Below are 55,964 nucleotides of genomic sequence, written 5' to 3' on the forward strand. Positions count from 1 at the left end.
CTTCGCCTGAAGAAATCTTTTCGCTCATGTAAAGGTGCAGCACTGTACCACCTGTGTATTTACATTGCAGTTTATCTTGCAGGTTGAGGGCTTCGAACGGATCTTCGGTATAGCCCACTGGAATCTGCGTGGAGTTGGTGTAGTAGATGTTCTCCCCGCACCCAGCCTGAATAATGGCCTCACCATAGGTTTTGCGATCCTCCTTGGCGAAACGGTAGGTCGTGCCCTCGGCAGGCGTTGCTTCCAGATTGTAAAGATGCCCCGTTTCTTCCTGAAACTTCTTCAGTTCTACTCGCATGACATCGAGAATATCCAAGCATATCTTCGCACCGCGCTCGTCGGTAATGTCATAGGCATCGCTGGTGAAGTTGCGCACCATCTCGTTCATCCCGTTCACACCAATCGTGCTGAAATGGTTGCGCAAATGTGGCAAATAACGGCGTGTATAGGGAAATAAGCCGCGATCATACATTTCTTGAATGAACACGCGCTTTTTCTCCAACGTAGATTTTGCGAGCGTCATCAGGCGCTTGGTTTCGGCAATCAACCCAGGCAGATCGCCTTTGAAGCGATAGCCAAGACGCGCCATGTTGAGCGTGACGACGCCAATAGAACCGGTCATTTCAGCCGATCCGAACAATCCGTTACCGCGCTTCATCAGCTCACGCAGATCGAGCTGCAAACGACAGCACATGCTGCGCACCGCGTGGGGAGCATAGGCATCGGGGTTTGGCACCCTTTCGCCTTCTGCATTCAGCATATACTGGCTGCCAATGAAGTTTTGGAAATAGGAACTGCCGATTTTCGCGGTGTTCTCGAACAATGCTTTGGCAACGGGGCTATCCCAGTTAAAATCCTCCATCACATTAACAGTTGGGATAGGGAATGTGAAGGGCTGACCCTGCGAATCACCCTCGGTCATCACCTCGTAATAGGCGATGGCGATTTGTTCCATCTCTGGCTGGAAGTGCTTGTAGGTCATATCCTCAAGATTGGTGACGCCGCGTTTTGCCGCTTCTGCTATGATTTCCGGATCATCAATATCGCGGAACAGGTGAATGTAGTTCGCCGTCGGGCAATTATCGCGCAGATCCGGCGGCACCGTAATATCGAGCGTGATGTTGGTGAACGGGCTTTGACCCCAGCGCGCCGGAACATTGAGGTTGTAAACAAACTGGCGGATCGCTTTTTTGATTTCGATGAAGGGAAGTTTATCTTTAAACACATACGGCGCAAGGTAGGTATCAAACGAGCTGAACGCCTGCGCGCCCGCCCATTCGGATTGCAGGATGCCAAGGAAGTTCGCCATCTGCCCCAGCGCTTCACGGAAATGTTTCGGCGCACGGCTAGAGACTTTGCCTGCCACGCCATTAAAGCCCTCATCGAGTAACACTCGAAGACTCCAGCCCGCACAATAGCCCGTGAGGCAATCGAGATCATGGATATGGTAATCGGCGCGACGGTGTGCTTGGCCTTCTTCGGGAGAATATACATTATTCAGCCAGTAATTAGCGATGATTTTGCCCGCCGAATTATTGATCAGCCCTGCATTACTGTAGGCGGTGTTAGCATTTGCATTCACGCGCCAGTCCTGCCGCAAAATATATTCTTCGACGGCCTGCTTGCAGCTCACCAGCGTATCCTGCACGGTGGCACGGTTACGGTTCAGAATAAAAGACTTAAGAGTTTTGACGCAACCCGCCGCCGCGAGTTCGTCCTCAATCACGCTTTCCATAGCACTGTCGGCCAGCGTTCCTTTTGAAGTGGACAGCAATGTCATAAACACATCGAAATTACCTTCACCCGATGCCGCAAATGCTTCTTTTAAACAAGCATGAACCGAAAGCGAGAAGACGTTCGGCTTCACTGGCGCAGGCTGCAATGCCCTAGGCACGTTTGAGGTGGTTGGTGCAGGTATTGTGACTTCGGTACGTTGCATGGAATCCCCCTTGTTTTAACTATATGTTGGTGTGTTTAGATAAAACAATACTACATCTAGTGTCTAATGGGTCTGTTTGACCCAGATCAAGTTCTCCAAAAAAGAGTAATTAGTATGATATTTCCCGTTAAGATATTGGTTTGCTGTTTATATTTTTACTGAAAGATTTCAGCATCTCCACCGTTCGCTTCAAGTGGTCATAGTGGTGCGGGAGTTGATCGTACACATGCGTAGTACAACCGCACGCGCCGTTGCACCCATCACAAAATGCTCAATCAAGGCAACTCCCCTTCTCTCATACATATTTCCATCCTAGTAAACCCGCTTAGATGGAATAGCCCCTAAAAATTTCTTGCAATCTCTCATTTGTGCAGTTGCCTGTTACTGAAAACTTGATATGCTGCCGAACGGAATAGTACCGTTCGATTAACCATTTTTATTTACCGGACACCCATGACGGATTTATCGCATATTCGCAACTTCTCGATCATCGCCCATATTGACCATGGCAAATCCACCCTGGCTGACCGCCTAATTGAATATTGCGGTGGCCTGACCGCGCGTGAGATGAAAGAACAGGTGCTCGATTCGATGGATATTGAGCGTGAACGCGGCATTACCATCAAAGCCCAAACCGTCCGCTTGAAATACACCGCCAAGAATGGCAAGGAATATCAGTTGAATTTGATGGATACCCCTGGCCATGTGGATTTTGCCTATGAAGTTAGCCGCTGTTTGGCGGCCTGCGAAGGATCGTTACTGGTGGTGGATGCCAGTCAAGGGGTTGAGGCACAAACCCTGGCCAACGTCTATCAAGCCATCGATAACAAACATGAAATTGTCCCTATCCTGAATAAAATTGACTTGCCCGCTGCTGACCCAGAACGGGTGCGCGCCCAAATTGAGGACGTGATCGGCATTGATGCCTCGGAAGCGGTGTTGATTTCCGCCAAAACCGGCTTGAATATCCAAGACGTATTAGAAGCGGTCGTTCACCGCCTGCCCCCACCCAAAGGTGATATCAATGGTGTTTTAAAAGCCCTGTTGATTGACAGCTGGTATGACCCTTATTTGGGGGTTATCATTCTCGTGCGGATCAAAGACGGCTTCATCAAAGCGGGAATGAAAATCCGCATGATGGCGGCAGCGGCGGCTTACCAAGTGGAACGGGTAGGCGTTTTTCGGCCAAAATCAGAAGTGATTGATGTTTTAACCCCGGGGGAAGTGGGATTTTTCACCGCGGCCATCAAGGCAGTGGCTGATTGCCGGATTGGCGATACCGTGACCGATGACCGCAAACCTGCAACCGAACCCTTACCAGGATTTAAAGCCAGCATTCCGGTGGTATTTTGCGGCCTTTTCCCCATCGATGCCGCCGAATATGGCCAATTGCGCGACAGTTTGGATAAATTGCACTTAAACGACGCCAGTTTCCAATATGAAGCCGAAACCTCGGCTGCCCTAGGGGTTGGCTTCCGTTGTGGTTTCTTGGGGCTATTACATCTTGAAATTATTCAAGAAAGGCTGGAGCGGGAATTCAATTTAGATTTGATCACCACCGCCCCCAGCGTGGTTTACCGTTTGCATTTAACCAACGGCAATGTCATGGAGTTGCACAACCCGGCCGATATGCCAGATGAGGTCAAAATTGACCATATTGAAGAACCCTGGATTAAAGCCACCATTTTGGTGCCACCGGAATATCTGGGGGCAGTCTTAAAATTATGTGAAGATCGCCGCGGCCAGCAGGAAGACATGTCCCATGTGGGCAGTCGCGCCATGCTGGTTTATAGGCTGCCGCTCAATGAAATTGTTTTTGATTTTTATGATCGCTTGAAATCGGTCAGTCGTGGCTATGCCAGTTTTGATTACCAAATCGATGAATACCGCGAAGGCGATCTGGTTCGGTTAAATATCCTGGTGAATGGCGAGCCGGTTGATGCCTTAAGCGGCATGGTTCACCGCTCACGCGCGGAAGGCCGCGGTCGGGCGCTATGTTTACGGTTGAAGGAATTGATCCCAAGGCAGTTGTTCCAAATTGCCATCCAGGCCGCGATTGGCGCCAAGGTCATCGCCCGGGAAAGCGTTTCCGCCATGCGCAAAGACGTGACCGCCAAATGTTATGGCGGTGATATTAGCCGCAAGCGCAAATTGCTGGACAAGCAGAAAGAGGGCAAGAAAAAGATGCGCCAATATGGCAGCGTGGAAATTCCCCAATCCGCCTTCCTGGCCGCCCTTAAAACCGGACGGGATGATGATTAAAAACAGTAGTTGAAATATTAGGAGAAAATAGATGTTTAAAATTATTGGATTAAGTTTTTTCCTGTCCATCGGTTTTCTGTTCCAGGCGTTTGCCCAGCAACCCATGGAAGCGAAAGACATCTCCCTACCCTTACCGTCCAAAGAAATTTGGCAGAACGGGGTAGTCAATTTTGGCCAATGCAGTTTTTCCCCACGTTACCACTCGGTTACCCAAGATAGCGAAGCTCACCGCAATGGGTTAACCATATCGTGCTTACTAACCACTAAAAATAATGGCATTGTTTCTTTATGGGTAGATGATATATCCGCCCAAGGCCAATATACGCATAATCGATCCATTCCCAAACCTTATCATTTATTGCTGAGCTTCACCGATGGCAAAACTATTTTTTTCAAAAACCGCCCGAACCCTGCCAGTATTGTGGCAATTAACGGGCAAGGCAACCAATTGTGGGAATATCTTTTAAAACATCAAAGCCTTACTGCTATGGTCACCCAGGACATCAGTGTGATTGAAGTTCAGGATGGCTTTGTGATTGCCTATTATGACCCCAAAATGCCCGTTAAATCACTAGGCACCGCAGAAAATGGGTATGATGATACACATATCCAGGTTATGGTTGAGAAAATAGATTCCCAAGGTCGAATTGTTTATGCAAATTCTGTACCTTTTTTAATAGATGCCACTACCCGAGTTCTGAAACAAGCAGGAAGGGCAATTCAAATTTGGCCATTACAAAATGGGGAATACGTTATAAGTCTTCAAAGCCATTCCCTCTCTAAGACAAATGAAACAAACGAACAGCCACACCTGACGTATCAGATGATTATTTTCAACCCAGATGGCACCCATAAAAGTCATTTCGAAGTTTTTCTGAAGGGGGCGGCTACACAGGGCGGCCCAAAACTCTTGATTGACAGGGATGGAAACTTTTTGTCACTCAATTATGGCCACCCATCCACCCAATCTTGGCTGCTGCCCAATCAACTACAACTAAGCCTGTATGACCAAAAAGGCCAAAAGAAGTGGGATTATCAAATCCCTGTTGATCAACCCAAAAATGGCCGTGCTGCCTGCCTGACTTGGGATATGGTCCTAACGCCGGACAACAATTATCTGGTTTTATGCCAACAGCGTTTTTACATAAACTACTGGGTTAGGGATACTAATTATGATAAGATGTGGGCGATTGTTCTGGATAAAGATGGCAGGGAACTAGAGCGCTTGCCTATCCTGCAAGACCAACTGATTAAAAGTGTATATAAAATTATTTCAAGTGATGATAATGGCTACATTATTACCAGTAGTTTCCTAGATAATCAGTTGATGATTAGCGTTAACAATTATAGCAACCTGGTAGGCAATCCCCCAGCGGTTCTAACATTTGAGGAATGGCAAAAGCAACAAGATCAAGGCAAGCAAGCAACCATTAGCGCCGTGTTGGGGACGCGGCTGTTTGTCATACCGTGGCCAAAAAATTAAAGTTTTCTATTTTCATGCAGCCAAGCGGTGGATGTTTACATATTCCTTTTTGGCCACAGGATAAGTATGATTAGGTAATGATCCCGCTGTTATTATTCGCTTACCAGGAAAGATTTTTTAATGTCTCCTAAAAAAACTGCCTTCTTGTTACTGGCCTTCATAGCGGTAAACAAAATCGCACTGGCCCAAACCCCGTCTTCGGCCGTTCAGGAATTGTCAATACCCCTTCCCCTTTTGCAACCCGATGAAACGGTTAAAAAGTTGAATACCCAATTCATCACTTGCGGTTTCTTAAGTAACCCCGACCCCGCTTTGTTATTCGGCAACAGCTTGACCGCACCGATGACACTGGAATGCAATTTATACGCTGACAAGGAGATGCTGGCAGACAAATCTTATGCCCACCAAACCGTTGGACGCTTCTATACAGATTTGGGAACCAATCATCTATATTCACAAGCACGCATCCTGATCACTGAACCCTTGATCCATCAATTTTTACGCCGTTATGACAATACCGAGGCCTTGTTATACCAAACCGATCCGTGGGTTAAGCAGCCAGCCCGTTTGACATTACTTGATAAAATGTCCCGTCCACTTTGGCAATATGTCTTACAAGCCCCCGCAGGTGTCTTAATAAGCCCATTGAATGTGGATGCGCTGGCTATAGGAAGAACCCACTATGTGGTCGCTTATTATGACCCGGCCAATAGTGTTGAATTATTACAAAACAGCGGCGAGGTGGGGTTTCAATCAACCCAGATATCCGTGCTGATGGACCAGTTGGATAAGGATGGGAAACGCACAGCCACCCAGAAAGTCATGATTGATATTCAAGCAGATACGCGGGTGATCATTAATGGTGATGACGAACATACCATTCGTTTATGGCGTGTGAAACAAGATCAGTATGCTCTATCCATTTACAGTGGGGCTTTGGATGCAAAATCTAAAATTCAAGGCAGTTACAAAATCATCTTTCTTAAGCAAGGCGGCAGCGTGGATCATCAGGCCCAAATTAATTTAGAGAAGCAGGCCGCAGGTGGCAGCCGAAAATTCCTGATCGACACGGAAGGTAATATGCTGCTGCTCAGTTACAACGGCAAAGGGTTGGAAGTCTGGCAGTCGGCTTTTCAAGCCGAACTTGCCAAATATGACAAAAATGGCAAAGTTTTATGGCGCAAGGTTATATTGCCCGCGAAACCACCCACTGGCAAGGCCGCTTGCCTCAGTTGGGATTTACAAGAAACGCCCAGGCAGGAATATTTGGTGGTTTGCGAACAACGCACATACGCCAAAGGCGAGTGGCAGCATGATGATGTGTACCATCAGTTAATGGGGGTTTTAATCAATCAGAAAGGCCAGGAAGTTTGGCGCACCTCTTTCTTAAACGGTGCGGCCATACAGGGTTTATATGAGGTAGATGAATATGGCGAATGGCCTGCCCAACTGCAAGTATCGTTATTCCAAGATAAAGCCTAGGTGAGCGTCAGTGGGGGAAATAAAACGTTACCCTATGAAGAGTGGAAAAGAATTGTAGCATCCGATAAAAACCCGCTGCTTAGCAAATATTTAGGACTGCATGTCTATGAGGTCACTTTGCCTAAACCATAGAATAAGGCTAATTCTTCATGTCTATGAAAAGCTTGCTTCAGCCGGTGGGCAAAGAATATCAGGATGCCAATATCCCCCCACTTGATATAGGGCTGCAAAACCAATAACTGCATCCATTAAAAACCATGGACTGGCTTGGCATCAGTTACATTTTTGCCTTGGGACGTATGTGGCTTAAGCCGCCATCAACCGCCAAAACCTGACCGGTAATCCAATTATTTTGAGGATCCAGCAAAAAGACGATGGCACGGGCAATATCTTGTGGTTGACCCAATCGACCCAAGGCGTGCATCTGTTCTGATAATTGGCGTGACTTTTCATGACTTGTTATGGCAGACGTTAGGGGTGTTTCAGTCAGCCCCGGCGCCACCACATTAACCCGCAAATGATTGCTGGCATAGGTGGCTGCTGCAGACAAAGCCAATCCGATGACTCCCGCTTTAGCCGCGGCAATAGCCTCATGATTGGCCAAACCAACCATGGCGGCAGCAGATGAAATCAATACAACCGATCCCCCTTTTGGCATCTGTTTACCAGCTGCCCGCACCACGGCAAAAGAAGTGGTCAGGGAAGCATTGATTACCTTTTGATATTGTTCCTGGCTAACCAAATGGGCGGGTTTTAAAAGTAACGACCCCGCACAATTCACAACCCCATCAACACTCCCCATTTTGGCTATCGCTTCTAAGAACAGCAAATCCACCGCTTGAAAATCAGCGGCGTCAAGGATGGCATCGGGTGTTATTTTATCAAGGTTTTGAGCAGTTCTGAAAACCTGATGCCCCGCTTGTTGGAGCAACAGAGAGGTTGCTTGTCCGATGCCACTTGAAGCAGCGATAATAATAAAATTGGCTATTTTTATTTCTTTTTAACTAAACTAAAATATAAGGCTGCGGGTAAATAGCGCATGAATTTTAAGCAGGTTGCAAAAAACCACGGAAATTGATGTTCAAATTTTTTCTGACGCAGGGCTTTAGCAATGGAACGGGCAGCTTGCTCCGGCGATAATAAGAAAGGCATAGGAAAATCATTCAAATCGGTTAAACGGGTTTTGACAAAACCGGGGTTTATCACTTGCACCCGGATATGGTATTTGGATAAATCACAAACCAAGTTTTCAGCCAAATGAATGATGCCGGCTTTGCTGGCCCCATATCCCATAGCCCCAGGCAAACCGCGATATCCAGCCACACTGCCAACTAATGCAACATGCCCTCGCTGTTGCTGGATAAAATAGGGAATGGCAACTGTTAACACCCGGAACGCACCCGTCAAATTGATATCAACCATTTTTTCAACTTCACTGAGGTTGATGGCATCTGCAGATACCGGCTGGTAATAGCCCGCACAATAAACAATCGTATCAATACCTTGCCATTGCTGCTGGATTTGTTGCCAAGCCTGCTCAATTGTCAAACTGTCACCCACATCAAGCGGGATATTCAAATGTGGCTGACCTAATTCCTGGATGAGTTCTTGCAGGCGGTCGGCATTCCTGGCCGATAAAGCCAATTGGTAGCCTTGTGATGACAAAAGTTTGGCCAACGCCCGTCCTATCCCCTCACTTGCACCAATGAGCCATAAGCGGTTCATGGTTTGCGCTTCATCAACAAAACAATTTCACCCACTTTTAAGCCGAATTTCTTCATTTTTGTCCGGTTCAAAATGGTGTTTTCATCCAGCAAATACATCCAATCATCCATACGCAAATCAATAGCTGATTTTTTATAAGGAACCCGCAGTTTATAGCGGATATTCGTGGCGTTACCCAGCTGTTGCCCAATCGCTTGATCAATCACGTCATGGGCCACACCCGTAAAATGATGATCATCCGAAAAATGGATTTTCCAAGTACGCTCCGTTTTTTCCCCATCTTCAAAAACAAACCATTCTTGCAGCTCCCCATCCTGGCCTTGCCACTTACCTTCAATCAATACAGAAAAGCGACGGGTTGCACGTCCTTGCCAATCAAAAAGCGATCCCCAACCCTCAATCCTGCCTTGAAAAAATTCCCACAAATTCAATTGCGGTTTTTTATCTTGGTAGCTCTTCAGGCAATTGTTCATCGGTGCTAGTTTCTGGTCCATTATATCCCCTTGTTTGTTTTATTGATCTGAACGACGTGACCACACCGGATAGAAATAATAGGAAATTCTATCGCTAGAGGCGCGGGCATGATTTATACCCGCTCTAATTCCACTTGTATGACATCGGTCCGGCCAACTTTAAAACCCGCCAATGCCATGTGTAAATAAAATTCCCATGATCGCAAAAATGGTTCCTCATACCCCATATTTTTTATCCGAGGGCGCGCTGCCTTAAAATTCTTCAGCCATTGCCGCAAAGTCCACGCATAATCCTTGCCGAACTCTAGCAAGCTTTTAACCAGAAATCCCGCTTTCTGCGCCTCTTCCACAAAACGTTGTTTGGAAGGCAATATCCCGCCTGGGAAAATATAATGACGGATATAATCACTTTCCTGGCGGTAGGATTTAAACAGGTGATCTTGGATGGTAATCGTCTGGATTAGGGCCCTTCCCCCTTTATATAAACTATCTTTTATTTTTCGGAAATATTGGGGCCAATATCTCTCCCCTACTGCTTCGAACATTTCAATCGATACCACATAATCAAAAACCTGACGGATATTGCGGTAATCCTCTAACATGATGGTAGCTTTATCCCCAAGCCTTTGGTGGGCAAATTGATATTGGCGGGAAGAAACCGTAATACCGGTGACTTTGGCACCCGCAACACTGGCCTGTTCCGCAAAACCACCCCAACCGCAGCCAATTTCTAAAATACGTGCTTGATCCGGCTTGGCGATATCCAAAATACGTTGATATTTATTTTGCTGGGCTTGCGCTAAATCATCTTCAGGACTAAGGCATAAAGCCGAAGAATAGGTCATACTAGGATCTAGCCAGTGTTGATAAAAATCATTGCCAATATCATAATGCTGACGGATATTGATTTTGCTGCCCCGTTTGCTGTTCAAGCGGACAAAGTTGTTATACAAATAAAAGCCCAATTGCCGCCACCTTGTTGATACAGCATATTCTTTTAAATAAGCCATATTCAAAGCCCCGTAAGCAATACATTCAGCCACATCGCTGCTTTCCCAAAAGCCCAGCACATATGCCTCGCCAAAACCAATATCACCCCGCCTAGACAACAGATCAATCATTGCCCAATTTTTAATTTCAAGGTGAGCGTGAGGTCCGGGTTTATCGCCTTGAAATTTTAGCTTTTCACCTTCTGGTGTGATAATATCAAGAGAGCCAAGGGGACATTTTTCCAAGGCACGCAGGAATTTTTGGTGATCCTTCATCATCTTTTCAGTTCACGTTATTGTTAGGTTTTGACGGTTTAGGGCGGTATTTTAGCCCTTTGAGAAAAAGGCATAAACCATGGTAATGGATCAACAAAATCACCTTTGCCACATTCCAGGGACGGCACCAGAAATACCGTTTGATATTCTGGTTACTTAAAGCTTGGGTTGGCCCCTTAATTACTGTGGAAATAAGGCTTTTGCCATCAACTTTATAATTAATGTGAACGTCAATATAGGTGTTTTGCAGATCAAAAGAAAACTCGTATTCGCCTTTGATATCACAAAAAGGTGAAACGTGGAAATTTTTGCCTATCGTAATCCGACTTGCGGCATTGATGAAGCGGCCTTCTTTTAAAGCACATAAATATCCGTGACACTCGCCAAATGTATTATTTACCTCAGCCAGCACTGCATATAAATTTTGTTTATCATCAAAGCAAAACCAGAAACTGACCGGATTAAACACATAACCAAGCAACCGCGGTAAAGTCATTAAAACGATCTGGGCAGGGATTGGTAAATGATGCTGGGACAATGTTTCTTTCAATTGTGCTTCCCAAGATCTCGTTGCATCAAAACCGTAATCCTTTTCATACACACTTAGAAAGTTAAACCTATTCAGAGAAAGGGATTTAATATGCTGCAACCTGCTTATATCAGCCATATTCAAAACAAAATAACAAACTTTATGATGAAGGCTGTGGCGAACAGGATAGTGGCGCTCATGAAAAATAGTAGCATCCAGTAGACGCGTTGCCGTTACCATGAGGAAATTCCCATTTTCTGAGCAAGCTTGACACTGCTGGCAATACCGTCTTCATGAAAACCATAGCCTAAATATGCGCCACAAAACCAGCTGCGATTAAGACCTTGAATCTTTTCCATTTCTTGCTGTGCTTGCAAGGTTTGATTGTCAAACACAGGATGATAAAAATCTGTCACATCCAAAATCCTTTCTGCAGCAATTGGCCGCCAGGGATTTAGCGTTATAAAAAGAGGTATATGATCTGGAATCGCTTGCAATTTATTCATCCAATAGGTAACAGCAGTCTTTACTTCACCATTTTGAATGGATGTCAGATAATTCCAACTGCTCCAACATTTTTTACGTCTGGGCATCCAATTTGGATCACTATGCGTATAAACTTTATTTTTCTGACGGGAAAATTTGTTAAAAATGGCAGCTTCTTGTTTGGTAATTTTTGGCAGCAAGGATATTATTTCTTGGGGATGGCAAGCGAAAATCACCTGCTCAACCCGCTGTTGCTGTCCATCCGCATGGATAATCGTAACCTGATTTTCCAAGCGTTCGATAGCTCGAATACCCGCAGATAGTATCAAATTGGGTTTAGCAATATCAATCAACCGATCAATATAATCCATACTCCGGTTTTTTAAGGTTAACCAGGTAGGTTGGCGGTTAACCGATAACAACCCATGATTATGAAAAAAATGAAGAAAGAAATGAGCTGGAAATTGCAACATCTGATCCGCCGGGCAACTCCAGATTGCGGCACCCATCGGCAACAGATAATTATCTTGAAACCACCTACCCAAACGAGCAATTTTCAAGAATTCCTGCAAGGTTATATGCGGGTACCTCTCAATAATCTGCAGGGCATTTTTATTAAACCTCAATATATCAACCAAGCCACGCCACATTGGCAAATTCAACAGGTTTCTACGCTGGCCAAACCAGGTATTTAACGATGAACCTGCCCACTCCAAATCCCCCTGATTGATCGAGGCGGCAAAGGACATATTGCTGGATTGGATGTCAACCTTTAACTGTTGAAATAGTTTGGTCAAATGAGGATAGGTTGCGTTATTAAAAACAATAAAACCTGTATCAACCATAATGTCACGATTGGGGTGGGGGAGTCTGATGGTGCGGCTGTGGCCGCCTAAGCGCCCTTCTTTTTCATAAAGATTTATATGATAGTGCTGCCGCAATAAATAGGCAGCACTTAGCCCTGCAATACCGGATCCTATAATCGCAATCTTAGATGGATGAACAGAAGGCAGCATTTCCACGATAACCTTTAAGTATTTCAGCAAACCCGTATCGTGAACCTAAATTTTTTATAGACAATCAGAATTACGGGTGAATTGCAGCAAATATTTTTTGACCCCCTTAACAGATGATCTCTATAGATGCCCAAGGAAATTTATCAATAGGTTGGGGAGTTATACATCAAGATTAACTCATCTGCCGTTGTAGTCCTAATACCCTACAGTAAATCAACAAAAGGTTTTTTATCTCTATTCTTCTAAAAATTCAGTTAGGTAAAAAAATAAAGGGGGCTTTCGCCCCCCATGTTATTTCGGAACTGTTTTAACCCTGGTATTTTTCAACCACCAAGATGGTGCCGTTGGTACCAACCACTTTAACTTTGTGGCCTCTGCCAAGCTCCGGGCCGCTTACCCGCCAAACCGTATCACCAAGTTTGGCTTTGCCCTGGCCGTTGATGATAGGCTCATCGAGCTCCAACACCCGGCCCATATATTGCTGACCACGGCGGTTCAAGGAATTATTATCTTCACTTTGATTGGGATGCGCGCGCACCCAAACGCGCCAACCAATCACCGTCACCAACCCCAACACCACCCAAAATACAAACTGCCATTCCCAACCAAGGCTGGGAATAGTTAATAAAACAACCCCTGTCACCAGAGATGACAATCCAAACCAAATAAAAAAAGCACCCGGCACTATGATTTCAAGAATTGCTAAAACAAAAGCGAAAATCCACCAGTGCCAAAACTCTAGATGTTTAAAAAATTCAATCATTATAGTCCCCTTTGCTAGGAATTAGTCCAAGGACCCTGCCCTGTCGGCCGATTTGCAGGAGTCATTTTCGTTTGTGCAAAAGATTCCTTAGCCAATTCGGCAACCCCCGCCAACGCGCCAATGATCCCAGACGCTTCCAGCGGCATCATAATCAGTTTTTGATTGGGGGCTGAGGCTACCTTTTGCAAGGCATCTACATATTTGATGGCAATAAAGTAATTAATGGCCTGCACATTTCCCTCGCTAATGGCTTTTGAAACCAACTCGGTGGCCTTGGCCTCCGCCTCAGCAGCCCGTTCCCGCGCTTCAGCATCACGAAAGGCTGCTTCTCTACGGCCTTCCGCTTCCAAAATGGCGCGTTGCTTTTCCCCATCCGCTTTCAAAATAGCTGCTTGTTTTAAGCCTTCGGCTTCCAAGATGGCCGCGCGTTTATCCCGCTCGGCCTTCATCTGCCGAGCCATGGAATCGACCAGGTCACGGGGCGGGGCAATATCTTTAATTTCAATACGGGTGACTTTAATTCCCCAAGGCGTGGTTGCTTCATCCACCACCCGTAACAATTGATGGTTAATTTTATCACGCTGCGAGAGCAATTCGTCCAAATCCATCGAACCCATGACGGTACGGATATTGGTCATGATCAAGTTTAATGCTGCCAATTCCAAATCGCTAACTTCATAGGCAGCCTTGGCGGCATCCAGCACCTGGTAAAACACCACCCCGTCCACCGCTACCATGGCGTTATCCTTGGTGATGATTTCCTGGGTGGGCACATCCAGCACTTGTTCCATCATATTCATGCGGGCGCCAATTCGGTCAATCAGCGGAACAATTAAATTCAACCCCGGATGCAAGGTTTTCGTATAACGGCCAAAACGTTCGACCGTATATTCCCGACCCTGCGGCACTGATTTGGTACCGGTAACGACCAACAAAATAAAAAATAACACAAACAAAATCACCAAAATTGATGATAAGTCTAATCCATCCATTTATTATCTCCCTACCTGGTATTTCAATCAGATGCTGTTTAAATTGCTGACAATCCATTTATGTAAAGCAAAAATTGACAGATGTCCACCTTTATCCCCGTATTTTTTAGGGCTTTCAAGAATTTTGATAGGAAAAAACAGGGGGTTAATAGGGCTAGGCATACCCTGAACCCCAGTATCCCGATTATCATATATATGGGTAGCGCCAGGATCCCTACTAATCTGATGCTCCTATTAATACAAATGTTTGGTGGTCCCCCATTCATGGCGGGCATAGATAGATGGTGAGGGGTAGAAAAAATTAATCGAGCACAACTTCAAAAAACGAACCCCATAAATGCCATCCGCTATATATGCTTAAAAAAATGATGGATGTTTTCTTGATTTTTATCAAATAATCCATAAATACTAGGGTGCTATATTGACTTTTAATCATAAAGCCGAGAAAATGACCGCCTTACCCATTATCACCGCCCCCGACCCGCGTTTGAAACTGACCGCACGCCTTGTACCTGCGGTTGGTCAGGCGATTGCCCAACTCATGCGGCAAATGGCGGATACGATGTATGAAGCCCCAGGCATTGGTTTGGCTGCCCCCCAAGTGGGACAAAATTTGCAGGTGATTGTGGTGGATATTGGCAATGATGAAAACCCCGACCTGCCCGGCCAGCTTTATATGATGGCAAATCCGGTAATTGAATGGGTATCTGATGAATGGTGCCTGTATAAGGAGGGTTGCTTGTCTTTACCCGATCAATATGCCGAAGTCGAGCGGCCCGCAAGCGTGCGGGTGCGCTATAGGGATGAGCATAACCGCGACAAAACCTTGACTGCCGAAGGGTTACTGGCCACCTGTATCCAACATGAGATCGATCATTTAAAAGGCGTTTTATTTGTTGATCATATCAGCAAATTGCGGCGGGATGTGATTTACCGGCGCTTATTAAAACAACGCCGGGTACAACCGACCACTTTATCATGAATAGCTAAGTAGAAAAGGATGGCCATGCCCCGGATATGTTTTATGGGAACGTCGGATTTTGCCGTCCCTGCCCTCTTAAGCTTATTGCAATTACCTTATGAGGTGGCCGCAGTTTATACCCAACCCCCGCGCCCCGCGGGGCGGGGACAGGGCATTCAATTATCGCCCGTCCATCACGTGGCCAACCAACATCAATTAACTGTTTTCCACCCCGAGAATTTCAAATCACCCGAATCCCGCCAACAATTTGTTGATTTGAAGATTGATTTGGCGATTGTGGCGGCTTACGGCCTCATTCTACCCCGTGCTATTTTGACCGCCGTGACAGCTGATTTTATCAATATCCATGGCTCCTTGTTGCCACGCTGGCGCGGGGCCTCGCCTATCCAGGCGGCTTTATTGGCAGGGGACCCTGAAACCGGCATCACGATTATGCGGGTGGTTCCTAAACTCGATGCGGGTGATATTTTGCTGCAACAATCTTTGCCCATTCAATCCACGGATACCGCGCAGTCCCTGCATGACCGCCTTAGCCTGCTTGGGGCTGAGATGATGGCGAAAACCATCCATCAATTGCTTGACCACCAATTATCCGCCGTACCCCAAGATGAAAAGCTGGTGACTTATGCCGGTAAATTAACCAAAGAGCAAGGCCGGTTGGATTGGCAAAAACCTGCAGCGGTTTTGGAGCGGGAAATCCGGGCTTTTTTCCCTTGGCCTGGCAGCTGGTTTGATTGGCGGGGGGAAAGGGTACGGGTTTTACGGGCGGAATTAGGCACATTTACCCCGGCCAAACCCGGCACCATCACCCGTCACCCTTTAGAAATTGCTTGCGGTGATACCCAAAGCCTGCGCCTGTTGGAATTACAGCGACCGGGGCGCAAAGCTTTGTCCTCGCTTGATTTTATCCGGGGCTTTGATTTGCCGGTGGGCCAGGTAGTTACCGATGCCCCGCTATAAAATTACCCTAGAATATGAGGGGTCTGCTTTCGTGGGCTGGCAACGGCAAGAAAATGGCCTGGCCGTCCAACAGGTGGTAGAGGAAGCTTTTTTCCGCTTTACCGGCTATCAACCAACTATCTATGCGGCGGGACGGACGGATGCGGGGGTGCATGCCTCAGGCCAAGTGATCCATGTTGATTTGGAAAAACCCTATCCTTGTAAAACAGTCTTAGAAGCCGGTAATTTCTACCTAAAACCCCATGCGGTTTCCTTCCTAGCGGTGGAATTTGCCAGCGGTGATTTCCATGCACGCTTTTCAGCGATTGGCCGGATATATGAATATTATATCCTGAACCGCCTGGCGCCACCCGCTCTAAAACGGGGACAGGTATGGTGGGTCAAGCAGCCCCTTGATATCAGTGCCATGCAACAGGCAGCAACTTGCCTGATGGGCAAGCATGACTTCACGAGCTTCCGGGCATTACAGTGCCAAGCCTTATCACCAATTAAGACGATTGATGAATTTTCCATCCATCAAACAGGTGATGTGATTCTTTGCACCGTCAAGGCACGGTCATTCCTGCATCATCAAGTCCGCAATATGGTTGGGACATTAAAAATGGTTGGGGATGGCAAATGGCCCGCCTCAAAAATCCCTGAGATCCTTGCGGCCCAAAACCGTGCAGCGGCTGGCATGACCGCCCCCGCTGAGGGATTATATTTAACCCAAATTATATATCCAAACAATTGAAATTCCCACCCTAATCGCCCCATATATAAACAGGGTATTTAAAGGGCTAAGATTGATAAAGTCTGAGAAACTAAATCCATATGTCCTGCTTAAGCCAACTGCCTATTCTCTTGGTAAAACTGGTTGGTCCAGGCGGCGGGTTTTGGTAACTGGTCTGCAAATTCTGCCATCACTTGTAATCCTTGCTGGACGGCTGGGCGTTGTTCAATCGTTTCCAACCAGCGTTTCACATGGGGAAAATCAGCTATTTGCTGGCCTTGCTTTTGCCATAACCTGACCCAGGGAAATGCCGCCATATCAGCAATGGAATAGTCGCCTGCCAGAAAGGGGGTTTGTTGCAGCTGTTTGTCTAAAACCTGATATAGGCGTTTGGCTTCCTTCGTAAATCTTTCAATTCCATAGATAACCGGTTGCGGTGCATAGTGCCTAAAATGATGGGTTTGCCCTAATATGGGGCCCAAGCCTGACATTTGGAACATCAGCCATTGCAATACCTGATATTTTCCGGAAGTATTTTGGCCCAGGAATTTTTGATATTTTTCACCCAAATAAAATAAAATGGCGCCCGATTCAAAAATGGTGAGCGTTTTTGAGGCAGTTTCCCCTTCATCTACCAGCACCGGGATTTTATTATTGGGGTTGATTTTTAAAAAATCGGGCGTTAATTGCTCGCCTTTCATGATATTGACCGGATGCAATTGATAAGGCACACCCAACTCTGCCAACATGATATGAATCTTATGACCGTTGGGGGTAGGCCAGCTATATAAATGAAGCATCTTTCTTCCTACATTCGAATTTTTCTTGAAACGACAGGATTCCCGCTTCAAGGACAAAAGTCAACCCTACTGATCAAAAGGGCTGGCATTCCTTGAGTTGCAGGCGCAGGCGGATATAATCCTCAATCGCCAACAACAGCGGATGATCCGCGGGGAAATTTTGTAGCCCATTGGCCAATTCGCTAGAAAATTCTTGGGTATATACCGGCAGCGGCGGACAAGAATTGATCACAGCCGGTTGACAAGCCCCCACCAATACTGCCCACCCGATCACCCAATTCTTTGTGATTTTTTGTACCTGACATTGCGGCATGGCGATCCCTTCCTAAATATTAAGCGATTTTTACAACCCTTTTTTATTCAGATAATCGATCACTGGCTGTTTGCCGCGCGGGGCTTCGGCGGCACGTTGTTGCTGGCGTTTAGATATTTCCGCTTGCTTTTTTATGTGCCGTTGGCGTTCGGAGATAGCACCCCTGCGCCAGAAGAAGATAATAGCGGCCATAATCCCCAAACCCGCCATCATAGTTTTCCATAGCCGCGATCCGGCCATTTGCAAAAAAGTAACGATTGCCATCATGAGACCTCCCCTTTCCGTTCAAATATGTCCATAAGTTATTAAGGCATCGGGGTGCCTTGAAAGTGTGATGATTATAAGCCGCGGCGGCGATCATCCAGTTTAGCCCAAATGATCCAGGCAATTCCCGCAACCATCAGCAAGGCCGACGCCCAGGGCCAATATTGACCCAAACGTTCAAAGAACGGCAACGCTGGCGATAAATGCTGCCAGCTGTCATTGATGGCCTGATAAGCGATGGTGCTGCCCGCACCGGCAGCGATGGCCGTGCCACGGATCGTGCGTGAATGCCACAAACGTTTGGCTTTAGCCTCAACCCCTGCCATCATCAAGCCTTTATCCATGACAGCATTCGTCATATATTTTTTGGATAAGGCCCCATTTTCCTGCTGGATCATAGCAGCAAGCAAGGCTTTCAAATCCTGATAATCATGCGTATTGATCTTGTCCGTCACCTTTCTTTTCATAAGGTTTGCAATGATCAAGGCATAGGTTTTGGTGTCGTTTTCCAAAGGCGGGGCATAGCGGTTGATCATATCAGCAATGGTTTGCAACCCATATTTGTCTTGATAGGTGATCAAAACCTTCGCTAAAGCCCTGATCCCGTAAGCCATAGACTTAAATTGGAAAAAATCCTTGTCTGTCTGAACCTCAGAAAGTCCTTGCCAGGGATCTTGGCTGCGCCTGATATTGCCGGGGTTGTTATTGCGGATGCCGCGCGGCAACTTTGAACTATTGCTCATGACGAATATCCCCTCTCCATTTGAAAAAATGATATTTTTGCCTTCGGTTTTATGGAAATCATTGGCAGTCCCCCACCCCTATTTTAACCAGGCTGGCAAATGTTCCATGACCCAGGCAACCAGGGCAATGGCGCCTAATAAAACCCCCCCCAGCTTAACCACGGCAAAAGCCGCCCCACGCCCCATATGGAAAGCTTCCCGTAAATGTTCAACCGTCAGGCGGATTTGGTGGATATCTTGGGCCATTTGGGTGCTGGTGACTTCGAGTTTGGTCAACCGGTCCCTTTCATGTTCAGTCATCATGTTTTCCTTTAATGTTATGTCTTTTTGGTCGTGATTGATTGAAGGCAGACAAATAAAAAGCCAGCTTAAGGCTGGCCATTCCTAATAAAGCGGATCATTTCCCAGCCGTTGAAATAAGGGGAAATGCCAAGGATGATGGATCTGTTGGCATAACGGGCGACCAGGTTGGTTTTGGCGGCGGGGATGCCGGAGGCAAAATATTGGGCGGTTCGGGATAATAAGTTGCACTCCCCCCATCATAATAGCAACGCTGCCTGATCCAATCCGGTGCATCATTCCTGACCTTAGAAAAAGAACTATCCCCAAGGCTTGGGTGCAAAGGTGGGGCGGGATAGCCCGGAAAAACCTCAACCACATACCAACGCTCTTCATCGCTATATTCCGCATATTTACGCGGTTCTAATCTGCAGGCTTTAACCATATCATCTCTCCTTAACTAAATTCATAAACAACACAAAGGCCGCTGCCGCCTGTACCGCCTGCTCTTGTGTCGTTAGTCGAATATTTGCACAAACCACCACTTCCCCCACCGCCCGAATTAGCATCGGCATTAAGCCCTGTAAAAGAGTCGGCAATTACTTTATTCATTTGACCCATTGCACCGCTGCCACCAATTGGCATAGCTCCATTACCGCCTGGGAAAGAGGGGCTTATACAGCTATAAATAGAACAAATTTGAAATCCAGAACCGCCCCGCCAGTTAACATCCCCACCTGTTCCAATTCCACCTTGGGCGGCAGAGCCAGCAGTGGTAGGGCTATTAATAATGCAAGCTTGGCCTCCCTGACCACCGGATGCTGAGCAAAACGCACCAAAATAACTAGTGCCGCCAGTTGAGCCATCCGTTGGTGTACTTGCTCCTGCGGTTCCACCTGCACCAATACTTACTGCCTCGGTCGCGCCAAGGGATGTTGCTAAAATATATTTTCTACATCCGCCACCTCCAGCCCCAGAAGCACCAGCAGAGCCGTAGCTTGGTCCGGATTCCGATTTAGCCCCACCTCCACCACCGCCACCGCCTAACAATTCAACAACGATGTATCTAACATCATTTTGTTTCACCCAATTGCCGCTGGTCGTAAGGGTAGTAATTCGTAGCAATCGTCCGGAAACATTTACCTTGTCACCTGCTGATTGGGTTAAATCAGCCAGGGGAAAGCCAAAAAAACCGTTATTCATTAGAAATCCCCCCTTCCGCTAACAAATGGAACCCTTCCGAATTGGTAAGATCGGGGTGCATTGGCAGGGCCGGATAGGTTGCATATACCTCCTTTATATACCAAAGCGGTGTCGACCAATATTGGCGCTTAAGCTCTAATTGCAAACGTACTGCTTTCATATTTCCCTCCCGTTATGAATATTCATAAACAACACAAAGGCCGCTGCCACCATCCCCGCCAGATCGATTGCTAGCAGCACTATAAGCACTAACTCCACCACCACCACCACCACCAGAATTGGCAGTGGCATCATCACCATCTGAAGCATCAGTAATGTTTTTAAGATTATAACCACGCGCCCCTGGCCCACCTATAGGAAGTGCCCCGTTTCCTGCTGGAGCACTTGAGCAATAAGACCCGTATTGCGTTCCAACGTTAAAACCAGGGCTTCCTCTAAAATTAATATCTCCCCCCATTCCTACGCCGCCAAGGGCAGTGAACCCCGTGACACCCGATGATGCGGAAATAGTATAAAAACCACCCTCCCCACCAGATGCGCTGCAGTGCGTCCCAAACGATGTTGTACCGCCCTGACTACCAGAAGTTGGGGTACTCAAGCCGCCCGTCCCTCCTATGCCAATTGTTATGGCCTCGCTGTCTGCCAAAGCAGTGGCCATGATCTTTTTACGGCAACCCCCACCGCCCGCACCGGAAGCTGCGTTACAGGAAAAATTTGCCACTCCTTGCGAGCCCCCACCACCCCCACCACCACCCAGCAATTCAACAATAATGTATCCAACATCCTTTTGTTTCACCCAGTTGCCGCTGGTCGTAAGGGTAGTAATTCGTAGCAATCGTCTGGAAACATTGACCCTGTCACCTGCTGATTTGTTTAAATCAGCCAGGGGAAAGCCAAAAAAACCGTTATTCATTAGAAATCCCCCCCTTCCGCTAACAAATGGAACCCTTCCGAATTATGGGTTGAGGCCCGCAAACTATGGTTGGGTGGCAGCATCAAACCACCGGCAAAAGTCACTAGTTCCCGGAAAGCCTTCACACTGGCACTTGGAATAACGGCGGTTACGGATATTTCCTCAAGCAGCCTTGTCCGCACCCCATCATGGATGAACAACCGCACCATGCCCGCTGTGGTGCCGGTGGTTGCGGTAACGCGCAACCGCTCCAGTCGCGATCCGTTTGAGCCTGCGGTAAAAACAGTTTCCATCATGCCGCTGCCATCGCGGGCCGTGTTGCCGAAAATCAGGGCAGCGCTGGATTGACGGGGTTTATTGGCAAATTCTGGTTTTGTAGCCATTTTATGTTCTCCAATTAAGGGTTAAAATACAGGGGATTAAAGAAAAGATTGTTGCTGGTAAATGTGGACACCAACCGCTTCCAGATTATCCAGGGCATCTATGGCAGTTATGGCGCCCGTGCCGCCTTGGTTAATCGATAATGGCAGGCCAACCGCCCCCAAGCTGCCAATGTCAGCCACTTCAATGGCGGTACCGGTGGCGTTCCACCGCCAAAACTTGCTGGCCCCAGGCTCGGGGATGGTAATGCCCGATAGGGGTGAGGATACGGGCAAGGTAAGAGAGCGGCCTAAGATTTCCGCCAGTTCCTGGGTGATGACGGTGAGGCGGTCAAGCGCCCGTTCATGGGTTTCGGCGGGGAAAGGATCATTGGGCGTATAATCCACCAATTGGGTGCGCGCTGTATCGCGCCGCACGGTGATGGTGACACCCGCCGCCGGTGGTTGGTTAGAGGTCAAGGTACCAATGGCACCATTACCGCCAGCCACGGCGTAATCAGCCCCCAAAACCTTGCGGATTTCCCTGGAGCTGATGGTATCCCGTTCAATCACCTCGATTTCATCGGCATCAAAGAAAACAAAGGGGATGGCAAAATTGCGGGTCATGCCATCCCCTCTATAAGCAATGCGGCTGATCATGGTGTTGATAGTCATGGCTAACTCCTTTTCTGAAAATAAAAAAACCCGCCTTAATTGGCGGGTTGGTAACATTTAGATTTTCTTGGTTAGAATAGGCTTGGGTCGCAAGGTTGCAGAAAGCGCTAAAAACCCCGCTTATTGTTGAGAATCAACAACATTTTGATGAAATGATTGGGGAGATTGACAGATCAAGCGCAAGCAATTACAGCGATGAATCCTCGTCAACCAAGGTGCGCTGGCGGCGTTTCTCGGTCAATTTAGAGAAAATCCGGGCCACAAAAGTCATGATCGCCCCTGCCACTATATAAGCGATGACGCGCTTGGCCATTTGCCCGGTGGTCATTTCAATCATGACCGTGCCAGTACGGCCTTGGATTAAGCGTTCCACGACAAAACACAACACCCACAAGCCAATCGAAATCAGTTGGGCCGACCACCAATAGCGGCATAGTATGGCCGCGATGCCGGAGCCAAGGGCTGCAAAAGACACCGAAAAAACCCCCACCATAATCCACCATATTTCAACCAGCATCAGGCTCTCCTTAGCAAATAGAATATAACCTTAAGGTTATTAAAATTAGGATGGCAAACCCGATTATTTCAGCAAAAAAATCGGCATCTGCCAGCCTGTATTATTTGTATCTGGTTTCTATGCAGTTGTAAACAGGCGGCATGTTAAGGCTGATTGGGGATTAAATGCTAATCCATTTTTACAAACCTTATCGCCACAATCATACAGCTATTTCCCAACAGGCCAAGCAACCAAAATCATTGACCAGCGGACAAGATGTTGATCAGGCCGCTAAAACCCTTTGACACCCTACAAATCCCCCTTATGCACAGTTAAAAAACGCTTCAGCACACCGCCCGCATCGCCCTCAAGACCGCCGCCGCAACCGGTAAACAGATCGCCATCATTTATTTTAATCGCCTGTTCACCACCTTGCCAATAAAAAGTTAGGTGTTGCTCATAATTGATTTCTTCGATTGGTTGATGGTCAGGCGGATGACAGGGCAATCAAGGATAAAAAGATAAAAATCAGTTTTTTAGGCACAGGTTGTTCACTTCCTGATAGTGGTCTCACCGCCTGGCCGCCCGTTTAAGGCAGCCAAGCGGTGATGATAGGATATGTTTTAGAAACAGCCGCTTTCGTCAAACTGGGCGGGTTGGCGGCGGACATTACCAGCCACTTCCGCGTTGAAATCAGCCTGCTGCACGATAGTGCCAACGATATCAAAGGTCACTTCACATAGAACGCCGTGACCATTGGGTGACGGGAGGCGATAGACAAAGTTTTGCGCGCCCATGGTGGTGTTGCGGCTGCTGAAAGGCGCCCCAAATTTTGCCAAGATTTGTTCCTGGTTTTTACCAACCCACGGGGTTAAATAATTGCGGTAATAGGTGGATTTGCGTTTTTCATATTGCAACGGATCATTCTTATCGCTAGCACAACCAGCCAGTGTTAGCAGGCTGGCGCCCATCAGGGCCAAGATTATCTTCTTCATTTTTATTCCTTTCAAATTCCGCCGTGGAAGGGGGGTGGGCTGCCGCTAAATGCGGGTTGGCCATTCCCACTCCTGTATCATAGACGCCTAATCATAGCATTTAAAAGCAGCCATCGCCATTAAAATAAGCCCGCCGCACCACACCACCACGGATTTCAAAGGTTTCCTGGCAGAAAGATTGGCTGGTATAAGTTTGGCCGCCATAACAATTATAGGGCCAGCGGTTAAAAGCACTGGGGTAACAATTGCCCGGGGTGCTGCTGGTTTCAATTTGGCTGCGGCGATAGGTTAGGTAGCGGCTGCCCTGGCTGTCATAAAAACTGCTGGGGGCGCCCAAATTGACAACCAACGCGGCCTCGGGCTTGCCCACCCACTGGTTCAATTTGCCTACATAAACAGCCTGCATTTCCTCATAGCTTTGGCAACCGGCCAGGGCTAATAAGCCAACCCCGAACAGACCTGCAAATATTTTTTTCATGATGGCTCCTTTCATCTCACGAACGGTCAATGGCAGCAATCGATCCGCAACCCACCTGATTGCTACAGCCATTGTACCATTTAAAAGCAGCCATCGCCATCAAAATTGGCGCGCCGCACCACGCCAGCGCGGATTGCAAAGCTTTCCTGGCACATATATTGGTTGCTGATCACCTCACCGCCATAACAAAAACGGCCGAACAGGCCCATTTCACAATCGGCTGGCACGCGGGTGCTTTCGATGCGGACGCGGCGATAGGTTAAAAAGCGGCTGCCCTGGCGGTCATAGAAATTGGTGGGGGCGCCAAGGGTGGCCACTAGCGCGGCCTCAGGCTTGCCTACCCACCCATTGATTTTTTCCACATAAACGGCCTGGCGTTCCTGATAGCTTTGGCAGGCGGCCAAGGCCGATAAGAACAAGAATGTTAGGGGGCAAATATTTTGTTCATTTTTATTCTTTACAGCAGAAAAAGGGCGAAAAAATTGTAATTTCTTACTCTTTACCAGAGGAAAAAAAAGGCCTTGTAAATTCCGATTCTATAGCTTCCCTATCCGCGTTTTTCACCCATAAAACCCTCTGTTTGATATATCTGACCCTTCAAGCATTGGGGGCAGATTTCGCGGGTTAACATTTTTTAAAAACAGCACCGGTTTTTTATGAAAAGCCAGGGCGATACCTCCCTCAGCTATCCGAAAAATCTTAGGCAAGCCCTTTCCTTTTTAACCTGTCATGATCAGGCATAGCCATGCTGGTTAAGGCGCGGCTGGTTGCGGGAAAGGCGGCGGTACGGGGCCAGCGGGTGGCAATTGATCAGATGGGTTGTTTTTTTGCCATTCGGCTGCACGCTCTTCCCAGGTTTGACAGCCATTCCCCGTAGCAGATAGCTTGCAACAACCCGCCAGCATCCATAAACTGAAAATAATCATAAGGGGGAAAGTTTTCTTCATGGATTGATGACCTCCAGTGAATGAGGTTTCACCTCAGCTGGAAACGGCAAGCCCGTCCGCCTCTCCGGCGGCCTGCAATCCCCGCAACAAGCCCCTAAAGCCAATAGGCTAAATATCAGAACGATGTTTTTCATCAAACATCACTCCTTCCCCAAAAACCGCTTATCAATAAGCTGACCCTACCAGAAAACCTCGGGCAGGTCTAGGGTTGGGGGTAAAAATACTGATTTTGGGGAAATAAAAATGAGATTTATTGTCATAAAAACACCCCCTAGACAAGCGGATCAGCTGTTATTAAGGTGTGGGATTGATGGGTAAGTTGTTTAACTCACCCGATCAAAGAATGACCAAAATACTGCCAGCCAAGGAGCAAGCCCCATGAAACACCAAACCCGTTTGATTACCGCCAGCCTAAGCGCCCTATTCCTGTTGGTTGGGTGTCAGTCAACAGTTCTAAAGAAGATATTTTGCCAAATTAGATTCCTGGAAAGGTCAAACTGATCAGCTTTATTAGCTGAAAGAGGAGCACCTGATCAAATCTTTGAATCTGGAAATACTAAGATATTTAACTTATCTTCCTTCTTAAACCATGAAGAACGGTCACATTGTTATAGTGGTTCTAGTGCGACTTCGACAATTATATTGTAAAGAAATTTTAATAGCAATAAAATCACTGAAACTAAAGCTGAAGGAAATGATTGCTTATAGTATAGATATTTTATTATTCATTTCTTTAAAAACACTCCACGGCTATTTAAAATAGTCTTATTCTTTTGTTAAAGGCTTCGGAGGTTTTGGATCATTACGCCTATTATTATTATCAATCCCCGTCAATAAACTGCTGCCCACGCCCAACGCGCCGGTGACAATGCCTAAATTGCCAGCGCGTTTGCTGGCTTTGGCCTGCCAGCGCAGCTGGCTGGATTGCACATTGCCCTGGTAGCGGTCGGCCAGGATGTTCCATTCGCTATCCCCCCGTTGGTCGGTTAAACTATCCAGCGCACTGCCGCCCATCTGCACGCCGCGCGCCCCTGCCCCCAACCGTTGTTGCGCCAATTGCCGTTCCGCCACATTCCGCTGCTGCTGTTCATGCAACCGGGTTTGCTGGTCATTCACCTTGGCCTGGTATTTATACATGCTGGCCTGCGACCGGCTTTGCTGAAAATCACCCGCCACCTTAAAGGCCTGGCCCGCCGCCCCCATCACCAATCCACCCATTGCTATGCTGCACATTCATGTCCTCCATTCGTATGATTTAATAGTTAACAATTTAGAATGATTAAGTTCTTTGAGATTTTTCAGAATTATTCTTGATTTTCGGGTTGCGAAATCCACTTTTCCTATTCCCCATCAAAGAAATAGTTTTGAGAATAGCTTGCTTGTTTTGAGAGAGTACGGGTAGGAATTTAAATCCCGGCACCAGCAAGCTTGATATTACTGCTGACGGAAGATTACCGGGGAAGATAAAAAAGTTAAAAAAACAGTGGTAACTTTTTCAGGTATTTTGTTTATCAGGGATCACGGTTGCAGAAGCACGTTTTATTAAATTGACTATAAAATTATTGATAATATGTGTGCTAAAAATCGATACCCACATTGACAATCCTCTTATACGCGCTCCGCTGCCTTGATCATCTATTAATTCAGGGTAGGCTGCATAGAAAAGATAAGTTAAATAATGTCCAAACACCTAGAAGGAAAAGAAGATTTATCAACCATCTTTGAATAATGGTTTCTCGTAAAACCAATTTTGTTACATAATTTAATTCTTTTGGCCTGAAAATTCTTATAACGCACACTATTCCTAGATATATTAACGCTATTAAGGCTAGCATTTGTATTAATAATTCCTCAACCATATTTATCTCTCAAATTTTGGGCTTATATTTTTAGTAATTTATATAATAATATCTTCAATAAAACTTAATCGGATATCAGGGTCAATGGAAGCGCTTTTCTTAAAATAGGGTTTTCTTTGATCAAATAGCCCATTTGTTAGGCATCATTAAACATAAGCTGCTTGTTTTGATATATTTTACGAAGAAAAAGAAATATCCAACCTTTCGATTACTGTTGATAAGCTCCTAATTCTCTCATTAAAGACAAAACTTCACGATTGGGCTGTTTCGGGCATTCTTTTAAAAGATCATCCGTCAGTTTTTCCAGTTTTGCTAAGTTAAAAAACGTTTCTTTTTTGGAAAAAAACCCATCAACCCATATTATCTTTACCATATTTTCCATTTTTTCATCAAAACCCGCGATGAAAGTGCGGCAATTCTGATGAATTAAGGAAAAAACCCTTTCATTTATTAAGGGTTCATGGTCGAAAATATCGCGGACAACATTTAAAAACAAAGCATCAGGTTTTTTCGCACACTGCGCACTTGTTTGCTCAATATTCCTTACCATGCGCTCTTCGGGCTCCCACCCTAGAGAGCTGCTCAAATACCCATCGGCCCAAACAAATAAAATGATGACAAGATTGGCTTCAAACCATAAATGCCTGATATTTTGTGTTTTAGGGTCATTATGCAAATCATAGGTTTCAAAAAAGATGTTCAGGTAGCCTTTACACGTTAACTTCGTTAAATCGAATGTCTGGGGCTGATCAGCTTTTGCCATATGGTAAGAGGAAGCGAGTAAATAAATTACAGCGAGGGCCGTATGAACAAATTTGCGAATGGATTTTGTCATTTTTATTTTCCATAATGATTGCCATAGATAAAACTTTCAGTTTTATTTATCAACAAGCTTTTTAAGCATAAAATGAATATAACTAGAAACTGAACTAAATAATATTAGCATATTCCATACCTCTCCCCCATAAACCCGATAATTATTCTTACTTATAACAAAAACTGAACAAACAAATTTGAAGGTTCCAGTGATACTTAATATTGACCAATTTCCTTAATGACTGACAGAATATTGCGCTCTAACTGACGAAAACATTCGTTTGGTAATTCATCAGTATTTTTTTCGAGCTTATTATAGTTAAATTCTGCCCCCTTGGTAAAAAAGCCGTCGAACCAAATTGTCCAGTCTATCACATCAGCGTTATTTTCTAATAATTCCACTAAAAATTGGCCACATGTCCAGTTCGGAAAAGCCCATGGTTCTAAATTATGCATCTCATTTTTATTATATTCTTCCCAGGTTTTATTAAAAGATGATGTAAACAACGTGAAAGGCTGCTCACAAGTATCTTTAAGAGCTCGATTTACCTTTAAAATACGTTTAAATGGCTGGTATTCATATGTATCACTTAACCAACCATCAGTCCAAATGACCATCATTAAAGCTTTATTGTTCTTATACTGAAAAGGTGGATCATTTGGGTCTTGTTGATCCTGTCGAAGCTTATCTGATTCCTTCTCAGAGAGAGAAAGTTTATAAAAGTCCAAGCAGGTTAGCTTATCCAAGTCATAGATGATTGACTGGGCTTGGGAGGTAAAGGATGGTAAAAAGAAAGCAAAGAATAACAAAAGTAGGCTAAATATCTTACGCATTATTCTACCTCTTAATGATGGAACACTTAATAGTGGAAATTAGGACAGATAATAAAAAGAAAACTGTTTTGATATCAGCACCCATTTATAAAATTGTGAAGTAAATTTATTTTTATAACCTTATCTTAATTAATTTAGGGCTATACCAGATAAGGGTAAATTCGGATTTGAAGCACCTGGTCCGTTACTGTGTTTTTGGTAAGCATTACCTGCAGCAGTCAATCTATTAGCTTTGGGAAGTTTAGCAGCTTCTAAGAGTTGTTGGTTAGAAAAAGGTATATCCCGTCTTGTAAATTTAAATTTCTGAGTCTTACCTGTACTGGAAGTAAAATACGGTTGTGGTGATGATTGTATAGTTCCTATATTGTTCTGTAAAGGGGTTCGTGAGGAGTTGGGTGTAGTGGCCTGTTGGCCAGGGGTTACCGTACTTTGGGGGTTGGCAAGATTGGCTTGGCCAGGGTTAAGGAGTTATTCGGGTTGGCTAGTTGATTGCCGGGGTTAAGGGGTTGATTGCCAATGTTGTTACCGGGCGTGACAGCGCCAGGATTAAGGGCAGTGGCGGGATTTCCTGGTGATCACAGCGGACAAAAAGGGCAGCCAAGCTGCCCTTTCGTTAAACGCATTGCCTCACATTTATCAAGCATCCTTAAAGGTTTTTCCACCTCGCTTTCGGCCAACAAATCTTGACTTGGTCCCATGTTTGGCATCCTAATTGATAAATATGAAGGCTTTTTATTAGTTCTAAATCTTTTTTATTATTTCTAATTTTTTCTATTTCTTCGATTAGAGAATTTTCAATTTCATTGTTATTATGGCTTTTAAACAAATCAACAATTTGTTGAATAGACATAGATCGTCCTTTTTCATCACCTTCTAAAAGATGGACTCAAACGATAAGAGTTCCAGAAAATAATAGTTTATTAGGTATCTTTTCTTCAAATATTTTAGACTTCTCCTTCTACTCATTTAAAACTTAATAATTCTGGGGTAAGCTGTAAAATATAATATTCTCCATCACCCTGCTTTCTAATACCCATCCTTGTTTTAGGTATTCTTCAAAGTTTTGGCTCCCCCCTGTGATCCCAAACTGTCAATTGCGTATTATCTGGTGTGAATGATAATACTAATGAAGTTTGCTTTGAGTAATCATTGATTATTATTCTTTGCTTTATCAAATTTTTTAATTCCAAAGAATCCGCATGGTCACAGGTATTTCTTGATGTATTTTGAAGAGTTGCTGCGGGTTGAATAAGCGTTAAAATTTCTTCATTTTCAAAAGAGCTAACTAATTAATAAAGTTTGAAATTCTGTTCGGATCATTAGCCCGTTGTAATAATGCTTGTCTTTTAAAAGATCTGACATGGCCACCCTTATAATTTGGTAATATTGGGGTTCCATTTATTCATAAATAGATGCCAATGATCTTGGTATTTGGTTGTACAGTTCCTATATTGTTCTGTAAAGGGGTTTTTGAGGAGTTGGGTGTAGTGGCCTGTTGGCCAGGGGTTACCGTACTTTGGGGGTTGGCAAGATTGGCTTGGCCAGGGGTTAAGGAGTTATTCGGGTTGGCTAGTTGATTGCCGGGGTTAAGGGGTTGATTGCCAATGTTGTTACCGGGCGTGACAGCGCCCGGATTCAGGGCAGTGGCGGGATTGCCTGGGGTTGTGATATTCCCTGAGGTTGTGCTCCTGGGGTTGCCGTGGCAAGCCATTGCCTGGATTGGTGGGGATATTGGTATTGCCCTGGCTTGGGTGGATATTGAGGTTGGGGTTGGAGTGACCGATAGCGCATTATGGCCAGGGAACCGGGGCGGGGCTTGGGTAAGTTTATGTCCGATTATGAAGTCCAACAACATCTGCACATTTGGGGGTGCGCCGAGTTCAGCGGCGAGTTGGCTGGCACCAGCGCCAGCGCCAGCGGCCAACATGGCCGGGAAGCCCCCAAGGGCAGCATAGGGTAAAGCGGAAGCTGTTTGGTAAAATATACGCCCCCTGCGGTTTCTGCCTCAACCCTGGGATCCACCGGAGATGGAATTGCGGATATCCTCAAAACCCGTAAAGGAACGAATTCTTCCCAATGACGGAGGCGGCATTTCCATTAATCTTCGACCAGCCCTGTTGCCGCCAGTTAAGGCTAGGACCCCACTTACCACTATGCCGGGGCAAGTTTATCCAACATATCGGGGGTGAGGAAGCCGGGATTGGGCTGGCCAGGACTTACCAGGCGGTCTAAGGTGTCATCGCTTTGGTCGATACGGAAGAATTGCAAACTGTTCCAAGTTTGCAGCAGTTGGGGATAAGAGATTTGGTGGGTTTGATAAAGCTTGAGCAATTGGTTTAAAAGGGAGAGGAAGTGGACGGTGGCGGGACGGCTGTCCATGAAGCCAGCGGTGCCTTCTTCTGGTAAGCCCAAGGCTTTAGGGTCTTGACCCGTCATTTGCACGAGAAGATTACGGATGGCATTGCTCATATATTTGTCATCTTGACGGTCACGGTGAGGAAGGCGGCCAAAGCCGGATCGATATGAAGGGCTTTGGCAAGGTATTGATCACCGGGAGGTAAAGATAAAGCGCCCATTTCAGGATCATGGGGCCAGCTGTTGCAATTGCTCTGGGGTGAGGCCCAAGAAAGCGGCAATCAGCTTTTCAGCCTTCGTATCATGACGTTGGCCATATTGCGTCCGTGGTGAGGGGAAGCCGGGATACATTACCTGGCAAGAGTTGATCGCGGTCGGGCTTAGGATCTGACCATGCCGAACGCCTTCGATTCAGGGGTTTGGGAAGACGGGGCAGAGCAGCCAGGCTTGGGGAAGCGAAAGCGCCATCGCCGGGGGTAAGGCGCAGTTGTTGGTTCAGTTGCTCAGTTGTTAAAGAAATGATGCGGAGGTTTTGGGGAACGTTGTTCTGGGGGTCAGCCGAGAGTTGGGCCAATTCATCGCGCCGCGCTTGGATCAAGGGCTGCAGCCTGGCTTGCACCATCTGATCGGGATGATGGGCGGCTTGGTATTCGAAGGTTTTAAGGTCATCTTGCAATTGCCGCAGGGCGATGATCCGCTGGGCGGTTTGCTGCCCCAAGATGGTGGGGTCTTTGCTATCCGGGACGGGCGGCAAGGTTGGGGAAGTGAGGAGGTTATAGAGGCGGTTGTGGGGATCGGCGGCCCCGCCTAATTGCCAATCGGGCAAGAGGGTGGAGGCTGCAAAATTATGGGCTAACACCTCATCCGGCAATTGGGCAGCTAAGGATGGGTTGGTTTGCCAGGCTTCTGCTAAGCGTTGGCTGAACTTCAAGCCATCCCGGCCGTGGATCAGGCGGTTGAGGGCAGGCTTGGCGGATTTGGGGACAATCCCGGTTAAGCGGAAGAGATCAGGTAAGGTACCGGATAATTGTTGATCGCTGTCTTTGCCATGATTAAGAAGGAAATGGTAATCCGCGGCTTGCAGATCATCTTGGTTATGAGGATCAAGGGGTTGATCCTTAAACCCCTGCTGGATACGGTCCAAATAAGCTTGATGCTTGGCGCTTTGGGTGACGGCATGGGCGCTTAATTGTGACAATAGATTAAGGGTGTGTTGGGGTAAGGCTTGGGTCAATTCCAGATCAGCCAGCTCAGAGGGGGATAATTGCCCGGCCTTGGCCAGATAATCCTGGGATTTGCTGAACCAGTTCTTGAGGCGGTTGCCGGTCTGTTGCAACAAGGCTTGTTGCTGTTGGCGTTGGTGATCAAGCGGCAGGGAATGCAAGCGGCGCTCGGCCCGTTGCTCAAGCCGTTGGCGGTCTTGTGGGTTTAAGCCCACCAGCAAGGGATTGGTATGCAAGGCTTGGGCGATGCTATGGGGGGCGTTGTTCAATAACAGGTTAGCCTGGTCTTGGGCTAAGGAACGTTTAAAGCTATCGCCTAAGCGTTCGGCATCCTCCCCGGGGATAATCCCCTCATCCCTAGCGTCTTGCAGTAATTGCAATCCCTTATGCAGATGCCAGGCTTGCTGTTGGGGCAGGGTGGCCGAGGAGGCAAGGGTTTGATGTTTTTGCAACAATTGGGGTACATGGCTGGCGGCTGATTGGTTAACCCCTGCGGCCTCATCAGCTTGTTTCTGCAAGGCCAAGCTGTGGGTTAACAAATCCGCATCCTCCAGCACCTGGCCGGGCAGATATTTGCTGGTGGGCAGCTTCTTGCCCTGCATCATATGATCTAACATCCAGGCATGGGCGTTGATCAAGGTTGCGGCAGGCTTGGGGGTTAAGGCGGGCAAGGGCGAATGCAGCGTGAAATCATCCATGCCCCCCTCATCCATCCCTGCATCAAAGCCGGTATGACCCCACCCCGCCGCCTGCCCCCACCCGCTATTGAGGCTAAGGCTGATGCCGTTCGGGTTAAAGGGCGAATCCTTAGCCTCCCCCCAGCCTTTAGTTGCCGGATCATCCTCTCCTCGGTATTTTATACGTTCCTTAAACTCACCCATCCCTACCTCCACTCCGTTATTTGAAAATACTTGAATAGGACTGCCATTGAAATCAACATATGTTCATTATATGTTCTTGTTGATGACACAGTTTTTTAAAAGAAAAATCCCCTGCCTTCGTCATGATAAGTCTAAGGAAGATCAGGAATTATAAAAATGCTATGACGATACTCTTCCTGAACAGCTTGATTAAAAGCCTAGCCATCCATGGTGGTGATCTGCGGCACAATGGCCAATATCGTCATCGGCAAGGGTTGCCGCTGCCGCACCATCAGGCGTGCCACACGGTCCCAGCCTTTCGGGAAAATCACCCGCTTATCCCCGCTAAATAACGGGGGGCTTTGATCCATAGGCATGCCGCTGTCGCGGAAAGGTATATCTTCCAAATAATGGGGGTCAAACCCCAAACTGCCGCCCAAACTATCCAACAATTTAACGGTTGCGCGGGTAATCCGCTTGGGTTTACCTTGGGCTGACCCTTCGGCCGATCCTGCCTCGAGATCAAGGGTTTCCAGGACACTTTCATATGGCAAGCCAATATGGATCAGCCGGGCGGGGCGATCCAACGTTACCTGGCCGCCGGGTTCCACGGTTTTATCGGGGTGGGTGCCGCCATCGGCGAGTATCTGCACCCTTTGCCCCACCAAATGGTCAAGCCCTCGAATATGCAGGGTTGCCGCCCCTTCATAAGTCAAGCCGCAATCTACAAAAAAGGCGCTTTTGGTGTCGGTTGAATGATTGGGCAAAAATTCGCTTTCCATGACCTCAATCATCTGTTGCCCCTCATCCCCTACCCCGCGTTTAACCGCCAGCCATAATTCATCCTGGCTAATACCGGCAATGGTCGCTATCGACATAACCCGCACATTCTGCCCCCCCAACCCGTGGCGGTGCCAACCCACCACCTCCTGCTCACGTAAATAGGTTAGCCCCAGCAAGCCGCCATCCGCCAATGTTACCCACAATACCGCCCAGGGTTCCTGTTGAAAGGCAATTTCTGTAATGCCGCCTTGTGTCAAATGGCGGGAGAGCAAGGTCATTTCAGGGGCGGCCAGCCCGTCACTGTCCAGGCTGTAGGCGCTTTCATATAATTTGCGCCCCGCCCGCTGCACAAACAGCACCGCTTGGTTAATCCGCACCGCCATTTGGTCAGCCGAACCCACCGTGCTTTCCCGCCGCACCGTGATATTATCAGGCGTCAAGGCTTCATTGAGGGTGGAGGCACGCACCGAAAACTCACCACCCACCGTGCCGACCGCTAAGGTTTTGCCAGCACTTAACCAGCGGATGGCGTTGACCCGGTCATCCGAGATGGTAAAATTCAGGGAATTATCTGCTAGCACCTTGCTGTCACGGGTGGATGGCGCGAAATTTTCATAATCACCCGCCATCGAGGCCCACAAGGTTTGCGGTTGTTTGCGCGTGCCTGCAAAAAACAACCGTTCCTCATAAAAGGTGACGCAGGATGGCCAGCCATTCCCCTCATCCCACGCCCCTAACCGCCAATTTTTGGTGGCCGTTACCGCATTAAAATTACCTTTAACGGTTGCCGTCACCACCTTGGAACTGGTGACCGCGGTGATTTTGGCCCAACCCCAAATATCGGCATGTTGCAACCGCACCATCCGGCCCACATCGGTTGGCACAAACACATCGTTCGTGGCAGTGATCGTGGTGGCGCCGCTAGTCGCCGCGGGTTGCAGCGTGGTGTCACTGATATTGATTTCCCTATAAGGCCCATCGCTGCTTTCAAGGGGCGTCAATTGCCAATTGGTATGGCTCAGGCGCGATAATTTATGCGGCTGATACAGCGGGTGGCATAGATAGAGCACATCCGCCGATTGCGCCCATTTTAGCCCCGCCAAATGCTCGGCCTTGTAAGGTGTTGCGATCTCAACCGGTATGCTCGGCATGGCTTCAATGCGGCCGCGGTCTTTATAAAAGCGGAAATAATTGCCCCCGGCTTCAATCATATAGGCCTGGGTGGTTGAATATTCAAAAGGGATCAGCCGCATTGGCCCCATATTTTTGGCCAGCGCCACAAAGCGTGTGCCCGGGCGGCGGGTGGCCGCCCCTTGCGGCAGCGGGATAAAGTTTAACAGGGTGCGGCAGGCATTTTGGTATTTGGGCAAATCCACCCGCCCATACAGGCTGGGCGACCATTCGCCCGCATTAAAGGTTGCAAAAATCGGTGATATACGCGGCATAAGACCCCCTTGATGTTCATCGGCTATGTTAGCGGCGGCTGTGCAGCCATTCATCGGCCTCAATCATATCGGCACGGCCCTCTTGCGCGTCCATGGCACGCGCTTCCTGCAGGACTTCGCGGTAATGGCTGCGCATGGTTTCAATGCGGCTGGCGCTTTCGGTTAAATTGCCCGCCAAATACATGGATAGGCGGGCGGAAATCGCCTCGGCCAGCAACGGGTCAAACTGGTTTGGATCCAAGACCTGGCCGATATAGAGCAGCTGTAAGGGCGGCGGGTAATCGGTTAGCAAGCGGCGCCCTTCAATCCGGTAATCATCACCTGCTATCACCTGATATACCCGTAAACAAGCCGCTGGCTCAGGCCCCGTTGGCAATTGATACTGGAAGCGGTAGCCAAACATTGGCACCGTGGCCAAGGCTGGCAATAAAGCGCGGCACATGGCTGAATTCCAAGGATAGGCGCGTAGCACCGTATCGCGCACCCCTTCATAATTACGTTGGCACAGACGAGCGGCCTTGCTGTCATCAGCCAGCGAAGTGATGGGATCAGCCCCCAATAAATCGAGCGCCCGGTTACAAATGGCAACAATGGATAAAGACATGGAACCTCCCTATATAATGCGGTTAGGATGGGATCGTTAAGGATTGGCTGTTTTATAAAAACTGTTATCAAGCCGCCTTGTTTTTTTCAAAGGATGATAGGCATGATGGCATCACCAGCACATTAAAATGCACGCAACAGGCAAAATCACATGGATCAGCAACCCACCTCTGCGCAGGCTGGTAGCAAACCTGCCTCAACCGTTACCCCAACCGCCAAAATGGATGTATCAGAATATCTTCGCAACCGGGCGGTGGTCAGGCGGTCAACCCCCATCACCAGCAAGGCGAACCTTTAAACAACTGGCAAAAAGCCGCCCACCTTTGTCCGAGTGGCATCAAGGCTTCTTATCCCTGCCTGCCCCTCTCATCCTTAACTGTCCAACATCCCGTTGATATTGTGCTGCATCCCGTGCTATCCTGCCGGTGCTTTACCGATGTTAATGGCCAAGCAAGGATACGAAATCAGGCAAAGATAGATGAGCAAGCAAGAAAAACCACCCATCAGCCCGCATTGGCGGCGGCTGGATAAAAGCAGCAGTGTTGTGGGCCGCGCTTCCCGCAGGCCAGCTGCCGCAATTTCCCGCACGGACACAATAACCCCGCCTAAACCAACCTTGCCCAGCGATCAGGCGGATAAAGCCCCATCCATACCACAACCTTTGCCAGCTGCAGCATCAAAGCGAAATCCTATTTTATCAGATCAGCCATTCTGGCAATATATTCCGGTGTTTTCATCCCTCATTCCCCTATGGCTACGGATGTCGAAATGGGTCATGAACAGTTTTGTGAAAGACGAAGCAAAACCGGCCACCCAACCCCAAAACAACGATGCATATGATCAGCTGCTGGCCAAATTATGGGTCAAGATAAAAGCGATTTTGTTTTGGGGGACAGGGGCTTTTCTGGTCATTTTACCATTTCGTTGGATATTTGGCCAATTTGACTTGATGAAAAAATCGATAGTGGGTGGTGTATCCAGCCACCTGGATACCCAAAAACCCTCTGCTATCCCTTCCTGGATCAAGCAAATCCTACTGATTGTATTTGGCACCCTTTTATTACCGCTGTACCTGCGGGAGAAACTTATATGGGGCATGTTTCGGGGCCTATGGTTTGTCACCAAACAAACCTTTCTTTTTGGTACGCGCTTGTGCCTGTGTTTCCCCTTGGCCGTATTTTTGGCCATCCTGCTAATTGGCCCCGACTGGCTGGCCCCTGACGGATACCCTAACCCAATCGATTATTCCGACATGGATCAATGGTTGCGGGCGGTTGAACGGGCAGACCGTTTACGGATCAATAGTTTTTAAAAGTTAAAATTTTTATGTGCTGCCTGAAGGTTTGGTCATGATATCGTCAAGATATATGGGAACATAATAAAAACGAATAGATGGGGCAGTTTCCTGCCCCACCCCGTTATTCCGACCACTTAATCGAGCGTGTAAAACAATTGCAAGCGTAAGACCCCACCAACCGGCAAGGCATCAGCGCCCACCGTGATGATCACGATTTCTTCCCCAGTTAAGGCTTCGCCCACATTTTGGGTGTTGCCAAACAAGGTTGGGATGTCGGTCACGGTTAAGGTGGTAGCTGCCTGATATTTGGCGGGGTTACCGCTAATACCCACCGCCAGGGTGCTGATACCAAGCGCGGTATCGCTGGTCAACACGCCGTAAAGCAGGCGGGCGCCACGCGGCAAGAACCCCGCCTCAATCACATCGCCGATGCCTTGGCCGATGAGCGTGATTTTTTCATTAAAACAGCGCACCCGACCGCCCACATCCCCTACTTCAGGCATGGTTTGCGGCCGTAAATTACGCAATTTGTTCATCTGATATCCATATGATTTTGCCATAATCCCTCTACTCCTTACAGGCGATTTCGATGATTTTTTGCTCTTCCATCCGGCTGGCCCCGCAAGATAAGCAGGCATAGACATAGGTGGAGAAGCTTTTATCGGGACGCGGGGCAATTTGGCCCTGCATATCCTGGCCAACCGCCACCAGCAAGCCATTTTGCGCCCAGGCGATTACCTGCCTGTCCCCCGCCCCATCTTTAGGCAAGCGCTGCGTGGTGATGAACTTAAAGCCCATGAAACTGTCAATCTGCCCCTGAACCAAGGCTTTCACCGTATTGTAATCGGATGATTTAACCTCGGTCGTGTTCAGCAAATTGGTGATTTGCCGGGCCGTGACCGCAATATAACGCGGCTCATCGGGGTCAACCTCGGCAGAGTCAAGCTTTTCCTTGGCCTCGAATAATTTGGCCAAAGTCAGGCCAGTGGCGCCCACCGCAATCTTCTGCGATGCGGGCAAGGGCACAATCACAGAGCCGTTTTTACCGGTGTAAGACGTGCCCAAGGCCGCATCAATAATCACATCATCCATCCGCCTGCCGAGCGACCACATGGCCGATTGCAGGTAATTGGATGCCGGATCAACCAGTAAGCGGACTTTATCGGGTTTATCCACCATATCGCCCCATTCAAAATCACGCTGGTTGACCCGACGTCTGCTGTGCGGCGTGGAAATCAACGGGCTATCACCGTGGCGGGCGGTTTTTTCCTGGGCTTCGGTGGCACCGATTTGGTCGAAATAACATTCCTCACCGGTTAGGGATTCCTGCCGTACCAGGGCGCGCAAGCGCGAACCCTTTTGCTGCACCAGATACTGCAAGGTGCTGCTATATTGCTTCACAAAAGCTGTATCAACTTGAAAACTCATATATACCTCCAGAGCATGGGTTAAAAGGAAAATCATTGCTCAGAGGGGGTGCCCAGCCGGGCTGGACCCATCCTGGATAATTGCGCCCATCCTTGGGGGTTGAACCCATTTTATGGGTAATCCCGGGCGGCCTGCTTTCAGGCGGTCAGCGGAACCGGTCACTGGCGGCCGGTGTCTCCGCAAATATCAAGGCCAGTGAAACTTTGGATATTGATCAAAGGATCAATGAAAGGGGGAAGTGGAAGGTGGTGGTGTTAGGGCAAATGAAAAAAGGGAGAACCCTGTTTTAATAATGAAAGCGGCATTGGTAGATGACTAGGCCATCACTCGTTACTTCATAAACCAAGCGATGTTCTTTAGTTATGCGTCTAGCCCACTTGCCACTTAATTCGTATTTTAAAGGTTCTGGATGGCCTATGCCAGTATATGGATGATCAATAATATCCTCAATCAATAATTTAATCTTTTTGATTTTTTGAGGGTTATTTTTCTTCCAGTATTCCCAATGTTTATCGCCATCCTCCGTAAAAACTATCCTCACAAATCAGCCAAATTTTTAACAATTACTTTTCCCTGCTTCAATTGCTCCATACTTTTAAATAATTCTTCAGCATTAGCAGGGCTACTTAACAAATAAGTAGTTGTGTCGTGTTTAATCTTATACTTGGCATCTTTTACATACTGCCTGATTTTAGGCAGAATATTTTCAACCTTCTTTAAGATTTCTAATGCAGAAATTTTTTTAGCTTCAATGGATAAATCTTTAAAAGATTTGCTAATGGCAAACATTTCATAAGACACCCAATTTGTATATGATTGAACTTGGGTATTTGATGTTTCTGATGAAATATCAGCTTCATCTTGCATTATTTTAAAAGCAGGAGAAGTAGAAGCCGCTCCATAAGCAGCCTCTTCAATATGGATATAGAATTGGCTATTATTTAGATCCATGTTTTTTCTCCTCTTCATCATGCAACTTCATCTGCTCATTTAAAAGCTTTAAAGTTTGTCTCATAATTTCTGGTGAAAGAAATATCTTGGCTATGGATATTGCCTCCAAGGGCTGCTCTTCATTTTCAGTCTGACCAGAAATCGGAGTGTTAACACCCAATACGGACTGACCAAATATAAGATGCATTTCGTATTTATTACGCACCAATAAAACTTGATTAGCAAACAGGGTTGGCATATCTGCTTTAATTCTCCAATTTACTGGCCTTACCGCAGGAGAATTCAGTTCATTTTTAGATTTCTTCAATTGTTTGGCAGCCATAATAAATTCCTTTTTACTCAACTATTATAAGCAATAAATAATCAATAAAATAAAAAGAATCAATTGTTTCTCATTTAGTAGAATCCTTAAATTATTCTTAACCTAATTAACTTCCTACCTATCCCCTAACATCATCCGGTGTAAATCTTGCATGCGGCCAATCGCGAATTCATGTTCAGGGTGGCTTTTATCCAGCCATTTTTTGCTGAATTCCCCATCCCCCTGTAACCTCGCAATTTCCGCGCGCGCCTGGCTGCCGGACACATTGCCCTGCCCGCGCCCGCTGCCCCCTGCCATGCTGTCTTCACCCAAATGTTTGCCAATGCGGTGGAACATCCGCAGCATTTGCGGGCCGCCGATGGCTTGCTCCAAACTTTGCAGCATGTCGGGATTATCCGCAAACAACCGTGCTGCCCGGCGGGCGGTGGTCAAATTGGCATCATAAGATGGCCCCCATTCCTGCTCCAGATGATGCTCCAACTGCTGGCGTTTGGCATCAAGCTGCTGGCTTTGCATTTTCTCACCCTGCTGCATATATTGCACGAAGGTGTCATGCAAAGCCGCCGCCTGGCGCCCCGTTAAACCGGCTTGATGCGCCGCTTGCTTATACCAACCCGCCAACTCCTCATTATAGGTACCAGCCTCACTGGGTTTTTTCAGCTCATAGCCATCAGGTTTTTGGGGCCTGCCCAATTTATTCCACAGTTGTGCCCAATCCTCAGCCTTGGCTTCCTTACCCGGAATGGCCACTTTCTCCGACCCAATCGCCCGTTCGGCATGCATATAGGCTTTGGCCAAATCATTGGGGCTGCGATAGCCCTTGACCTGCACCAATTGGCGGGCATCCTGGTCTAAATTCTGCACCCAATCTGTTGCTTGCACAGCCGTGGTGGTTGAAGGGGAAGCGGCGGTTGGGTTGGCCGCAACTGGCGCGGCATTGGCTGTCATATCGTTCATACTTCATAATTCCTTTGTAGTTGAATGAAATCATCGGCAGTTAAGCCCAGCATTTCCATAATATGTAAAAAAACATCCCTGGCCCCTTCATTAAAGGCGGTTTGATGGGGGTCGTTGGCGGTAAAACTTGTATGGCGCACCTGGCAATACACCGCCAAATCAGCCAGGATCATTTTACTTCTCGCCTGGTTGGGATCCAGGCAATGTTGGTAAGCCTCAGCCACCGCCATCGATTGCTGCGGGCCAAATAGGCGTTGTAGCCAAGCGGCCCCTGATTTTCTGGGTTGAACCATTATCGTATCCTTTCCTGAAAATGGATGATTATCATGAAACCGGCATCGGCATTTCCTGATCCGGTGGTTCGGCCATGGCCATATCCAGCTGATCAGCTACCTCTTTCACCGGTAAGCCTGCCTGCGACAAGTCACGCATGGCCCCGGCCATTGGCTTAGCCGCCGCCAACATCGATTGCATGCTTTGTTGTTGCCCGCGGCTGGCACGCAACTCCTCCACAGCTTGCGGGTCACGCAGGATACGGGCGGGTGCCCCGAACGCATCCAAAATGGCGCGGGCATAGGCATCGGCATCAATATTATCCATGATGGTGGGATCAAGTTGCGCCAAGGGTGATAAAGCCTCAACCGCCCGTAAAATCGCCGTACCTTCACTGGATTTTTGCGCCCGGGCTAAGGGCGAGACATATTCCACCCGTAATTTCAGCAAATCCTGCATCACCGGCGGTGACGGGGGGAATGCCCCGGCCCGCACCATCATATTAAACTGGCGGCTGATTAAGGGATCCAGGAATTCGCATTGCAAGCGCCCAAGATGCGGGCCCATCAGGCGCAATTTTTCTTCCTGCCGCACCAACACCTCGGTCGCGGTTTGGTTGGGTTGCTGCACGAGGAGCATGAGGGAGTGGAAAAAGGCTTCGCGGATGGCACCCCGCCGCTGTTCTTCAATTTCAAGCCCCAAATTCAAATTGCCACCGGTCAATAACGGCTCATATAACCGGCGGCCATTGGCATCCAACCCGCCATAAATGATCCCACCCGGGCTGGTGCGGATACCGCGCACCGCATTTTCATCGGTTGCCAGCAGGGGTGGGTCAACCGCCTTCTGCGCGCCAACGATCATGGTTTTGGACATGGTGTTGAGCATTTTCACATCCGGCAAGGCAAGCATCGCCGGGCTGTCCCCGTAAACGCCACGGGAACGGGTTGACCAGCGCGGCACCATATAAGGGAATTCATGGAACCCCCCCTCCGCCAGTAAAATCTTTTCCTCCAAATTCACGTAGAAACTGGCCCAGTTCTTACCTTTGGCATCGAAGCGCTGCCGGTCAATATCCTCCCGTGGCATCACGCCATGCAGGAAGGTGAATTTACGGTCTGGCTCTTTTTCAGCCGCTTTCATGATTTTCTCGCCGCAGGTTTTTCCCCAACGTTGCAAGGCTTGCCGGGCCGTCCAGGAAAATTTGCGGATGACGGTATCGATATCGCCCCAATCATTTTCGGCAATAAAACATTCCATCAAGGGGCGGCAGGAATAATGGACGGCGTTTTGCCCAACCGCCTCCTCCACATAAAAAATACCGGTGCCGAAAGACACCAAATCAGCGTATAAATCCATGACACGGCTATAAAAACGGCCGCCATGGGCTGAAAAGGCATCACGCATGCGGCGACTGGCATTATCCAGCCAACGGCGTGCTGTGAATTCCTGATTAAGCGCCGGATCTTGCGCTTGCAGGCTGAACCATTCATTGGCGGAATTGGTAATCATGCCCCACAGGCCTGCCGCCAATTGCTCGGCTGCTAAGGAAGCCGTGCCGTCATATTGTTTTTGCAGGCGTTTTTCCCCCGCCTGACGCGGAAAAACCCCATTGCCCAGGGTAAAATCGGCCCGCATCGGGTTAACCAATTCGGCAATTTCCTGCCAATGTTGTTCAAGCGGCATCCTTTCGGCCGCCAGTTGTTCTTGCCGCCGGATAAGTTCCAAGGCGCGCTGTTCGGGAACTGCCATATTTTATTCCCCCAACAATTTTTTGGTATAACTGGGGGCCGCCCCTAAAACAGTTTCATCCGCCGAAAGTAAGGTTGATGAACGCCCTTTGGCCAGGCGCGCGCGGCGCCTTTCCTCCTCCATCGCCGCTAAAACATCCGCATCCGACCGTTGTGGTGCTTCGGGAAGTTTTGGTGGTTTCGGTGTTTTAAATGGTCCTTTGCACATATTTTTTCTCCCATGAAAAAAGAATGAAGTCTTCCTGGTTTTTTCCGTACTTTCGCAAAACGGCTTCGGGCTCTGCCCCCAAATATTTCAGCCAGCGATGAACCACTGGCCTATCCGCAATCGCCATACATTCCGCCCGGTGCGCGTGCTTTGATAAAATAAAGGGAATGAATTGGCGGCGGAGGTGACGGGTCACCTTGGCCCCAACCGCAGGCCAATCGTCCGTCGCAAACAGCCAGACCGACCATACGCCCGGCCACATTTCAACCGCACCGAAGGCGGCAACGGGCGTATGGTCATGGCTGAGCGCCAATTGCCCAAAATTGGTGCCTTCATAGAGCTGCTGGGCAAATTCCTGCTCATCCTGCCGCCAGCGGGTGGCAAAAATCTCGCGCCGGTCATCTCTGCGCATATGCTGGACAACATATGCAAGGCTTGGCAAATGAAGCGGTTGGAACATGCTGTGCCCCTGAAAAAGATAAAATGAAAATTGTTGGGTAAAATAGCAGGCAGGCCATGGGCAAACCGAAACACCCGCCACCGCAGCCAAATGAATAATCAGGATATTTTTGAAAATATCATGGCCCTGAAGACAGATAAGGGCATCATCCGTTGCCTGGCAAAACGGTGCTTAGCTGATGAATGATTGATTTCAATTGCAGAAGGTCGATTGGCATAGGATGGATTGCTTGGCCGCACGTATTCTTGACCTGGGTCATGTAAACTTGGGAAATTGAAAAACCGGGGATTGGGCAAAAAAAAACCAACACTCGTTAAAGTGTTGGTTCAACCTCTTCCCTGATAACATACGGTATACGTGTAAAAACTGCCTATTTATATTTATAATGTTCTTTAAACATCATACTTTCACGATACCCACCTTTATTACCAATGTCAATAAAAAAAATAAGGCATGTTTTATTGTTGCATTAAAAACTTAAAAAATTGCTGACCGTAAATATATCAGCCTGTTACGTGGCATTTGTAATAACTTATTTTTCATCAATTACCAGCATCATAAAGCTCCTTCCCTAAAAATGTGGTGGTGTTAGTATAGGGAATTTTCTTGCTTTTTCAAATATTGCTAGCCTTTGATAAAAAAATGAGCCAAATATTCCAACCAACGCAACGGGATGGCGCTTAAGGTACTGGGCCACAAGGTTAAACCGCCCTACACATTAAGGATGGCGGATGAAATTATCCCTACCGAATGTTCCCCTGGTTAGCAGCCATAATCAACGGATAGATGAAAAATTTGTTGCAATAATTGTTGCGCCAACAATTCGGGGCGCACCCCTTGCACCGGCCATTTGCAACCTTGCTGGCTGGGTAATCCCGATTGCTGGCGCTTGTGAATGACATTCCCCGGTCCTTGGATAAAGCTTTCAAGCATGACATAGCTCCCCCCGCCTTGTTCCACCATCTGTCCAATCATCACCCCCCTTAATTGCTGCTGGTTTTGATCTATAATGGCTGCAAAACCGTAAGGACAAATTTCCTTAAATTTTTGTCCTGGCCCCAATTCCATGAGATTAGATGTTTTCCTACAATAATAACCCATGACAACAACCGCTTGGTCAACCTGTTGGCGGGTGATGGCCAGCGGCAGCTGATTCATATAAGACCAATTTTCTGGCCCAATCAATTTTTGCAACTGCTGCTGCCAATCTTCACCCCATATTGCCTGGAAGGACTGATGACCCTTAGAAATTCCCGGATCAGGCGATTGGGCGGCGGCGGGATAGGATGCCATCAGGCAAAAACAGCGAAGCCACAGAAGAACCCTAGATATTTTGATCATTCTTATCTTTTCCCCTTTGCCTGTTACCGATAAAAAATATTTCGCAGGATATACCAAAAGCCATAATCATGCCATAATCATCCGGTAATGATTTGTATGATGACCATTAAAAGGACTTTTTAGCTGTGAAAAATATTCCGCCCATCGTTTTACTACTTCTATCCTGTTTTTATTTCCCACAACCAGCCAGCGCTTGTGAACCATCCCCTGCAGGGCTTCCTGCCCTTGATGCGTATATAGGCCATCCCTCCAACCACCGCATCCAAGCCCAATCACTGTCCTTCACTTTATTCGATGTAGCATCTTTCCAAATTTCCGCCAAATTTGCAGGCGATGACGGATGTATAGTGGCCGCAAAGATCAGCGAATTAGATGAAGGTGATCATTTCCCGATTGTTGCCAAAATTGGCAATTGGTTGGTCGGGCAAAGTTACGGTTGTGACCATGATGGTTGTTATGATGTAGGCATGATTGCCTATAACACCGTTTCCGGTGAGATCGGTGGATGCTTGATGGATGGCAAACAGGCCTATGACGGGGATTCGCCTTTTAAAATACCCGGTGAGAATCTGGTCATCTTCGGCTCAAAAGATGGCGGATATATGATCAACCTTAATCTTGGGAACACCAGTCAACTGCCCGGATATGTGTATGGTTGCGGCTCCCCCACTCAGGATGCCCAACAGATTTTAACCCGTTGGCAATTCTTTGACCAAATCATGGCGCTGTCCAACCGGTTGGGCAAATAATTTTGAGGTGCTTGATCACATGATAGGAATTCGTTTTTATTTTGTTTTTATATTGGCTTTCGCTTTGCCTTTGATTAAAGTCCAGGGCCAAAATGTCAGCGCCAGTTGTGAATATGTAGGCGAATCTGCAGGCCAGCGGCAATATGATTGTAATTTAGGGGCAGCAACCATTGCCGATTGGGTGGGGTATTATCCCGGAGATATGAGAAGATTGGGTGCACAAGGCCAACAGGTGAATTTTTACCAATTCCTCCTGGGCCAGCCGGAACTTTTTGAAAATATTCCTGAACCCGACCTTGCTTACTTGCGGCAGCAGTTGCAGCAACAAGCGGATGATTTGGTGCGGCAAATCCATACAGCCGACTTGTACCCTAAAATCACCCAAGTGCAAGATTGGGTGATCGTCCAAAGTTATCGCTGTGATCCCAACATGTGCGTTGATTTATCGGTTTTGATGGTTGATACCACGAACCAACATATCACTGTTTGTATCCTTTCCCTACCCTCTACCCTCATTTCCCTAAGCTCCCTGACCCCTGCCCTGATTGGGGAACTGGCAGTGCAAATCTTCACCTCATTTCCAGATAGGAAGGGATACAGCTTTTCAAGGCCCATGCAGGAATTGCGACAAGAACCAGGATATGCTTGCGGCAACCCCAGCCATAATCCCTCACTAATCCTTAAAAATTTGCAAATGCTTGAAAAAAACTTGATTGAGCACGATCCCCATCATCCATAAAAATTCAGGAGTAGATCATGATGCAGCTCGCCTCTTTTTTTAGCCTTTTTCTTCTATCCGTTGGTTAAGAAGAATAGGTTTAACTTTACTTTTATTAATGGCGTCAATTCCCTCCCCCGTGTTTGCGGACGAATATTACACCCTCAGTGGCTGGGTGGGGCAAAATCCTTTCGCAGGCACGGGAAATAAGCAGGGGAAAATCTTATATGAAGATCCGCAATTCAAGGCGATTTTTTTACATTTGCTTGAGGCAAATATGCCTCCCCTAATGGCAGAACAATTATGGCAAAGCATCTTGAAGCAAGATTCTTACGCGCAAGTGGTGAAAGTTGATAATTTTGTCCTGGTGATGGGATTTAATTGCAGATGGCAAGGCTGCCCGGAACATCATGTCTTTTTTTACGAAGAAATTGGCGATGGCGCCCGGGTAGGTATCTGCACCTCTGTTTTAGAGCCAGCGAGTGCCAGTCAAGATCAGAACGGTGTCATTGCACAAAAATTCCGCCAGCGCTTGCAATTTTATGGTTCTGGCTGGCCGGGATCGGTTGATATCCGTTTTTCCCCACTAGCCGCCTTTCCTGATATGCGCGGCAGGTTCTCACCTACCCCCGGCGGCAGGGGTTGCTTCGGCAGTGGCCTTCCCACCCCCAACCCTGCAACCGCTTTGCAAATATGGCAAGAAATAGGACAAAAAATGCAATTAGGGTTACCGTAGAAGTAAGGTTTCTTATCTCCATTATCCCTCCATAATAACCTCAGCAAAGATACGGCGATATTTATCGTTAAAATGGAAAATAGTGTTTGGTCGCCGGTGGTTAATGCTGCATCGAATATAGGCTATTTACTGTTCTTTAGTCAATCGGTCCCGGTTGAGGAGGCCGATTTACAATTGGCCTTTCTTTTCCATAAATTTTTCAAGCTGTTCCAACCGGTTGGCAATGGGCGGATGGCTGTTGGTATACATAACCATAAACCCGTATCTGGGGCGATATTCAATCTGGCTAATATCTTCAAAAAATTCTCGTAACCCGGCCGCATAGCCCAGTTCAGCCGAAAAACGGTCGGCACGGAATTCCACGCGTCGGCTGTTTAAAGAAACAATGAACCAGGCTATCCCTTCAATCATCTTGCTAACCCCTGCCAATAACATAAAGGGCAGCAAGGCCATTAGGATAAAGCCACTGATAGCACCCTCACTATCATCGTTATCATCCTTTTTTCTTTTCTTCGGTGGTTCATCCGCCATAAAAATAGCGACAATGCCCCCGAATATCCGTGCTAACAAATTAATCCCCCGCATTGCCATTAGCAGCGCCGAGTCACCATGGTATAAATGGCCCAATTCATGCCCGATCACCGCGGCAATTTGGTCATCATCGCTTGCCAAAAGCCCCTGGGTCAAAATAAGGGTGGAATGGCCCAGGGCCTGCGCTTGGGGTATGGGATCATCGATAATATATAATTTGACTTTTTTGTTTTTCCCTGTCCTTTGCCGGTAGCGGCGCATGATTTCCTGCATCAAGGGCTGCAAGCGTTCTTTTTCCCTTTTAACCAGCCGACGCATGGGGAAAAACAGGCGCGAAAACCACTCATTTAATGGCGAGGCGCCAATAACCGCTAAAATGACAATAACAGCAATGGACATGCCCATCCACCATAATGGGCCAAATTGAGCTTCAAAGGATGATCTTGGCAATATTTTATCGCCCTGCGATACCCCTATGACGAAACATCCTATCTGCCAAACAAACAGCCAGTTGGCAAAAGCAGTCACGGTAATAGCAAAATAACGCATGGGTTACCCCTGTTCTTGTAATATATTGCTTAAAGAAAGGCGAAGTTTATATAGCTTATGATCACTTTTCGTTACCATCACTGCCTCACCAAGCTTCAGCCGTTTTATTTCATCCGGCTGGATAACGTAATCCCGAACCCGGCGGACCCCATCCTGGCTATCTAACCAAGTTAGCTGATATTTTTCCTTCATCCCGATCACTTCAACCAACATCCGGGCATCATCTGGGTTATTCTGCCGCTGGATGATATAATTGTTGCAATTGGCAATCACCTGACTTAATAGATAATCCCTGTATTCAGGCTGGGAACGCGCAATATCGCCAAGGCTTTGCGCGGTTACAACCATATTAAAGCCAGCGGCCCGGGATTGATTCAATAAACCAATTAATGGCGGGCCCGCTAAGGGGCCCAGTTCATCAACAATCACAAAGAAATTGTCTTTGATGGTTTTTTGTAATTGTTGGGCGGCAAAGGCTTTTAGATCGCTTAAGATCAATTGCATCAATTTGGATAAAATCGCTGGCATGTCCAAGCTTGGTAAACTGAAACAGATCACCGCCCCCTGCTGAATGGCTTGAGGAATTACCAAATGGCTGGGATTTGGGGGCGATGTCGATTGCTGAGACGGCCCTGATGAACGGAAAACATGGCCAATCTGGGAATGAACCAGCCCCTGCAGGTGCCGCTGAACCTCTTCAAGCGTTTCTGGCGGAATCAATGGCTCTTCCGCTGGTTGATTAAACTGGATTACCCTGCCATCCCGGGAAGCAGGTTTTTGCTCCTGCAGCAGTTTCTTTAAAACCCCTGGGCGGATGTAGGTAGAAATTTCGCCTAGGTTGGGTTGCATCCCCAACCACTCAAAAACAGAAAACATGAACGCTAAATAGTTTAAAACTGCCTGGTCAGCCGCCAAACCGCTGTCCAGCAATAAGGCTAACCGTTCGGCCTTTGCTGAAAAACCACCTGTGATAAAAGGATGATAGGTTGTCAGGGTATGAATGCCTATAACGTAACAAGGACGGCCTGATTTTTTGGCGTAGCTTGCAATATTATCCACCAAAACACGGTCGCCTTTGCCATCCATATAAAGGATCGGTTTTGCCCGGTTAATGGCGCTTTCCATGATCATGCAGGAAAGATTGGTTTTACCGCTTCCGGTCGTTCCCAAGATGAGGGTATGGGTATTCGCTTGCAGGTCTGTTAAATAAACAGCTGCGCCCGAATTTTTATCTTTGCCAATGAACGTACGGCCCGAATCTTCGATCGGTTTAGCGGCGCCAACCTGATTGTTGCTGGCGCGGGCGGTAAATAATTGGGGTGGCACCAACAGGTTTTCCGTGACCGCTTTCCCGTGAAACAGCCATCGCCAAGGCCGATGGGTATAAAATTCCCAGATTAACAGCATAAGACCCGTACACAAGAAGGCAATTGGGATAAATTCTATCCAATTCCTGGTATCTTGCATCCAAACCCAGAACCCTTTTCCCCATAAACTTACCCAAATTTTGGCCAGCTGGATTTTGCCTTGGAACAATTTATCTAAGCTAAACCCTGCCAAGGCCTGTTCATAGGCAATCCCAACCCGTTTTAACGGGGCAGCCAGCCACTGCCATTTCAAAACCCAGCCTATGCGCCAAAGACCCGTAACAAAGGCCAAAGCAATAAAAAACACCCCCCCTCCATAGCGGACATGCAAGAAACGGCTTCCTATAAAAAGCAGCAATGTCATCAGAAAACCAAGGGGCCCGGCAATAGCTAGGACAGCGCCCAGCATTCCCACCATCAACACTCCCCCAAGTAGGTTATAAAAAAAACGGATGCTGAAAAATGACGACATTCTGAACCTATGCCAAAGCCAGTACGCAGGAAAAGCGGTGATTAGAAAAAGCTATTTCATCTTAATAAGCGCTGGGCGCTTTATCAATATTTTATTTTCTGATGATGAATTGCCAGCAACCAGGCGGTGATCCTGTGACAAGTGGTTCCATGCCATGATAGGCGTTGCATAAAAAATTCCGCAAGCGCAGGTTTTTTTCAATTGCCGCGTCTTATTTAGTAACAAGGTTATTTTATCTTTTACATGAAGGAGATATTTGATGAATTCTTTCCTACGGTATTCTTGCATTGCCACATTCACGTCGATTCTGATGGGAACGAGTGCCATGGCCCAAAAGCCCGAACAAAACCCGGGCCATACCCCGCCAAGCGGCCAGACGATGTTTAATTATTTGGATAAAAACGGCGATGGCACTATCAGCCGGGAAGAATTTGACAAAGCCCGTCAAGAACGCCAAAACCGTCAGCAACAAAGTGGCGGACAGCACCGCGAGCTTGGTGATAACCGCACCCCTTACCAAGCACAAGGCAACCACCAACAGGGGGATGGTCACCATCATGAGCAGCGCCAGCGTTGGATAAACGTGATGTATGACCGGGCTGATCGCAACCAAGATGGCGTGGTTAGCAAGGGGGAATTTTTGATCCGGGCAGAAAAATTGTTTGAGCGTCTGGATAAGAATGAGGATGGGTTATTGCAGAAAAATGAATTGAAGCACTCAAAAAATCAATAAAATATCAAGGAAAATTGCGGGTTCCTGACCTCATCGATAACCGATTATTGTTACTAAGGGGAAATTGGCCAGATGACAAGCCGGTTTCCCCTTGATCAATCGGACATAACCAGAAACCTAACTTGATATCACGACCCGTTTAGGATTATCCTGAGAACTCGCCACCTGAACCCCGTGGTTCTTATTTCCCCAGCAATATTTGCAACGCTTGCCATTGTTTAATCGCCTTTTCCGCATCACCGTGGCCACAATCAGCGAATTGGTCGGTTGCATTGAAAACTAATTGACCGGCAGGAATATAATATTGCACTTTAACCAGGGTAATATGTAAGGGGCGATCTTTACCCGAAGGTTCATTGGCATCGGGATAATACGGGTATACCCGGCTATGTGATGCTAAACAAACCCCTGCCACTTGCTGGGTAGTCGTGTCTAGAAAAATACTCAGATCCGTATCGCCCGGATTATTTTTCAAATGGCCGCTAACCACCAGCCAATGATCCATTTGACCGACCGGTTGGGCAAAAACATAGGTTTTCCAAAGTTCGTTCCACTGCTGCAATGGGATCAGCTGTTCAATACCTTGCCGAAAGGTTGGATGTTCAAACAAGGTCATGCCCAAAATTTCTTGATCCGGCTGACTGCCAACCCATTTTTCAAATTTCGGCAATTGGCTAAGCACGCGCGCATCAAGCGGCTGGGACAAAATTGCCAAACTTAAACATATCAAAACGAAGCCATATAATTTTTTGATCATCGCCTCTCACTTTCTTTTTAGTCAGGTTACGACGCAGCTTAGGCTTATTTCCGCACTAATTTCAGAACTTCTTGCCATTGACGGATCACTTGTTGCAAGTCATCACCCCCACAATTCTCAACAGAGCATGCTTAAAATGACCATAAGATAACAATAAAAGCGTTTCATCATCCCCATATTCCCTCTCAATAGGGCAATGGATGGGTTTGATAGAAATCATGGCAAGCTTGCTTCTTTTCTACACTAATGATACCCAGCGTCAGCATCTCCTCACAAAAACTTTGGGACGTGAGGGGGATATAGGGACCAACTAAATCTCTTCCATAGAACCTTCTTTTAACAGCCCCATCCGCCAATACAGATTCGCAGGTGGTCAATTCTTGATCAGCTTCATTGGCAAAATCTTGTAAAGTCACCCCCTCTTTTAATAACCCAGCATCCTTTAATGCCTGGCAATAGGGCTGCATATTTGCTTCAACGCAGGGCAAACAAATTTTTATTGCCAGCAATCCGGTAATTGGCATCACGCTTAGGATCATTGCTAAAAATACAGTTCTTATCTTCCTGATTCCCATTTTCCTTACCCATCATCATTAAAGTTACAGCCTATATAATCCTTAATTATGGCTTTTTTGTGGCACTCCGATCAACCCCTAGCCAATGCCGCCGTTTTCTATATTATCCAGCTTAGAACCTGTTTTTTGCTTGACCTTTCCCCATCTGTAACTTGACTTATGCCTAAAATATATTGAAGATGCGCTAGGTGTTGCAAAAAATGGTGAGAACAGATGGCACTTCATAAAAAAATCGCTCGACTGATCAAAAATGGTGAATTTCTTTACTGGATTAACAAAAAATGGCGGATTTGGCGTAAACGCAAAGCTTCCTCCCTGGGCCTGCCAGCCATATCCGAAAAAGTCATCCGGCAGCCAGTGGTTGTAGACTTGCCGGAGCGCGACCCCAACAAAGCCCCTGCCGTCAGCGACCAAAATTTTCCCTATCAATTGATGGCCGCGGTGATCATTAAAAATGAAGCGCCTTATATGGTTGAGTGGTTGGAATTTCACCGGTTGGTTGGCATCCAAAAAATCATCATTTATGATAATGGCAGCTCCGATAATATTCAGGAACTTTTAAAGCCTTATATCCTAGAGGGTTATGTAGAACTGATCCCCTGGCCCAATTTCTTATTCCAATATAATCACCAGCATCTTTGTTATGCCCATGTCGTCCGCTACACCGCCCAAATGACCAAATGGCTGGCTATTATCGATGCCGACGAGTTTTTGTTTTCCCCAACCGGCCGACCCTTGCCACAAATTTTGGCACAATATGGCGATATCCCCATCCTGGGCGCTGCCATGCGGATTTTCGGGTTTTCGGGGCATGAAAAAAAACCGCAAGGATTGGTAACCGAAAACTTCCTCTACCGCTTTGCTGACCATGAGCCGGAAAGTAATCAATACCGCTCAATCGTGCAGCCACGCTTGGTGCGCTCGATCATTAGCGCTGCACGTTACCATCATTTACTGAATAACGTCCCTGCTTATGATGAAGACCGCAACCCGCTGCATAACTGGCCAACCGAAAAACCCTTAAACAGCATTCAGCTGCGGGTGAACCATTATCTCACCAAATCACGGGAAGAATTTATGCAGAAAATCAGCCGTCAATATTTCGTGCCACTGGAAAGATATCTGAAGCGTTATAAGAAAAAATATAAAACCCAAGCACAAAAAGATCAAATTGCCGCAGATTGGGCCAAATGGACGCAGGCATCTAAGATGAAAATGCACCAGAAGATTTTTAATACGCCGCTAGAAAATTTCGTGTTGGATCAGGAGATTTTGATGTACCAGGCCCAACTGCAGGAAGCCATCCGTCAGCGTTTATTGCAGATAGCTGATGTTTAAAACTTTTAACAGTTTGTAAGGCTTATCCGGGTTTGTTTTTTGGGGCTATTCCACTTAAGGTCTAGTGTTTATGGCAGTATTTTAGCTTCTTTAACAGCTGTTGGTGGTTACCTCGATTGAAGTGCCACGCACCATCCTTCAGGAAGCAGTGAAAATTCTTCTTTTGGATGCCATGAAGCGACTCCTTCTCTCCTACATATTGCCATCCTAGCAAACCCGCTGGATGCAATAGCCCCTAGATCCATTCACCACCCGAACGGGTTATAGTCAGCGTTGGTTTGGCCGGGGGTAGGCAACGCGCGGGTGCGGTCACGCCAGCCGACCGCTAAATAGCGGAAGGCATCGGCGGCGTGGCTGGCCCAATCATGCAAGGGGCTGGCGCGGAAGGTTTGGCCCTTATCATCCCATTCGCGTCTGTATTGCCGCAGCGCCTCAATCCCCCGCCCGCAGCGATTGATATCAAACTGGCATTGCGGCAATAATTGGCGCACCGCGTTAATGCCATCCTCCAGCGACAATTTGGGCACAATCCGTCCCTTGATCCCCAATTGCTTGAGGGTCTCGAGGCGGCTGCGGCCCGTGCCAAGTTCCCGTACCTCCGCATCATGGGGCAGCAAATGCTCGCCGTATTTATAGGGTTTGGCCGCCAATTGGCTGGCATAATAATCCAAGCCCACCCCGCTGGCCTCCACATAATCCACCACCGCCAGCCTTCCGGCCTGTTGCTGGTAAAACCAAATCACCGTGCTGTCGCCAATCCCCAAATCCCAGGCCGTATGCACCGGCAAATCCGGCTGGATGGATAAGGTTGCAAGCGCCCCCTGCTGCTCCAGCCTATTCATCATTTCGCCGTAATAAGCGCCCTGCACGGCGGCTTGGAAACTGCACTCAAACTCCTGCGCGTATTGATCCGGGCTCATTACCTGCTTGGCGGCGGCCAGTTCATCAAGGGGCAACAGGCCGGTTTCACTGGCTTTCAAGCGAAAGGTAAACCAGGTTGGATCCAGCTTGGCTTGTTCATAAAGCTTGCAAAAAGCATTGCGCCCCATCGGTGTGCCGATAAAAACCACCCAGCCCTGCCGGTCGGCCAGCGACGGCCTTATCACCTCGGTCCAAATACGCGGGGACATTTGGGCATATTCATCAAGAACCACGCCGTCCAGATAAAGCCCGCGCAAGCGTTCCGGGTTATCCGCCCCATACAGGCGCACCCGCGCCCCATTCGGAAAATCCACCCGCAATTCACTTTCATGGAATTTCACCCCAGGGACAGCGCGGCTATAATGTTTGACATATTCCCAGGCAATATCCTTGGCTTGCACAAAAAACGGGGCAATATAGGCAAAGCGTGGCTGGTTGCGCTTAGAGCTTAAAGCCCCTTTAATCAATTCGTTGATGCAGGCCACGGTTTTGCCAGCGCGGCGATGGGCCACCCCCACCGCAAAACGCTGCGGGCGTTGGTGTAGGGGCTTAAAAGCCGCACGCGGGCGATAAGGAATGGTAATGGCGGGCATGGCTTATCATCCTTCAGGAAGGGTTGAATTAACATACAGGGAAATAAATTTTGGATTGGTTTAGGATATCCGCGTTATCTTGACTGATAAAATAAGGGAATCCTACACCCATCTACCACAGCTACGATGCGCCCAAACGCAGGGCTATATATTCCAGGGTAATGGCATAGCCAAGACCACCAATGATATAAAAATACCATTTCACGCCTTTAACAAGATAGGCCTGGATAGCGGTAATCGTAAAGATCAACAAATAAACATCAAAGCGATAATGAAAGGGAATTAAAACCGCATGATCCGCGTAAGGTTGCCGATGGACACTTGTCCATTGGTAGCGCTGCCATTCATAAATCCCGATCATCAGCAAATTAAAGGCGGCGAACAAGGAATCCGGGAAATGCCTGTAAATTTGCCAAACTGCTAAGCCACCTGCCATCAATACCGAGAAAAGAGTTAGCCACGGATGCTGGGTTGTGATGGCCAGCAAGGCAGCCAACCCTTGGATAAAACCTGCCTGCTGCCAAATATAATAATACCATCCCACCAGGCTTAACCCGAACAACGGCCAGAAAATACCCAAGGAAACGGTTTTATCAATGAAAAAAACCGCTTTGGCCGCTTGTTT

65 protein-coding genes (1 of these 65 running past the window's edge) are annotated in these 55,964 nt (G+C 47.4%); 13 read left to right on the forward strand and 52 right to left on the reverse strand.

Features of this window, described 5'->3' with window-relative positions; translation table 11 throughout:
- A partial coding sequence (locus IPP67_03130; protein MBL0338178.1) for a ribonucleoside triphosphate reductase occupies positions 1 to 1,780 on the reverse strand: 1,780 nt, incomplete at its 3' end.
- 612 nt (positions 1,781 to 2,392) lie between these two features.
- Here IPP67_03130 and lepA point away from each other — a divergent pair.
- The 3 genes from lepA (at position 2,393) to IPP67_03145 (ending at position 7,166) form a co-directional block, all read left to right on the forward strand.
- Positions 2,393 to 4,201 (forward strand): elongation factor 4, encoded by a 1,809-nt coding sequence (lepA, locus tag IPP67_03135; GenBank protein MBL0338179.1) that lies wholly within the window; start codon positions 2,393 to 2,395, stop codon positions 4,199 to 4,201.
- Between the two features lie 31 nt (positions 4,202 to 4,232).
- Positions 4,233 to 5,684 carry a hypothetical protein gene (locus IPP67_03140; GenBank protein MBL0338180.1) on the forward strand — a complete coding sequence of 484 codons (1,452 nt, stop codon included), beginning with the start codon at positions 4,233 to 4,235 and terminating at the stop codon, positions 5,682 to 5,684.
- 120 nt (positions 5,685 to 5,804) lie between these two features.
- Positions 5,805 to 7,166: a hypothetical protein gene (locus IPP67_03145; GenBank protein ID MBL0338181.1), complete on the forward strand. Its 1,362-nt coding sequence runs from the start codon at positions 5,805 to 5,807 to the stop codon at positions 7,164 to 7,166.
- A gap of 277 nt (positions 7,167 to 7,443) precedes the next feature.
- Here IPP67_03145 and IPP67_03150 read toward each other — a convergent pair whose 3' ends face one another.
- From IPP67_03150 to IPP67_03185, 8 genes are all read right to left on the reverse strand, one after another.
- Positions 7,444 to 8,154: an SDR family oxidoreductase gene (locus tag IPP67_03150; GenBank protein ID MBL0338182.1), complete on the reverse strand. Its 711-nt coding sequence runs from the start codon at positions 8,152 to 8,154 to the stop codon at positions 7,444 to 7,446.
- A gap of 2 nt (positions 8,155 to 8,156) precedes the next feature.
- A complete protein-coding gene (locus tag IPP67_03155) occupies positions 8,157 to 8,891 on the reverse strand; it encodes an SDR family NAD(P)-dependent oxidoreductase (protein ID MBL0338183.1) in 735 nt (244 codons plus the stop codon).
- A complete protein-coding gene (locus tag IPP67_03160) occupies positions 8,888 to 9,385 on the reverse strand; it encodes a DUF3833 family protein (protein MBL0338184.1) in 498 nt (165 codons plus the stop codon). The genes IPP67_03155 and IPP67_03160 overlap by 4 nt, the downstream gene beginning before the upstream one ends.
- A 92-nt stretch (positions 9,386 to 9,477) precedes the next feature.
- Complete coding sequence (locus tag IPP67_03165) at positions 9,478 to 10,632, reverse strand: class I SAM-dependent methyltransferase (GenBank protein MBL0338185.1); 1,155 nt, start codon at positions 10,630 to 10,632, stop codon at positions 9,478 to 9,480.
- Positions 10,633 to 10,636: 4 nt separating this feature from the next.
- Entirely contained in the window at positions 10,637 to 11,398 is a 762-nt protein-coding gene (locus tag IPP67_03170) for a DUF1365 domain-containing protein (protein MBL0338186.1), read from the reverse strand.
- Positions 11,392 to 12,660, reverse strand: coding sequence for an NAD(P)-binding protein (locus IPP67_03175; protein MBL0338187.1), 1,269 nt, complete (start codon positions 12,658 to 12,660; stop codon positions 11,392 to 11,394). Before IPP67_03175 ends, IPP67_03170 begins: the two co-directional genes overlap by 7 nt.
- Positions 12,661 to 12,967: 307 nt before the next feature.
- Positions 12,968 to 13,423 (reverse strand): NfeD family protein, encoded by a 456-nt coding sequence (locus tag IPP67_03180; protein ID MBL0338188.1) that lies wholly within the window; start codon positions 13,421 to 13,423, stop codon positions 12,968 to 12,970.
- A gap of 14 nt (positions 13,424 to 13,437) precedes the next feature.
- Positions 13,438 to 14,415, reverse strand: a complete 978-nt coding sequence (locus IPP67_03185) for an SPFH/Band 7/PHB domain protein (GenBank protein MBL0338189.1) — start codon at positions 14,413 to 14,415, stop codon at positions 13,438 to 13,440.
- 448 nt (positions 14,416 to 14,863) lie between these two features.
- On the opposite strand from IPP67_03185, the gene IPP67_03190 reads away from it, so the two are divergent.
- Genes IPP67_03190 through truA form a run of 3 tightly spaced genes read left to right on the forward strand, consistent with a single transcriptional unit; the run spans position 14,864 to position 17,090 of the window.
- Positions 14,864 to 15,397 carry a peptide deformylase gene (locus IPP67_03190; protein MBL0338190.1) on the forward strand — a complete coding sequence of 178 codons (534 nt, stop codon included), beginning with the start codon at positions 14,864 to 14,866 and terminating at the stop codon, positions 15,395 to 15,397.
- An 18-nt stretch (positions 15,398 to 15,415) separates the two neighbouring features.
- A complete protein-coding gene (locus IPP67_03195) occupies positions 15,416 to 16,357 on the forward strand; it encodes a methionyl-tRNA formyltransferase (protein MBL0338191.1) in 942 nt (313 codons plus the stop codon).
- Positions 16,344 to 17,090, forward strand: coding sequence for a tRNA pseudouridine(38-40) synthase TruA (gene truA / locus IPP67_03200; protein ID MBL0338192.1), 747 nt, complete (start codon positions 16,344 to 16,346; stop codon positions 17,088 to 17,090). The genes IPP67_03195 and truA overlap by 14 nt, the downstream gene beginning before the upstream one ends.
- 89 nt (positions 17,091 to 17,179) lie before the next feature.
- Here truA and IPP67_03205 read toward each other — a convergent pair whose 3' ends face one another.
- From IPP67_03205 to IPP67_03330, 26 genes are all read right to left on the reverse strand, one after another.
- Positions 17,180 to 17,869 carry a glutathione S-transferase N-terminal domain-containing protein gene (locus tag IPP67_03205; GenBank protein ID MBL0338193.1) on the reverse strand — a complete coding sequence of 230 codons (690 nt, stop codon included), beginning with the start codon at positions 17,867 to 17,869 and terminating at the stop codon, positions 17,180 to 17,182.
- Between the two features lie 73 nt (positions 17,870 to 17,942).
- A complete protein-coding gene (locus tag IPP67_03210; protein ID MBL0338194.1) occupies positions 17,943 to 18,182 on the reverse strand; it encodes a hypothetical protein in 240 nt (79 codons plus the stop codon).
- 30 nt (positions 18,183 to 18,212) lie between these two features.
- The gene (locus IPP67_03215; protein MBL0338195.1) at positions 18,213 to 18,449 is read right to left on the reverse strand and encodes a hypothetical protein; all 237 of its coding nucleotides are present in this window, start codon (positions 18,447 to 18,449) and stop codon (positions 18,213 to 18,215) included.
- 71 nt (positions 18,450 to 18,520) lie between these two features.
- A complete protein-coding gene (locus IPP67_03220; GenBank protein ID MBL0338196.1) occupies positions 18,521 to 19,189 on the reverse strand; it encodes a structural protein P5 in 669 nt (222 codons plus the stop codon).
- A 78-nt stretch (positions 19,190 to 19,267) separates the two neighbouring features.
- The gene (locus IPP67_03225; protein ID MBL0338197.1) at positions 19,268 to 19,492 is read right to left on the reverse strand and encodes a hypothetical protein; all 225 of its coding nucleotides are present in this window, start codon (positions 19,490 to 19,492) and stop codon (positions 19,268 to 19,270) included.
- A 94-nt stretch (positions 19,493 to 19,586) separates the two neighbouring features.
- The gene (locus tag IPP67_03230) at positions 19,587 to 19,913 is read right to left on the reverse strand and encodes a hypothetical protein (GenBank protein MBL0338198.1); all 327 of its coding nucleotides are present in this window, start codon (positions 19,911 to 19,913) and stop codon (positions 19,587 to 19,589) included.
- An 11-nt stretch (positions 19,914 to 19,924) separates the two neighbouring features.
- Entirely contained in the window at positions 19,925 to 20,671 is a 747-nt protein-coding gene (locus IPP67_03235; protein ID MBL0338199.1) for a hypothetical protein, read from the reverse strand.
- Positions 20,664 to 20,831, reverse strand: coding sequence for a hypothetical protein (locus IPP67_03240; GenBank protein ID MBL0338200.1), 168 nt, complete (start codon positions 20,829 to 20,831; stop codon positions 20,664 to 20,666). The genes IPP67_03235 and IPP67_03240 overlap by 8 nt, the downstream gene beginning before the upstream one ends.
- A gap of 12 nt (positions 20,832 to 20,843) precedes the next feature.
- Complete coding sequence (locus tag IPP67_03245) at positions 20,844 to 21,584, reverse strand: hypothetical protein (GenBank protein ID MBL0338201.1); 741 nt, start codon at positions 21,582 to 21,584, stop codon at positions 20,844 to 20,846.
- Complete coding sequence (locus IPP67_03250) at positions 21,584 to 21,967, reverse strand: hypothetical protein (protein ID MBL0338202.1); 384 nt, start codon at positions 21,965 to 21,967, stop codon at positions 21,584 to 21,586. The genes IPP67_03245 and IPP67_03250 overlap by 1 nt, the downstream gene beginning before the upstream one ends.
- Positions 21,968 to 22,003: 36 nt before the next feature.
- On the reverse strand, positions 22,004 to 22,675 hold the full coding sequence (locus tag IPP67_03255) for a hypothetical protein (GenBank protein ID MBL0338203.1): 672 nt from the start codon (positions 22,673 to 22,675) through the stop codon (positions 22,004 to 22,006).
- A gap of 130 nt (positions 22,676 to 22,805) precedes the next feature.
- The gene (locus IPP67_03260) at positions 22,806 to 23,135 is read right to left on the reverse strand and encodes a hypothetical protein (GenBank protein MBL0338204.1); all 330 of its coding nucleotides are present in this window, start codon (positions 23,133 to 23,135) and stop codon (positions 22,806 to 22,808) included.
- 288 nt (positions 23,136 to 23,423) lie between these two features.
- A complete protein-coding gene (locus IPP67_03265) occupies positions 23,424 to 23,621 on the reverse strand; it encodes a hypothetical protein (protein ID MBL0338205.1) in 198 nt (65 codons plus the stop codon).
- 116 nt (positions 23,622 to 23,737) lie between these two features.
- Positions 23,738 to 24,109: a hypothetical protein gene (locus tag IPP67_03270; protein ID MBL0338206.1), complete on the reverse strand. Its 372-nt coding sequence runs from the start codon at positions 24,107 to 24,109 to the stop codon at positions 23,738 to 23,740.
- Positions 24,110 to 24,209: 100 nt separating this feature from the next.
- Positions 24,210 to 24,587, reverse strand: coding sequence for a hypothetical protein (locus IPP67_03275; GenBank protein MBL0338207.1), 378 nt, complete (start codon positions 24,585 to 24,587; stop codon positions 24,210 to 24,212).
- Positions 24,588 to 24,667: 80 nt separating this feature from the next.
- On the reverse strand, positions 24,668 to 25,006 hold the full coding sequence (locus tag IPP67_03280) for a hypothetical protein (protein ID MBL0338208.1): 339 nt from the start codon (positions 25,004 to 25,006) through the stop codon (positions 24,668 to 24,670).
- A 333-nt stretch (positions 25,007 to 25,339) separates the two neighbouring features.
- Positions 25,340 to 25,534 carry a hypothetical protein gene (locus tag IPP67_03285; protein MBL0338209.1) on the reverse strand — a complete coding sequence of 65 codons (195 nt, stop codon included), beginning with the start codon at positions 25,532 to 25,534 and terminating at the stop codon, positions 25,340 to 25,342.
- A gap of 765 nt (positions 25,535 to 26,299) precedes the next feature.
- On the reverse strand, positions 26,300 to 26,767 hold the full coding sequence (locus IPP67_03290) for a hypothetical protein (GenBank protein MBL0338210.1): 468 nt from the start codon (positions 26,765 to 26,767) through the stop codon (positions 26,300 to 26,302).
- Between the two features lie 834 nt (positions 26,768 to 27,601).
- Positions 27,602 to 28,228: a hypothetical protein gene (locus tag IPP67_03295; GenBank protein MBL0338211.1), complete on the reverse strand. Its 627-nt coding sequence runs from the start codon at positions 28,226 to 28,228 to the stop codon at positions 27,602 to 27,604.
- A 197-nt stretch (positions 28,229 to 28,425) separates the two neighbouring features.
- Entirely contained in the window at positions 28,426 to 29,043 is a 618-nt protein-coding gene (locus IPP67_03300; protein MBL0338212.1) for a hypothetical protein, read from the reverse strand.
- 646 nt (positions 29,044 to 29,689) lie between these two features.
- A complete protein-coding gene (locus tag IPP67_03305) occupies positions 29,690 to 29,893 on the reverse strand; it encodes a hypothetical protein (GenBank protein ID MBL0338213.1) in 204 nt (67 codons plus the stop codon).
- A gap of 552 nt (positions 29,894 to 30,445) precedes the next feature.
- Positions 30,446 to 30,970: a hypothetical protein gene (locus tag IPP67_03310; protein MBL0338214.1), complete on the reverse strand. Its 525-nt coding sequence runs from the start codon at positions 30,968 to 30,970 to the stop codon at positions 30,446 to 30,448.
- 224 nt (positions 30,971 to 31,194) lie between these two features.
- Positions 31,195 to 31,512, reverse strand: a complete 318-nt coding sequence (locus tag IPP67_03315) for a hypothetical protein (protein MBL0338215.1) — start codon at positions 31,510 to 31,512, stop codon at positions 31,195 to 31,197.
- Between the two features lie 187 nt (positions 31,513 to 31,699).
- Positions 31,700 to 33,502, reverse strand: a complete 1,803-nt coding sequence (locus IPP67_03320; GenBank protein ID MBL0338216.1) for a hypothetical protein — start codon at positions 33,500 to 33,502, stop codon at positions 31,700 to 31,702.
- Positions 33,503 to 33,699: 197 nt separating this feature from the next.
- On the reverse strand, positions 33,700 to 35,709 hold the full coding sequence (locus IPP67_03325; protein MBL0338217.1) for a hypothetical protein: 2,010 nt from the start codon (positions 35,707 to 35,709) through the stop codon (positions 33,700 to 33,702).
- Positions 35,710 to 35,737: 28 nt separating this feature from the next.
- On the reverse strand, positions 35,738 to 36,313 hold the full coding sequence (locus IPP67_03330) for a hypothetical protein (GenBank protein ID MBL0338218.1): 576 nt from the start codon (positions 36,311 to 36,313) through the stop codon (positions 35,738 to 35,740).
- 150 nt (positions 36,314 to 36,463) lie between these two features.
- On the opposite strand from IPP67_03330, the gene IPP67_03335 reads away from it, so the two are divergent.
- Entirely contained in the window at positions 36,464 to 36,610 is a 147-nt protein-coding gene (locus tag IPP67_03335) for a hypothetical protein (GenBank protein ID MBL0338219.1), read from the forward strand.
- Between the two features lie 180 nt (positions 36,611 to 36,790).
- Entirely contained in the window at positions 36,791 to 37,624 is an 834-nt protein-coding gene (locus IPP67_03340) for a hypothetical protein (protein ID MBL0338220.1), read from the forward strand.
- A gap of 119 nt (positions 37,625 to 37,743) precedes the next feature.
- Here IPP67_03340 and IPP67_03345 read toward each other — a convergent pair whose 3' ends face one another.
- From IPP67_03345 to IPP67_03395, 11 genes are all read right to left on the reverse strand, one after another.
- Positions 37,744 to 38,169, reverse strand: coding sequence for a hypothetical protein (locus IPP67_03345; protein MBL0338221.1), 426 nt, complete (start codon positions 38,167 to 38,169; stop codon positions 37,744 to 37,746).
- A gap of 7 nt (positions 38,170 to 38,176) precedes the next feature.
- The gene (locus IPP67_03350) at positions 38,177 to 39,037 is read right to left on the reverse strand and encodes a hypothetical protein (GenBank protein ID MBL0338222.1); all 861 of its coding nucleotides are present in this window, start codon (positions 39,035 to 39,037) and stop codon (positions 38,177 to 38,179) included.
- Between the two features lie 286 nt (positions 39,038 to 39,323).
- Complete coding sequence (locus IPP67_03355) at positions 39,324 to 39,578, reverse strand: Txe/YoeB family addiction module toxin (protein ID MBL0338223.1); 255 nt, start codon at positions 39,576 to 39,578, stop codon at positions 39,324 to 39,326.
- On the reverse strand, positions 39,575 to 39,988 hold the full coding sequence (locus tag IPP67_03360) for a hypothetical protein (protein MBL0338224.1): 414 nt from the start codon (positions 39,986 to 39,988) through the stop codon (positions 39,575 to 39,577). Before IPP67_03360 ends, IPP67_03355 begins: the two co-directional genes overlap by 4 nt.
- Positions 39,975 to 40,310 carry a hypothetical protein gene (locus tag IPP67_03365; GenBank protein MBL0338225.1) on the reverse strand — a complete coding sequence of 112 codons (336 nt, stop codon included), beginning with the start codon at positions 40,308 to 40,310 and terminating at the stop codon, positions 39,975 to 39,977. The genes IPP67_03360 and IPP67_03365 overlap by 14 nt, the downstream gene beginning before the upstream one ends.
- Positions 40,311 to 40,424: 114 nt before the next feature.
- Positions 40,425 to 41,267 (reverse strand): hypothetical protein, encoded by an 843-nt coding sequence (locus IPP67_03370; protein MBL0338226.1) that lies wholly within the window; start codon positions 41,265 to 41,267, stop codon positions 40,425 to 40,427.
- Complete coding sequence (locus IPP67_03375; protein ID MBL0338227.1) at positions 41,264 to 41,560, reverse strand: hypothetical protein; 297 nt, start codon at positions 41,558 to 41,560, stop codon at positions 41,264 to 41,266. Before IPP67_03375 ends, IPP67_03370 begins: the two co-directional genes overlap by 4 nt.
- 31 nt (positions 41,561 to 41,591) lie before the next feature.
- Complete coding sequence (locus tag IPP67_03380; protein MBL0338228.1) at positions 41,592 to 43,292, reverse strand: head-tail connector protein; 1,701 nt, start codon at positions 43,290 to 43,292, stop codon at positions 41,592 to 41,594.
- A gap of 3 nt (positions 43,293 to 43,295) precedes the next feature.
- Positions 43,296 to 43,499, reverse strand: coding sequence for a hypothetical protein (locus IPP67_03385; protein MBL0338229.1), 204 nt, complete (start codon positions 43,497 to 43,499; stop codon positions 43,296 to 43,298).
- Positions 43,480 to 43,959 carry a hypothetical protein gene (locus tag IPP67_03390; protein ID MBL0338230.1) on the reverse strand — a complete coding sequence of 160 codons (480 nt, stop codon included), beginning with the start codon at positions 43,957 to 43,959 and terminating at the stop codon, positions 43,480 to 43,482. Before IPP67_03390 ends, IPP67_03385 begins: the two co-directional genes overlap by 20 nt.
- 762 nt (positions 43,960 to 44,721) lie before the next feature.
- Entirely contained in the window at positions 44,722 to 45,300 is a 579-nt protein-coding gene (locus tag IPP67_03395; GenBank protein ID MBL0338231.1) for a hypothetical protein, read from the reverse strand.
- Between the two features lie 125 nt (positions 45,301 to 45,425).
- On the opposite strand from IPP67_03395, the gene IPP67_03400 reads away from it, so the two are divergent.
- From IPP67_03400 to IPP67_03410, 3 genes are all read left to right on the forward strand, one after another.
- Entirely contained in the window at positions 45,426 to 46,049 is a 624-nt protein-coding gene (locus tag IPP67_03400; protein ID MBL0338232.1) for a hypothetical protein, read from the forward strand.
- A gap of 19 nt (positions 46,050 to 46,068) precedes the next feature.
- Positions 46,069 to 46,788, forward strand: coding sequence for a hypothetical protein (locus IPP67_03405; protein MBL0338233.1), 720 nt, complete (start codon positions 46,069 to 46,071; stop codon positions 46,786 to 46,788).
- 97 nt (positions 46,789 to 46,885) lie between these two features.
- Complete coding sequence (locus IPP67_03410; GenBank protein MBL0338234.1) at positions 46,886 to 47,503, forward strand: hypothetical protein; 618 nt, start codon at positions 46,886 to 46,888, stop codon at positions 47,501 to 47,503.
- Between the two features lie 168 nt (positions 47,504 to 47,671).
- Here IPP67_03410 and IPP67_03415 read toward each other — a convergent pair whose 3' ends face one another.
- Entirely contained in the window at positions 47,672 to 48,583 is a 912-nt protein-coding gene (locus tag IPP67_03415) for a M48 family metalloprotease (GenBank protein MBL0338235.1), read from the reverse strand.
- A gap of 3 nt (positions 48,584 to 48,586) precedes the next feature.
- Complete coding sequence (locus IPP67_03420; GenBank protein MBL0338236.1) at positions 48,587 to 50,422, reverse strand: type IV secretion system DNA-binding domain-containing protein; 1,836 nt, start codon at positions 50,420 to 50,422, stop codon at positions 48,587 to 48,589.
- 259 nt (positions 50,423 to 50,681) lie between these two features.
- On the opposite strand from IPP67_03420, the gene IPP67_03425 reads away from it, so the two are divergent.
- The gene (locus IPP67_03425) at positions 50,682 to 51,155 is read left to right on the forward strand and encodes an EF-hand domain-containing protein (GenBank protein MBL0338237.1); all 474 of its coding nucleotides are present in this window, start codon (positions 50,682 to 50,684) and stop codon (positions 51,153 to 51,155) included.
- 181 nt (positions 51,156 to 51,336) lie between these two features.
- Here the strand turns inward: IPP67_03425 and IPP67_03430 are convergent, their stop codons facing one another.
- Positions 51,337 to 51,912 carry a hypothetical protein gene (locus tag IPP67_03430; protein MBL0338238.1) on the reverse strand — a complete coding sequence of 192 codons (576 nt, stop codon included), beginning with the start codon at positions 51,910 to 51,912 and terminating at the stop codon, positions 51,337 to 51,339.
- A gap of 185 nt (positions 51,913 to 52,097) precedes the next feature.
- Positions 52,098 to 52,487 carry a hypothetical protein gene (locus IPP67_03435; GenBank protein MBL0338239.1) on the reverse strand — a complete coding sequence of 130 codons (390 nt, stop codon included), beginning with the start codon at positions 52,485 to 52,487 and terminating at the stop codon, positions 52,098 to 52,100.
- A gap of 213 nt (positions 52,488 to 52,700) precedes the next feature.
- Between IPP67_03435 and IPP67_03440 the strand changes: the two genes are divergently transcribed.
- Positions 52,701 to 53,825 carry a glycosyltransferase family 92 protein gene (locus IPP67_03440; GenBank protein MBL0338240.1) on the forward strand — a complete coding sequence of 375 codons (1,125 nt, stop codon included), beginning with the start codon at positions 52,701 to 52,703 and terminating at the stop codon, positions 53,823 to 53,825.
- Positions 53,826 to 54,070: 245 nt separating this feature from the next.
- On the opposite strand, the gene IPP67_03445 is transcribed toward IPP67_03440, so the two are convergent.
- Positions 54,071 to 55,339, reverse strand: a complete 1,269-nt coding sequence (locus tag IPP67_03445; protein ID MBL0338241.1) for a hypothetical protein — start codon at positions 55,337 to 55,339, stop codon at positions 54,071 to 54,073.
- A gap of 121 nt (positions 55,340 to 55,460) precedes the next feature.
- Positions 55,461 to 55,964, reverse strand: the 3' portion of a protein-coding gene (locus IPP67_03450) for a hypothetical protein (GenBank protein MBL0338242.1). 39 nt of this gene lie beyond the right edge of the window; the window shows 504 of its 543 coding nt (coding positions 40–543); its start codon lies off the right edge, out of view; its stop codon occupies positions 55,461 to 55,463.

Source organism: Rhodospirillaceae bacterium (genome assembly GCA_016722635.1).
Classification (GTDB): Bacteria; Pseudomonadota; Alphaproteobacteria; order JAEUKQ01; family JAEUKQ01; genus JAEUKQ01.

What these genes read in the sequence shown, in the direction of transcription:
- lepA (MBL0338179.1), top strand. Translation starts at nt 2,393, where the DNA reads ATGACGGATTTATCGCATATTCGCAACTTCTCGATCATCGCCCATATT.
- IPP67_03140 (MBL0338180.1), top strand. Translation starts at nt 4,233, where the DNA reads ATGTTTAAAATTATTGGATTAAGTTTTTTCCTGTCCATCGGTTTTCTG.
- IPP67_03145 (MBL0338181.1), top strand. Translation starts at nt 5,805, where the DNA reads ATGTCTCCTAAAAAAACTGCCTTCTTGTTACTGGCCTTCATAGCGGTA.
- IPP67_03155 (MBL0338183.1), bottom strand. Translation starts at nt 8,891, where the DNA reads ATGAACCGCTTATGGCTCATTGGTGCAAGTGAGGGGATAGGACGGGCG.
- IPP67_03160 (MBL0338184.1), bottom strand. Translation starts at nt 9,385, where the DNA reads ATGGACCAGAAACTAGCACCGATGAACAATTGCCTGAAGAGCTACCAA.
- IPP67_03165 (MBL0338185.1), bottom strand. Translation starts at nt 10,632, where the DNA reads ATGATGAAGGATCACCAAAAATTCCTGCGTGCCTTGGAAAAATGTCCC.
- IPP67_03170 (MBL0338186.1), bottom strand. Translation starts at nt 11,398, where the DNA reads ATGGTAACGGCAACGCGTCTACTGGATGCTACTATTTTTCATGAGCGC.
- IPP67_03175 (MBL0338187.1), bottom strand. Translation starts at nt 12,660, where the DNA reads ATGCTGCCTTCTGTTCATCCATCTAAGATTGCGATTATAGGATCCGGT.
- IPP67_03180 (MBL0338188.1), bottom strand. Translation starts at nt 13,423, where the DNA reads ATGATTGAATTTTTTAAACATCTAGAGTTTTGGCACTGGTGGATTTTC.
- IPP67_03185 (MBL0338189.1), bottom strand. Translation starts at nt 14,415, where the DNA reads ATGGATGGATTAGACTTATCATCAATTTTGGTGATTTTGTTTGTGTTA.
- IPP67_03190 (MBL0338190.1), top strand. Translation starts at nt 14,864, where the DNA reads ATGACCGCCTTACCCATTATCACCGCCCCCGACCCGCGTTTGAAACTG.
- IPP67_03195 (MBL0338191.1), top strand. Translation starts at nt 15,416, where the DNA reads ATGGCCATGCCCCGGATATGTTTTATGGGAACGTCGGATTTTGCCGTC.
- truA (MBL0338192.1), top strand. Translation starts at nt 16,344, where the DNA reads ATGCCCCGCTATAAAATTACCCTAGAATATGAGGGGTCTGCTTTCGTG.
- IPP67_03205 (MBL0338193.1), bottom strand. Translation starts at nt 17,869, where the DNA reads ATGCTTCATTTATATAGCTGGCCTACCCCCAACGGTCATAAGATTCAT.
- IPP67_03210 (MBL0338194.1), bottom strand. Translation starts at nt 18,182, where the DNA reads ATGCCGCAATGTCAGGTACAAAAAATCACAAAGAATTGGGTGATCGGG.
- IPP67_03215 (MBL0338195.1), bottom strand. Translation starts at nt 18,449, where the DNA reads ATGATGGCAATCGTTACTTTTTTGCAAATGGCCGGATCGCGGCTATGG.
- IPP67_03220 (MBL0338196.1), bottom strand. Translation starts at nt 19,189, where the DNA reads ATGAGCAATAGTTCAAAGTTGCCGCGCGGCATCCGCAATAACAACCCC.
- IPP67_03225 (MBL0338197.1), bottom strand. Translation starts at nt 19,492, where the DNA reads ATGATGACTGAACATGAAAGGGACCGGTTGACCAAACTCGAAGTCACC.
- IPP67_03230 (MBL0338198.1), bottom strand. Translation starts at nt 19,913, where the DNA reads ATGGTTAAAGCCTGCAGATTAGAACCGCGTAAATATGCGGAATATAGC.
- IPP67_03235 (MBL0338199.1), bottom strand. Translation starts at nt 20,671, where the DNA reads ATGAATAACGGTTTTTTTGGCTTTCCCCTGGCTGATTTAACCCAATCA.
- IPP67_03240 (MBL0338200.1), bottom strand. Translation starts at nt 20,831, where the DNA reads ATGAAAGCAGTACGTTTGCAATTAGAGCTTAAGCGCCAATATTGGTCG.
- IPP67_03245 (MBL0338201.1), bottom strand. Translation starts at nt 21,584, where the DNA reads ATGAATAACGGTTTTTTTGGCTTTCCCCTGGCTGATTTAAACAAATCA.
- IPP67_03250 (MBL0338202.1), bottom strand. Translation starts at nt 21,967, where the DNA reads ATGGCTACAAAACCAGAATTTGCCAATAAACCCCGTCAATCCAGCGCT.
- IPP67_03255 (MBL0338203.1), bottom strand. Translation starts at nt 22,675, where the DNA reads ATGTTACCAACCCGCCAATTAAGGCGGGTTTTTTTATTTTCAGAAAAG.
- IPP67_03260 (MBL0338204.1), bottom strand. Translation starts at nt 23,135, where the DNA reads ATGCTGGTTGAAATATGGTGGATTATGGTGGGGGTTTTTTCGGTGTCT.
- IPP67_03270 (MBL0338206.1), bottom strand. Translation starts at nt 24,109, where the DNA reads ATGAAGAAGATAATCTTGGCCCTGATGGGCGCCAGCCTGCTAACACTG.
- IPP67_03275 (MBL0338207.1), bottom strand. Translation starts at nt 24,587, where the DNA reads ATGAAAAAAATATTTGCAGGTCTGTTCGGGGTTGGCTTATTAGCCCTG.
- IPP67_03285 (MBL0338209.1), bottom strand. Translation starts at nt 25,534, where the DNA reads ATGAAGAAAACTTTCCCCCTTATGATTATTTTCAGTTTATGGATGCTG.
- IPP67_03290 (MBL0338210.1), bottom strand. Translation starts at nt 26,767, where the DNA reads ATGTGCAGCATAGCAATGGGTGGATTGGTGATGGGGGCGGCGGGCCAG.
- IPP67_03295 (MBL0338211.1), bottom strand. Translation starts at nt 28,228, where the DNA reads ATGACAAAATCCATTCGCAAATTTGTTCATACGGCCCTCGCTGTAATT.
- IPP67_03300 (MBL0338212.1), bottom strand. Translation starts at nt 29,043, where the DNA reads ATGCGTAAGATATTTAGCCTACTTTTGTTATTCTTTGCTTTCTTTTTA.
- IPP67_03305 (MBL0338213.1), bottom strand. Translation starts at nt 29,893, where the DNA reads ATGTCTATTCAACAAATTGTTGATTTGTTTAAAAGCCATAATAACAAT.
- IPP67_03310 (MBL0338214.1), bottom strand. Translation starts at nt 30,970, where the DNA reads ATGTTGGCCGCTGGCGCTGGCGCTGGTGCCAGCCAACTCGCCGCTGAA.
- IPP67_03315 (MBL0338215.1), bottom strand. Translation starts at nt 31,512, where the DNA reads ATGAGCAATGCCATCCGTAATCTTCTCGTGCAAATGACGGGTCAAGAC.
- IPP67_03320 (MBL0338216.1), bottom strand. Translation starts at nt 33,502, where the DNA reads ATGGGTGAGTTTAAGGAACGTATAAAATACCGAGGAGAGGATGATCCG.
- IPP67_03325 (MBL0338217.1), bottom strand. Translation starts at nt 35,709, where the DNA reads ATGCCGCGTATATCACCGATTTTTGCAACCTTTAATGCGGGCGAATGG.
- IPP67_03330 (MBL0338218.1), bottom strand. Translation starts at nt 36,313, where the DNA reads ATGTCTTTATCCATTGTTGCCATTTGTAACCGGGCGCTCGATTTATTG.
- IPP67_03335 (MBL0338219.1), top strand. Translation starts at nt 36,464, where the DNA reads ATGGATCAGCAACCCACCTCTGCGCAGGCTGGTAGCAAACCTGCCTCA.
- IPP67_03340 (MBL0338220.1), top strand. Translation starts at nt 36,791, where the DNA reads ATGAGCAAGCAAGAAAAACCACCCATCAGCCCGCATTGGCGGCGGCTG.
- IPP67_03345 (MBL0338221.1), bottom strand. Translation starts at nt 38,169, where the DNA reads ATGGCAAAATCATATGGATATCAGATGAACAAATTGCGTAATTTACGG.
- IPP67_03350 (MBL0338222.1), bottom strand. Translation starts at nt 39,037, where the DNA reads ATGAGTTTTCAAGTTGATACAGCTTTTGTGAAGCAATATAGCAGCACC.
- IPP67_03360 (MBL0338224.1), bottom strand. Translation starts at nt 39,988, where the DNA reads ATGGATCTAAATAATAGCCAATTCTATATCCATATTGAAGAGGCTGCT.
- IPP67_03365 (MBL0338225.1), bottom strand. Translation starts at nt 40,310, where the DNA reads ATGGCTGCCAAACAATTGAAGAAATCTAAAAATGAACTGAATTCTCCT.
- IPP67_03370 (MBL0338226.1), bottom strand. Translation starts at nt 41,267, where the DNA reads ATGAACGATATGACAGCCAATGCCGCGCCAGTTGCGGCCAACCCAACC.
- IPP67_03375 (MBL0338227.1), bottom strand. Translation starts at nt 41,560, where the DNA reads ATGGTTCAACCCAGAAAATCAGGGGCCGCTTGGCTACAACGCCTATTT.
- IPP67_03380 (MBL0338228.1), bottom strand. Translation starts at nt 43,292, where the DNA reads ATGGCAGTTCCCGAACAGCGCGCCTTGGAACTTATCCGGCGGCAAGAA.
- IPP67_03385 (MBL0338229.1), bottom strand. Translation starts at nt 43,499, where the DNA reads ATGTGCAAAGGACCATTTAAAACACCGAAACCACCAAAACTTCCCGAA.
- IPP67_03390 (MBL0338230.1), bottom strand. Translation starts at nt 43,959, where the DNA reads ATGTTCCAACCGCTTCATTTGCCAAGCCTTGCATATGTTGTCCAGCAT.
- IPP67_03395 (MBL0338231.1), bottom strand. Translation starts at nt 45,300, where the DNA reads ATGATCAAAATATCTAGGGTTCTTCTGTGGCTTCGCTGTTTTTGCCTG.
- IPP67_03405 (MBL0338233.1), top strand. Translation starts at nt 46,069, where the DNA reads ATGATAGGAATTCGTTTTTATTTTGTTTTTATATTGGCTTTCGCTTTG.
- IPP67_03410 (MBL0338234.1), top strand. Translation starts at nt 46,886, where the DNA reads ATGGCGTCAATTCCCTCCCCCGTGTTTGCGGACGAATATTACACCCTC.
- IPP67_03415 (MBL0338235.1), bottom strand. Translation starts at nt 48,583, where the DNA reads ATGCGTTATTTTGCTATTACCGTGACTGCTTTTGCCAACTGGCTGTTT.
- IPP67_03420 (MBL0338236.1), bottom strand. Translation starts at nt 50,422, where the DNA reads ATGTCGTCATTTTTCAGCATCCGTTTTTTTTATAACCTACTTGGGGGA.
- IPP67_03425 (MBL0338237.1), top strand. Translation starts at nt 50,682, where the DNA reads ATGAATTCTTTCCTACGGTATTCTTGCATTGCCACATTCACGTCGATT.
- IPP67_03430 (MBL0338238.1), bottom strand. Translation starts at nt 51,912, where the DNA reads ATGATCAAAAAATTATATGGCTTCGTTTTGATATGTTTAAGTTTGGCA.
- IPP67_03435 (MBL0338239.1), bottom strand. Translation starts at nt 52,487, where the DNA reads ATGGGAATCAGGAAGATAAGAACTGTATTTTTAGCAATGATCCTAAGC.
- IPP67_03440 (MBL0338240.1), top strand. Translation starts at nt 52,701, where the DNA reads ATGGCACTTCATAAAAAAATCGCTCGACTGATCAAAAATGGTGAATTT.
- IPP67_03445 (MBL0338241.1), bottom strand. Translation starts at nt 55,339, where the DNA reads ATGCCCGCCATTACCATTCCTTATCGCCCGCGTGCGGCTTTTAAGCCC.